This is a genomic window from Aquabacterium sp. (genome assembly GCF_044226965.1).
In the GTDB taxonomy this organism is placed as follows: Bacteria; Pseudomonadota; Gammaproteobacteria; order Burkholderiales; family Burkholderiaceae_C; genus Pseudaquabacterium.
This window is the reverse complement of record NZ_JBGAGA010000016.1, coordinates 55,940-102,595: the sequence shown is the minus strand read 5'-3', so window position 1 is coordinate 102,595 and position 46,656 is coordinate 55,940. Positions and strand designations below refer to the sequence as shown.

General features: G+C 67.4%; 43 protein-coding genes and 1 tRNA gene. 9 read left to right on the top strand and 35 right to left on the bottom strand.

What is annotated here, in order from left to right; translation table 11 throughout:
• Positions 1-1,931: ATP-dependent RNA helicase HrpA (hrpA, locus tag ACILR4_RS09980; protein WP_395700701.1), on the bottom strand; the 1,931-nt coding region annotated here is incomplete at its 3' end.
• A gap of 198 nt (positions 1,932-2,129) precedes the next feature.
• Positions 2,130-3,362, bottom strand: coding sequence for a YihY family inner membrane protein (locus ACILR4_RS09975; RefSeq protein WP_395700694.1), 1,233 nt, complete (start codon positions 3,360-3,362; stop codon positions 2,130-2,132).
• Between the two features lie 48 nt (positions 3,363-3,410).
• Between ACILR4_RS09975 and ACILR4_RS09970 the strand changes: the two genes are divergently transcribed.
• Together ACILR4_RS09970 and ACILR4_RS09965 are read left to right on the top strand one after the other, a co-directional pair.
• A complete protein-coding gene (locus ACILR4_RS09970) occupies positions 3,411-3,824 on the top strand; it encodes a DUF2069 domain-containing protein (protein WP_395700693.1) in 414 nt (137 codons plus the stop codon).
• Positions 3,821-5,230, top strand: coding sequence for an FAD-binding oxidoreductase (locus ACILR4_RS09965; protein ID WP_395700692.1), 1,410 nt, complete (start codon positions 3,821-3,823; stop codon positions 5,228-5,230). The genes ACILR4_RS09970 and ACILR4_RS09965 overlap by 4 nt, the downstream gene beginning before the upstream one ends.
• 36 nt (positions 5,231-5,266) lie before the next feature.
• On the opposite strand, the gene ACILR4_RS09960 is transcribed toward ACILR4_RS09965, so the two are convergent.
• From ACILR4_RS09960 to tsaD, 24 genes are all read right to left on the bottom strand, one after another.
• Complete coding sequence (locus tag ACILR4_RS09960; protein WP_395700691.1) at positions 5,267-5,713, bottom strand: DUF1178 family protein; 447 nt, start codon at positions 5,711-5,713, stop codon at positions 5,267-5,269.
• Positions 5,714-5,755: 42 nt separating this feature from the next.
• A complete protein-coding gene (gene nuoN, locus ACILR4_RS09955) occupies positions 5,756-7,237 on the bottom strand; it encodes an NADH-quinone oxidoreductase subunit NuoN (protein ID WP_395700700.1) in 1,482 nt (493 codons plus the stop codon).
• A 22-nt stretch (positions 7,238-7,259) separates the two neighbouring features.
• Positions 7,260-8,735, bottom strand: coding sequence for an NADH-quinone oxidoreductase subunit M (locus ACILR4_RS09950; protein ID WP_395700690.1), 1,476 nt, complete (start codon positions 8,733-8,735; stop codon positions 7,260-7,262).
• 37 nt (positions 8,736-8,772) lie between these two features.
• Positions 8,773-10,797: an NADH-quinone oxidoreductase subunit L gene (nuoL, locus tag ACILR4_RS09945; RefSeq protein WP_395700689.1), complete on the bottom strand. Its 2,025-nt coding sequence runs from the start codon at positions 10,795-10,797 to the stop codon at positions 8,773-8,775.
• Between the two features lie 7 nt (positions 10,798-10,804).
• Positions 10,805-11,122, bottom strand: a complete 318-nt coding sequence (nuoK, locus tag ACILR4_RS09940) for an NADH-quinone oxidoreductase subunit NuoK (RefSeq protein ID WP_395700688.1) — start codon at positions 11,120-11,122, stop codon at positions 10,805-10,807.
• Complete coding sequence (locus tag ACILR4_RS09935) at positions 11,119-11,781, bottom strand: NADH-quinone oxidoreductase subunit J (protein ID WP_395700687.1); 663 nt, start codon at positions 11,779-11,781, stop codon at positions 11,119-11,121. The genes nuoK and ACILR4_RS09935 overlap by 4 nt, the downstream gene beginning before the upstream one ends.
• An 88-nt stretch (positions 11,782-11,869) precedes the next feature.
• Positions 11,870-12,364, bottom strand: a complete 495-nt coding sequence (gene nuoI / locus ACILR4_RS09930) for an NADH-quinone oxidoreductase subunit NuoI (protein WP_395700686.1) — start codon at positions 12,362-12,364, stop codon at positions 11,870-11,872.
• A gap of 6 nt (positions 12,365-12,370) precedes the next feature.
• Positions 12,371-13,450, bottom strand: coding sequence for an NADH-quinone oxidoreductase subunit NuoH (nuoH, locus tag ACILR4_RS09925; RefSeq protein WP_395700685.1), 1,080 nt, complete (start codon positions 13,448-13,450; stop codon positions 12,371-12,373).
• A 5-nt stretch (positions 13,451-13,455) separates the two neighbouring features.
• The gene (gene nuoG, locus ACILR4_RS09920; RefSeq protein ID WP_395700684.1) at positions 13,456-15,780 is read right to left on the bottom strand and encodes an NADH-quinone oxidoreductase subunit NuoG; all 2,325 of its coding nucleotides are present in this window, start codon (positions 15,778-15,780) and stop codon (positions 13,456-13,458) included.
• Between the two features lie 12 nt (positions 15,781-15,792).
• Positions 15,793-17,142 carry an NADH-quinone oxidoreductase subunit NuoF gene (nuoF, locus tag ACILR4_RS09915; RefSeq protein WP_395700683.1) on the bottom strand — a complete coding sequence of 450 codons (1,350 nt, stop codon included), beginning with the start codon at positions 17,140-17,142 and terminating at the stop codon, positions 15,793-15,795.
• A gap of 8 nt (positions 17,143-17,150) precedes the next feature.
• Positions 17,151-17,639 (bottom strand): NADH-quinone oxidoreductase subunit NuoE, encoded by a 489-nt coding sequence (gene nuoE / locus ACILR4_RS09910; RefSeq protein WP_395700682.1) that lies wholly within the window; start codon positions 17,637-17,639, stop codon positions 17,151-17,153.
• The gene (locus ACILR4_RS09905) at positions 17,636-18,889 is read right to left on the bottom strand and encodes an NADH-quinone oxidoreductase subunit D (protein WP_395700681.1); all 1,254 of its coding nucleotides are present in this window, start codon (positions 18,887-18,889) and stop codon (positions 17,636-17,638) included. Before ACILR4_RS09905 ends, nuoE begins: the two co-directional genes overlap by 4 nt.
• Positions 18,890-18,904: 15 nt before the next feature.
• The gene (locus ACILR4_RS09900; protein WP_395700680.1) at positions 18,905-19,504 is read right to left on the bottom strand and encodes an NADH-quinone oxidoreductase subunit C; all 600 of its coding nucleotides are present in this window, start codon (positions 19,502-19,504) and stop codon (positions 18,905-18,907) included.
• Positions 19,505-19,506: 2 nt separating this feature from the next.
• Positions 19,507-19,986 (bottom strand): NADH-quinone oxidoreductase subunit B family protein, encoded by a 480-nt coding sequence (locus ACILR4_RS09895; RefSeq protein WP_137731778.1) that lies wholly within the window; start codon positions 19,984-19,986, stop codon positions 19,507-19,509.
• Positions 19,987-20,022: 36 nt separating this feature from the next.
• Positions 20,023-20,382, bottom strand: a complete 360-nt coding sequence (locus ACILR4_RS09890; protein WP_395700679.1) for an NADH-quinone oxidoreductase subunit A — start codon at positions 20,380-20,382, stop codon at positions 20,023-20,025.
• A gap of 156 nt (positions 20,383-20,538) precedes the next feature.
• Positions 20,539-20,623 (bottom strand) — tRNA-Leu (locus tag ACILR4_RS09885).
• Positions 20,624-20,815: 192 nt separating this feature from the next.
• Positions 20,816-21,229, bottom strand: coding sequence for a preprotein translocase subunit SecG (gene secG, locus ACILR4_RS09880; RefSeq protein WP_395700678.1), 414 nt, complete (start codon positions 21,227-21,229; stop codon positions 20,816-20,818).
• Positions 21,230-21,272: 43 nt separating this feature from the next.
• Positions 21,273-22,019 carry a triose-phosphate isomerase gene (gene tpiA, locus ACILR4_RS09875; protein WP_395700677.1) on the bottom strand — a complete coding sequence of 249 codons (747 nt, stop codon included), beginning with the start codon at positions 22,017-22,019 and terminating at the stop codon, positions 21,273-21,275.
• Between the two features lie 10 nt (positions 22,020-22,029).
• Positions 22,030-23,022, bottom strand: coding sequence for an NAD(P)H-quinone oxidoreductase (locus tag ACILR4_RS09870; RefSeq protein ID WP_395700676.1), 993 nt, complete (start codon positions 23,020-23,022; stop codon positions 22,030-22,032).
• 18 nt (positions 23,023-23,040) lie between these two features.
• Positions 23,041-25,383, bottom strand: coding sequence for a polyribonucleotide nucleotidyltransferase (pnp, locus tag ACILR4_RS09865; RefSeq protein ID WP_395700675.1), 2,343 nt, complete (start codon positions 25,381-25,383; stop codon positions 23,041-23,043).
• Between the two features lie 218 nt (positions 25,384-25,601).
• Positions 25,602-25,871, bottom strand: coding sequence for a 30S ribosomal protein S15 (gene rpsO / locus ACILR4_RS09860; protein ID WP_395700674.1), 270 nt, complete (start codon positions 25,869-25,871; stop codon positions 25,602-25,604).
• 143 nt (positions 25,872-26,014) lie between these two features.
• A complete protein-coding gene (locus ACILR4_RS09855) occupies positions 26,015-27,166 on the bottom strand; it encodes a pyridoxal phosphate-dependent aminotransferase (protein WP_395700673.1) in 1,152 nt (383 codons plus the stop codon).
• 22 nt (positions 27,167-27,188) lie between these two features.
• Complete coding sequence (locus ACILR4_RS09850) at positions 27,189-28,481, bottom strand: branched-chain amino acid ABC transporter substrate-binding protein (protein WP_395700672.1); 1,293 nt, start codon at positions 28,479-28,481, stop codon at positions 27,189-27,191.
• 76 nt (positions 28,482-28,557) lie between these two features.
• Positions 28,558-29,592, bottom strand: a complete 1,035-nt coding sequence (gene tsaD, locus ACILR4_RS09845; RefSeq protein WP_395700671.1) for a tRNA (adenosine(37)-N6)-threonylcarbamoyltransferase complex transferase subunit TsaD — start codon at positions 29,590-29,592, stop codon at positions 28,558-28,560.
• A 73-nt stretch (positions 29,593-29,665) separates the two neighbouring features.
• On the opposite strand from tsaD, the gene ACILR4_RS09840 reads away from it, so the two are divergent.
• The 5 genes from ACILR4_RS09840 to ACILR4_RS09820 all read left to right on the top strand — a co-directional run bounded on the left by ACILR4_RS09840 (position 29,666) and on the right by ACILR4_RS09820 (position 34,474).
• The gene (locus ACILR4_RS09840) at positions 29,666-30,304 is read left to right on the top strand and encodes an ANTAR domain-containing response regulator (protein WP_395700670.1); all 639 of its coding nucleotides are present in this window, start codon (positions 29,666-29,668) and stop codon (positions 30,302-30,304) included.
• 305 nt (positions 30,305-30,609) lie between these two features.
• On the top strand, positions 30,610-31,845 hold the full coding sequence (locus ACILR4_RS09835; RefSeq protein ID WP_395700699.1) for a CmpA/NrtA family ABC transporter substrate-binding protein: 1,236 nt from the start codon (positions 30,610-30,612) through the stop codon (positions 31,843-31,845).
• Positions 31,846-31,866: 21 nt separating this feature from the next.
• Positions 31,867-32,799, top strand: a complete 933-nt coding sequence (ntrB, locus tag ACILR4_RS09830; RefSeq protein WP_395700669.1) for a nitrate ABC transporter permease — start codon at positions 31,867-31,869, stop codon at positions 32,797-32,799.
• A gap of 18 nt (positions 32,800-32,817) precedes the next feature.
• Positions 32,818-33,624, top strand: a complete 807-nt coding sequence (locus ACILR4_RS09825) for an ABC transporter ATP-binding protein (RefSeq protein WP_395700668.1) — start codon at positions 32,818-32,820, stop codon at positions 33,622-33,624.
• A gap of 181 nt (positions 33,625-33,805) precedes the next feature.
• Positions 33,806-34,474, top strand: a complete 669-nt coding sequence (locus ACILR4_RS09820) for a histidine phosphatase family protein (RefSeq protein ID WP_395700667.1) — start codon at positions 33,806-33,808, stop codon at positions 34,472-34,474.
• Positions 34,475-34,492: 18 nt separating this feature from the next.
• On the opposite strand, the gene fdx is transcribed toward ACILR4_RS09820, so the two are convergent.
• From fdx to ACILR4_RS09780, 8 genes are all read right to left on the bottom strand, one after another.
• Positions 34,493-34,831 (bottom strand): ISC system 2Fe-2S type ferredoxin, encoded by a 339-nt coding sequence (gene fdx, locus ACILR4_RS09815; RefSeq protein WP_395700666.1) that lies wholly within the window; start codon positions 34,829-34,831, stop codon positions 34,493-34,495.
• 14 nt (positions 34,832-34,845) lie between these two features.
• The gene (gene hscA, locus ACILR4_RS09810) at positions 34,846-36,702 is read right to left on the bottom strand and encodes a Fe-S protein assembly chaperone HscA (RefSeq protein WP_395700665.1); all 1,857 of its coding nucleotides are present in this window, start codon (positions 36,700-36,702) and stop codon (positions 34,846-34,848) included.
• Positions 36,703-36,732: 30 nt separating this feature from the next.
• The gene (hscB, locus tag ACILR4_RS09805; RefSeq protein WP_395700664.1) at positions 36,733-37,251 is read right to left on the bottom strand and encodes a Fe-S protein assembly co-chaperone HscB; all 519 of its coding nucleotides are present in this window, start codon (positions 37,249-37,251) and stop codon (positions 36,733-36,735) included.
• 69 nt (positions 37,252-37,320) lie between these two features.
• On the bottom strand, positions 37,321-37,644 hold the full coding sequence (iscA, locus tag ACILR4_RS09800; RefSeq protein WP_395700663.1) for an iron-sulfur cluster assembly protein IscA: 324 nt from the start codon (positions 37,642-37,644) through the stop codon (positions 37,321-37,323).
• A gap of 7 nt (positions 37,645-37,651) precedes the next feature.
• Positions 37,652-38,068 carry a Fe-S cluster assembly scaffold IscU gene (gene iscU, locus ACILR4_RS09795; RefSeq protein WP_395700662.1) on the bottom strand — a complete coding sequence of 139 codons (417 nt, stop codon included), beginning with the start codon at positions 38,066-38,068 and terminating at the stop codon, positions 37,652-37,654.
• 45 nt (positions 38,069-38,113) lie between these two features.
• Entirely contained in the window at positions 38,114-39,328 is a 1,215-nt protein-coding gene (locus ACILR4_RS09790; RefSeq protein WP_395700661.1) for an IscS subfamily cysteine desulfurase, read from the bottom strand.
• A 33-nt stretch (positions 39,329-39,361) separates the two neighbouring features.
• Positions 39,362-39,895: a Fe-S cluster assembly transcriptional regulator IscR gene (iscR, locus tag ACILR4_RS09785; RefSeq protein WP_395700660.1), complete on the bottom strand. Its 534-nt coding sequence runs from the start codon at positions 39,893-39,895 to the stop codon at positions 39,362-39,364.
• A gap of 168 nt (positions 39,896-40,063) precedes the next feature.
• Positions 40,064-40,594, bottom strand: coding sequence for a low molecular weight protein-tyrosine-phosphatase (locus tag ACILR4_RS09780; protein ID WP_395700659.1), 531 nt, complete (start codon positions 40,592-40,594; stop codon positions 40,064-40,066).
• A 177-nt stretch (positions 40,595-40,771) separates the two neighbouring features.
• Between ACILR4_RS09780 and ACILR4_RS09775 the strand changes: the two genes are divergently transcribed.
• Entirely contained in the window at positions 40,772-43,099 is a 2,328-nt protein-coding gene (locus ACILR4_RS09775) for a methyl-accepting chemotaxis protein (RefSeq protein ID WP_395700658.1), read from the top strand.
• Between the two features lie 89 nt (positions 43,100-43,188).
• Here the strand turns inward: ACILR4_RS09775 and uvrB are convergent, their stop codons facing one another.
• The gene (gene uvrB / locus ACILR4_RS09770) at positions 43,189-45,306 is read right to left on the bottom strand and encodes an excinuclease ABC subunit UvrB (protein WP_395700657.1); all 2,118 of its coding nucleotides are present in this window, start codon (positions 45,304-45,306) and stop codon (positions 43,189-43,191) included.
• A gap of 134 nt (positions 45,307-45,440) precedes the next feature.
• Between uvrB and ACILR4_RS09765 the strand changes: the two genes are divergently transcribed.
• Positions 45,441-46,637, top strand: coding sequence for an amino acid aminotransferase (locus ACILR4_RS09765; RefSeq protein WP_395700656.1), 1,197 nt, complete (start codon positions 45,441-45,443; stop codon positions 46,635-46,637).
• The last annotated feature ends 19 nt before the right edge of the window (positions 46,638-46,656 follow it).

Genomic DNA, 46,656 nt, shown 5'->3' with positions numbered 1-46,656 from the left:
TGCGTCTTCAGCAGGTGACCGGCGATGCCGGGAATCCATTGCGGCTCGATCTGCGCCAGGCCGCGGCCATAGAGCCGCGTGGTCTCCACCAGTTCGGCCGCCATCAGCCAGCGGCCGGGCTTCTTGCTCAGGTGCGCGCCCGGATGACGCCAGAACTTGATGCCGCGCGCGCCGAGGTACCACTCCTCGTCATCGCTCTTGCAGCCGATGTTGCCCAGCAAGCCGGCCATCAGCGACAGGTGCAGCTGTTCGTAGGTGGCCGGCGCGCCATTCAGCCGCCAGCCGTGTTCAGCGACCACCGTGTGCAGCTGGGTGTGGATGTCGCGCCACTCGCGCACGCGGCGCGGGCTGACGAAGTGCTCGCGCAGCAGCTGCTCCTGCTTGCGGTGGCTCAACCTGTGTTCGCCGTGTCCGCCCTTTGCGTCCTCCAGCCATTGCCACAGCTTCAGGTAGCCGCTGAACTCGCTCTTCTCGTCGTCGAACTTCTTGTGCTTCTCGTCGGCGGCCTGGGCCTGCTCGAGCGGCCGGTCGCGCACGTCCTGGACGCTCATCGCCGACGCTATCACCAGCACCTCGCTCAGCGCCTGGCGGTCGCGCGCCTCGAGGATCATGCGGCCGACGCGCGGATCCAGCGGCAGCTTGGCCAGCTCGCGACCGATCGGCGTGAGCTCGTTGTCGTCGTCCACCGCGTTCAGCTCGCCGAGCAGCGCGTAGCCGTCGGCGATGGCCTTCGCGCGGGGCGGCTCGAGGAAGGGGAACTGTTCGACCGAGCCCAGGTGCAGGCTCTTCATGCGCAGGATCACGCCGGCCAGCGACGAGCGCAGGATCTCGGGGTCGGTGAACGGCGTGCGGCCGGCGAAGTCCTTCTCGTCGTACAGCCGGATGCAGATGCCGTTGGCTACACGGCCGCAGCGGCCGGCGCGCTGGTTGGCCGCGGCCTGGCTGATGGGCTCGACCTGCAGTTGCTCGACCTTGTTGCGGTAGCTGTAGCGCTTGACCCGCGCGAGCCCTGAATCGATGACGTAGCGGATGCCCGGCACCGTCAGCGAGGTCTCGGCCACGTTGGTGGCCAGCACGATGCGGCGGCCGTTGCCGGACTCGAACACGCGGTCCTGCTCGGCCTGCGACAGCCGCGCGAACAGCGGCAGGATGTCCGGCTGCGGCCCGCTGCGGTGCTGCTGCGCGAGGTGCTTGCGCAGGTGGTCGGCCGCCTCGCGGATCTCGCGCTCGCCGGGCAGGAACACGAGGATGTCGCCCGAGCCTTCGCGCCAGAGTTCGTCCACCGCATCGGCAATCGCTTCGTCGAGGCCGTAGTCGCGCGAGTCCTCGAAGGGGCGCCAGCGCTGCTCGACCGGGAACAGCCGGCCCGAGACCTGGATCACCGGCGCCGGACCGCGAATGCTCGCGAAATGACGCGCAAAGCGATCGGCATCGATGGTCGCCGAGGTGACGATGATCTTCAGGTCCGGCCGGCGCGGCAGCAGCTGGCGCAGGTACCCGAGGAGGAAATCGATGTTCAGGCTGCGCTCGTGCGCCTCGTCGATGATCAGCGTGTCGTAGGCGCGCAGGTCGGGGTCGGTCTGCGTCTCGGCGAGCAGGATGCCGTCGGTCATCAGCTTCACCGAGGCACCGGGCTGCAGCCGGTCCTGGAAGCGCACCTTGTAGCCCACCACCTCGCCCAGCGGCGAGTTGAGTTCCTCGGCGATGCGCTTGGCCACGCTGGAGGCCGCAATGCGCCGCGGTTGCGTGTGGCCGATCAGACCTCGGCCGCCGGCACCCAGGCCACGGCCGAGCTCGAGCGCAATCTTCGGCAGCTGCGTGGTCTTGCCCGAGCCGGTTTCGCCGCAGACGATGATGACCGGGTGCTCGCGCAGCGCGCGCGCAATCTCCTCGCGCCGGCTGGAGACCGGCAGCGATTCGGGGTAGTGGATGGCGGGAACCGGGTTCGCCGGACGAGGGGCCGGCCGGGGTCCCGAAGGCGGCGCGCGGCGCGGCGGTTTCGGTGACGCTGCCGGCGGCGCGGCGGCGGAACGCGGCGGCCGCGGCGGGCGGACAGGCGTGTTCACGAGCGCAGCATTATCCCCGATGGCCTGCTGCACGGGCCAGCACGGGCCCGGCACGGCACGGCGTCAGCCCAGCAGTTCGGCCACCGTCATCCGTCCCAGGCCCGCCTGGCGCCGAAAGGCCAGCGTGCTCTGGTGCTCGGCCAGCAGCAGCCGGTCGACCAAGGGCTCGGCACTGACGGCGGCCGGGTCGATCAGCAGCACATGACGCTTGGCGCCCTCCTCGTCCAGGCGGCCGCACCAGTCCATCGCCACCAGAGTGTCGAGCACCGGCTCGACCTGCAGCGGATCGACGCGCAGCGCACCGGCGATGGCTTCGAGCGTCAGCCCGCGCTTGTCGTGCCCGCGGGCCGCCTGCAGCAATCGCAGCACCGACACCGCGAGCGCGAAGCGCTGGCCCGGCCGCTCGGGCAGGCGCACCACCCGCATCGCCAGGCTCGGTGCATAGGCCGCGATCACCGCGCCCAGCAGCACGATGACCCAGCCGAGGTAGATCCACAGCAGCAGGATCGGCACGGTGGCAAAGGCACCGTAGACCACCGAGTAGGTGGGCACCACCGCGACATACCAGGCCAGCACGCGCTTGGCGATCTCGAAACCGGCCGCCACGAACAAGCCGCCGGCCCAGGCATGCTGGGGCCGCACGTGGGTGTTCGGCACGTAGCGGAACAGCGCCGACATGCCGGCCGACAGCAGCACGAACTCGATCAGGCCGAGCAGGAAGGCCAACCCGCCCGGCAGTTCGTTGACCAGGCCCCGGCCGGCGGAAACAGCATAGGACGTGAGCGTCAGGCTCGCGCCCAGCACCAGCGGGCCGAGCGTCAACGCAGCCCAGTACACCAGCACGCGCTGCGCCAGCGGCCGCGGCTTCGAGACTCGCCAGATGCCGTTGAGCGTGCGGTCGATCGTGAAGACCAGCGCGAGCGCGGTGAACACCAGCACGATGAGGCCCGCGCTGCCGAGCCGGCTGGCCTTGCCGGCGAACTGCGTCAGCGCGTCCAGCACCGGCTTGGCAATGTTGGTGGGCACCAGGCTTTGCACCAGGTACTGCTGCAGGGCGCCCTGGAAGCGCGCGAACATCGGGAAGGCCGAGAACAGCGCCAGTGTCACGGTGGCCAGCGGCACCAGCCCGATCAGCGTGGTGAAGGTCAGGCTGCTGGCGGTGAGGCCGAGCCGGTCTTCGCGGAAGCGCAGGCGCAGCGTGCGCACCGTGTCCCACCAGGGCCAGGTGCGCAGCACGCTCAGCAGTTGCCCGAGCGGTCGCCGCATGCGCAGCAGTACGAGGTCCGAGATGGCCATCTGGCTATCATGCCAGCCGTGCCCCTGCCTCCCGCCCTGCCCACCGCCGTGGCCCCCCCCTCTGCCGATTCGCCCGCCACGTCCTTCGGTGGCGGCTCGCCCGATCCCATCGTCCGCCTCACACGCGCGTTGGCGGTCGGCTGCCTGCTGGCGCTCATCGTGCTGGGGCTGGCCTGGGAACTGTGGCTCGCGCCCACCGGCCAGCGCACCTGGGCCTTGAAGGTGCTGCCGCTGGCATTGCCGCTGGCAGGCCTGCTGAAGCACCGGCTCTACACCTACCGCTGGGTCAGTCTGCTGGTGTGGCTTTACTTCACCGAAGGTGTCGTGCGCGCAACCAGCAGCACCGGCCTGGTGGTGGCGCTGGCCTGGGGTGAGGTGGCGCTGTGCGTGCTGCTGTTCGCCGCCTGCGCACTGCATGTGCGCTGGCGCCTGCAACAGGCGAAACGGAGGAACAAGCCATGAGCGATCACGCCCTGCTGGCCGCGCTGCGCGACGCAGTGGGCCCGGCCCAGGTGCTGAGCGACGGCGACCTGAGCGCCTGGGAGCTGGACTGGCGCAAGCGCTGGCGCGGCAAGGCGCTGGCGGTGGTGCGCCCCGGCAGCACCGCCGAGGTGGCGCGCGTGCTGCAGCTGTGCGCCGCGCACGGCGCGAGCATCGTGCCCCAGGGCGGCAATACCGGACTGGTCGGTGGCGGCGTGCCCGATGCCAGCGGACGGCAGGTGCTGCTGAGCCTGGGCCGCATGAACCGCATGCGACGGCTCGATGCCGCGAACCTGACGATCACCGTCGAGGCCGGCATGGTGCTGCAGGCCCTGCAGCAGGCCGCGGCCGACGCCGGCCTGCTGTTCCCGCTGAGCCTGGCCGCCGAGGGCAGCTGCACCATCGGTGGCAACCTGGCCACCAATGCCGGCGGCACGCAGGTGCTGCGCTATGGCAATGCGCGCGAGCTGTGCCTGGGGCTGGAGGTCGTCACCGCGCAGGGGGAGGTCTGGGATGGCCTGAGCGGCCTGCGCAAGGACAACACCGGCTACGACCTGCGCGACCTGTTCATCGGCAGCGAGGGCACGCTGGGCGTGATCACCGCGGCCACCTTGAAGCTCCACCCCCGGCCGGCCGCCAGCCTGACTGCACTGGCCAGCTGTGCCAGCCTGGCCAATGGCGTGCAGCTGCTGGGCCGCGCCCAATCGATGTTAGGCGCCGGACTCACCGGCTTCGAGGTGATGGGCGAGTTCGCGCTCCAGCTGGTGCGCCAGCACTTCCCGCAGCTGCCGCAGCCCTTGCCCCCTTCGCCCTGGACGGTGCTGCTGGAATATGCCGACACCGAAGGCGAAGCGCGCGCGCGCGAACGCTTCGAGGCGCTGCTGGAAGCCACGCTGGAAGACGGCCTGATCACCGATGCCGCGGTGGCGGAGAGCCTGGCCCAGTCGGCCGCGCTGTGGCACCTGCGCGAATCGATCCCGCTGGCGCAGAGCGAGGAAGGCCTGAACGTCAAGCACGACATTGCCTTGCCGGTGTCGGCGATCCCCGAGTTCTGCGAGCACACCGACGCCGCACTGCAAGCAGCCTTCCCGGGCGTGCGCCTGGTCAACTTCGGCCACCTGGGCGACGGCAACCTGCACTACAACGTGCAGGCGCCGGTCGGCACACCGCCGGACCAGTTCCTGGCGCGGCACGAGCATGCGATCAATCGGCTGGTGTTCGACGCGGTGCAGCGCCGCGCCGGCTCGTTCTCGGCCGAGCATGGCATCGGCGCGCTCAAGCGCGAGGACCTGGCTGCGCGCAAGTCGCCGGTGGCGTTGGGGATGATGCGGGCGATCAAGCAGGCGCTCGATCCGCACAATCGACTGAACCCGGGCCGGGTGCTGTAGCGCCGCAGGCGCCAGGCCAGCCCAACCCAGCCGGGCTCAGTGCGTGGGGCCGTCCAGGCCCTTGGGCAGCGGGAACTGCATCACCTCGATGCCCTCGTCCGCCAGTTCGGCCCGCTGCTCGTCGGTGGCCTGGCCGCGGATGCCGCGACGCTCGCTCTCGCCGTAGTGGATGCGCCGGGCCTCTTCGGAAAAGCGCGCGCCGACGTCCTCGGTGCTGCGCAGCACATGCTGCACCGCCTGCAGCCACATCGCTTCCATCGACGCTTCGGGCCCCGGCTGCACCACCGGGCCGGGTTGGGCCGCTTGCTCGCGTGCGCCGGACAGGTTCAATCGCGGCGCCGAGGGCAGGCGCTCGATCGCGCTGTCGGCGCACAGCGGGCAGTTGACCAAGCCGCGTGCGCTTTGATCGGCATAGTCCTGCTCTGATGCAAACCAGCCTTCGAAGCCGTGGCCATGCGCACAGCGCAGGTTGAACACCTTCATACAGCCGACTTTATCCGCATCGGCACGATGCGGCGGCGGAGATCAGGTGGCCAGGGTCTTCAGGATCGCGTCGCGGCACATCGCCATCAGGCCGTCCGGCAACAGGCCCAGCACCAGCACGGACAGCCCGTTGACCGCCAGCAGCGCACTGATGCCCTGACTCTGCACCGGCACGCTGGCGTCGGTCGGCTCGTCGAAGTACATCACCTTGACGACGCGCAGGTAGTAGAAGGCACCGATCAGCGAGAGCAGCACCGCCACCACCGCCAGCACGATGTAGCCGCCGATGTTGGTCGTGACCAGCGCCTGCAGGATCGCGAACTTGGCATAGAAGCCGATCATCGGCGGGATGCCGGCAAGCGAGAACATGAAGATCGTCATCACGCCGGCGACCCAGGGCGAACGCTTGCCCAGGCCGGCGAGGTCGGCGATTTCCTCGCTCTCGAAGCCCTGCCGCGCCAGGTAGGTGATCAGCCCGAAGGTACCCAGCGTCGTCAGCACGTAGTTGATGGTGTAGAACATCGCCGAGCTGTAGGCATTGCCGGCCGACAGCGTGTTGCCACTGACCACGCCGGCCGTCATGCCCAGCAGCATGAAGCCCATCTGCGCGATGGTCGAGTAGGCCAGCATGCGCTTGAGGTTGGTCTGCGCAATGGCGGCCAAATTGCCGATCACCAGCGAGGTGACGGCCAGCACCACCAGCATCTGCTGCCAGTCGACCGCCAGGCCCAGCAGGCCCTCGACCAGCAGGCGCATCATGATCGCGAAGGCCGCCAGCTTGGGCGCGCCGCCGATCAGCATCGTCACCGCGGTGGGCGCGCCCTGGTAGACGTCAGGCACCCACATGTGGAACGGCGCGGCGGCGAGCTTGAAGGCCAGGCCGGAGACGATGAAGACGACGCCGAACACCAGCACCTGCTGGTTGACGGCACCCTTGCCGATGACGTCGAACACGCGCGGAATGTCCAGCGAGCCGGTGGCGCCGTACATCATCGACAGGCCATAGAGCAGGAAGCCGGAGGCGAGCGCGCCCAGCACGAAGTACTTCATCGCCGCCTCGGTGGACACGCCGTGGTCGCGGCGCAGCGCAACCAGCGCGTACAGCGACAGGCTCATCAGCTCGAGGCCCAGGTACACCACCAGGAAGTTGTTCGCCCCCACCATCACCGAGATGCCGAGCAGCGAGAACATCGAGAGCACGAAGAACTCGCCCTTGAGCATCTCGCGCGAAGCGATGTACGGCTGCGCATAGGCCACGGTGATCATCGTGGCCAGCGCGGCGAAGCCACCCAGCAGGTGGCCCATCGGGTCGGTCACGACCATGCGCTGCATGCCGTAGACCGTGAAGCCGGCGTCGAAGTACGCGAAATGCAGGCCGGCCACCGCGGCCAGGCTGATCTGCGTGAGCCAGAAGGTGGGGCGGCGCTGCGGGTCGGTGACGTACAGGTCCACCAGCGCCACGGCGCAGGCCGCAATCAGCAGCAGCGCCTCGGGGTAGACGACCAGCCAGTTCATCGGGAGCATGTTGTTCATCCGCGCGTGAGCTTCACTTCAGCTTCGAGACCTGCACATGCGCGATCAGCTGGCTGACCGAGCTGTGCATCACGTCGGTGAAAGGCTTGGGGTACACGCCCATCCAGAGCGTGGCAATCGCCAGTGCGGCCATCACGCCGAACTCGCGGGCATTGATGTCGGTGAGCGTGCGCACCGCATCGTTGGTGACGTCGCCGAAGTAGACGCGCTTGTACATCCACAGCGTGTAGGCCGCGCCGAAGATCAGCGCCGTGGCGGCCAGCGCGGCCAGCCAGAAGCTGGTCTTCACGGTGCCGAGGATGACCATCCATTCCCCGACAAAGCCGCCGGTGCCCGGCAGGCCGCAATTGGCCATCGCGAAGAACAGCGCGAAGGCCGCGAACTTGGGCATGGTGTTGACGACGCCGCCATAGGTGGCGATCTCGCGCGAATGCACGCGGTCGTACAGCACGCCGATGGCCAGGAACATCGCACCGGAGACGAAACCGTGGGAGATCATCTGCACCAGGCCGCCCGAGATGCCGAGCTCGCTGAAGATGAAGAAGCCCAGTGTGACGAAGCCCATGTGCGCGATCGACGAATACGCCACCAGCTTCTTCATGTCCTGCTGCACCAGCGCCACCAGGCCGATGTAGATCACCGCGATCAGGCTCAGCGCGATGATGAACCAGGCGTACTCATGGCTGGCGTCGGGCGCGATCGGCATCGAGAAGCGCAGGAAGCCGTAGGCGCCCAGCTTCAGCATGATGGCCGCCAGCACCACCGAGCCGCCGGTGGGCGCCTCGACGTGCGCATCGGGCAGCCAGGTGTGCACCGGCCACATCGGCACCTTGACCGAGAACGCCGCGAAGAACGCGAAGAACAGCAGGGTCTGCGCCGTCATTGGCAGCGGCAGCTTGTGCCAGGCGGCGATCTCGAAGCTGCCACCGCTCTTGTAGTACAGGTAGACCAGGGCCACCAGCATCAGCAGCGAGCCGAGCAGCGTGTACAGGAAGAACTTGAAGGCCGCGTAGACGCGCCGCGGGCCACCCCAGATGCCGATGATGATGTACATCGGGATCAGCGTGGCCTCGAAGAAGACGTAGAAGAGCAGGCCGTCGGCGGCGCAGAACACCCCGACCATCAGGCCCGAGAGGATCAGGAACGCGCCCATGTACTGGGCCACGCGCTCGGTGATGACCTCCCAGGCCGCGATCACGACGATCACGGTGATGAACGCGGTGAGCAGCACGAACCACACCGAGATGCCATCCACGCCCAGGTGGTAGCGCACATTGAAGCGCTGGATCCAGGGCAGGTTTTCCTGGAACTGCAGCGCGGCGCTGGCGGTGTCGAAACCGGTGATCAGCGGGATCGTGACCAGGAAGCTGACGATCGCGCCGAGCAGCGCGACGCCGCGCACCATGCCCGGCTTGTCGTCGCGCCCCAGCGCCAGCAGCAGGCAGCCGAAGGCGATCGGCAGCCAGATCGAAACACTCAGAAGACCCATTGTTGTTCTCCGCCCGCCCGTTGTTCTCGGCTGTCCATCAGCGACCGACCAGGCCGGACAAGGTGGGCCACAGCTGCCAGGTCAGCAGGCCGAACACGCCCAGCAGCATCACCAGCGCATACCAGTACAGGTAGCCCGACTGCACCAGCCGCGTCAGGCTGGCGAAGCCGCCCACTGCGCGGGCCGATCCGTTGATCAGCGCGCCGTCGATCAGCGCCTGGTCGCCGCCCTTCCACAGGCCCATGCCCAGCAGGCGTGCGCCGGCGGCGAACACATGCTCGTTGATCCAGTCCATGTAGTACTTGTTCTCGAGGATCTTGATGATCGGCGACAGCACGCGCGCGATCGTGGCCGGCACGCTGGGCATCACCATGTAGAACAGGTAGGCGGTGACCAGGCCGGCGGCGGCCAGGATGAACGGCAGGCTGGTGAAGGCATGCAAGGCCATCGCGGTGGCGCCGTGGAATTCCTTGCCCAGTTCCTCCATTGCCTGATGCGCTTCGTGGTTCACGAAGATCGCGTCCTTGAAGAAGTCGCCGAACAGCATCGGCTGGATCGTCAGGAAGCCGATCACCACCGAGGGGATCGCCAGCAGCACCAGCGGCGCCGTCACAACCCACGGGCTCTCGTGCGGCTCATGGGCGTGCCCATGGTCGTCGTGCCCGTGGTCGTCTTCCGGCGGGAAGGGCTTGTGATGGAAGTGCTCCTTGCCATGGAAGACCAGGAAGTACATCCGGAACGAGTAGAAGGCCGTGACGAAGACGCCGATCACCACCGCGGCATACGCGAAGTGCGCGCCGGGCAGGTGGCTGGCATGCACCGCCTCGATGATCGAGTCCTTCGAGTAGAAGCCCGAGAAGAACGGCGTGCCGATCAGCGCCAGCGAGCCCAGCAGCGAGGTTATCCAGGTGATGGGCATGTACTTGCGCAGGCCGCCCATGTTGCGGATGTCCTGGTCATGGTGCATGCCGATGATCACCGAGCCCGCGCCCAGGAAGAGCAGCGCCTTGAAGAAGGCGTGCGTCATCAGGTGGAACACCGCCACCGAATAGGCCGATGCGCCGAGCGCGACCGTCATGTAGCCCAGCTGCGAGAGCGTGGAGTACGCGACGACGCGCTTGATGTCGTTCTGGATGATGCCCAGGAAGCCCATGAAGAGGGCCGTGATCGCGCCGATCACCAGCACGAAGTTCAGCGCGGTGTCCGACAGCTCGAACAGCGGCGACATGCGCGCAACCATGAAGATGCCGGCCGTCACCATCGTCGCGGCGTGGATCAGCGCGGAGATCGGCGTCGGGCCTTCCATCGAATCAGGCAGCCAGACATGCAGCGGGAACTGCGCGCTCTTGCCCATCGCGCCGATGAACAGGCAGATGCAGGTCACCGACAGCAGCATCCAGTCGGTGCCCGGGAACATCAGCTTGGCCAGTTCGGGCCCCTTGGCGAAGGCTTCCGCGTAGCTCAGCGTGCCGGCGAAGGTGACGATCAGGCCGATGCCGAGGATGAAGCCGAAGTCACCGACCCGGTTCACCAGGAAGGCCTTCAGGTTCGCGAAGATCGCGCTCGGCTTCTTGTACCAGAAGCCGATCAGCAGGTAGGACACCAGGCCCACGGCTTCCCAGCCGAAGAACAGCTGCAGGAAGTTGTTGCTCATCACGAGCATCAACATCGAGAAGGTGAACAGCGAGATGTACGAGAAGAAGCGCTGGTAGCCCGGGTCTTCCTCCATGTAGCCGATGGTGTAGATGTGCACCATCAGCGACACGAAGGTCACCACGCACATCATCATCGCGGTCAGCCCGTCGACCAGGAAGCCGACCTCCATCTTCAGGCCGCCCAGCACCATCCACTCGTAGACGGTGGCGTTGAAACGTGCACCTTCGGTGGCCACTGCCTTCAGCACCATCGCCGAGACGATGAACGAGACCAGCACGCCCAGGATCGTCACGATGTGAGCGCCGCGGCGACCGATGGTCTTGCCGAAGAAGCCCGCGATCACGGCGCCGACCAACGGTGCCAGCGGCACCGTGAGCAGCAGGTTTTGCGTCAGTTGAGTTGCCATGTCGCGGTCAGCCCTTCAGCGCGTCGAGCTCTTCGACATTGATCGTGGCGCGGTTGCGGAACAGCACCACCAGGATGGCCAGGCCGATCGCCGACTCGGCGGCCGCCACCGTGAGGATGAAGAACACGAAGACCTGACCGGCCATGTCGCCGAGGTAGTGCGAGAAGGCGACGAAGTTCAGGTTCACCGCCAGCAGCATCAGCTCGATTGCCATCAGCAGCACGATGAGGTTGCGCCGGTTCAGGTAGATGCCGATCACCGACAGCGCGAACAGCAGGCCACCCAGCGAGAGGTAGTGGCCGAGCGTGATGGGACCGAGGCTCATTTCTTCTCTCCAGCGGCCGGTGCAGCGGGCGCGGCGGCCGGCACCGCCGGCGCAGCGGGCACCTCGATCACCGGCGACATCTTCACGATGCGCAGGCGGTCGGCCTTGCGGGCCAGCACCTGCTGCGACGGGTCCTGGTAGCGGCTGTCCTTGCGGCGGCGCAGCGTCAGCGCGATGGCCGCGACGATGGCCACCAGCAGCAGCACCGCGGCCACCTGCAGCGGGTACAGGTACTTGGTGTAGACCTCGATGCCGAGCATGCGGGTATTGCCCAGCTTGGCCAGCGCCGGGTCGAGCGCCGGCACCTCGGTGAGCTGGAAGCCGCGCATCAGCACCAGCGCCATTTCCAGCGCGATCACCGCGCCGATCATGCCGGCCAGCGGCAGGTGCTTCCAGAAGCCCTCACGGAACTCGTCGCCCTTCAGGTCGAGCATCATCACGACGAAGAGGAACAACACCATCACGGCGCCGACGTAGACCAGCACCAGCGCGATGGCGAGGAACTCCGCCTTCAGCAGCATCCAGATCACCGAGGCATTGGCGAACGCCAGCACCAGGTACAGGGCCGCGTGCACTGTGCTCTTCGCCGTGATGACACGGAACGAGGCGAACAGCAGCACCGCGGAGAACAGATAGAAAAGTGCGCCGATGGTGTTCATGGGTAATGCGGCGGGTGACCGCGCTCCTCCGGAGCCCTGCCTGCGCGCTTCGAACCAGATGGCGCGCGGTGCGGGCAGCGAAAGGGCGTCAGCGGTACTTCGCGTCGGCCTCCTTGTTGGCGGCGATGTCTTTCTCGTAGCGGTCGCCGACGGCGAGCAGCATGTCCTTGGTGAAGTACAGGTCGCCGCGCTTCTCGCCGTGGTATTCGAAGATGTGCGTCTCGACGATCGAATCGACCGGGCAGCTCTCCTCGCAGAAGCCGCAGAAGATGCACTTGGTCAGGTCGATGTCGTAGCGCGTCGTGCGGCGGCTGCCGTCGGCGCGCACGTCGGATTCGATCGTGATCGCCATGGCCGGGCACACCGCCTCGCACAGCTTGCAGGCGATGCAGCGCTCCTCGCCGTTCTCATAGCGGCGCAGCGCGTGCAGGCCGCGGAAGCGTGGCGACAGCGGCGTCTTCTCCTCCGGGAACTGCACGGTGATCTTCTTCTGGAAGAAGTGCCGCCCGGTCAGCTTCAGGCCCTTGAGCAGCTCCAGCAGCATGAAGCTGGAGACATAGTCTTTGAGAGATGCGGAAGCCATGGCAGATTACTTCCAGATGTTGAAGGGCGTCTGCATCCACAGGCCCACCACCACCAGCCACACCAGCGTGACCGGGATGAAGATCTTCCAGCCCAGGCGCATGATCTGGTCGTAGCGGTAGCGCGGGAAGGTGGCGCGCACCCACAGGAACATCGTGACCACCACGAAGGTCTTGAGTCCGAGCCAGATCCAGCCGGGGATCCAGTTGAACAGCGCGCTGTCGATCGGCGGCAGCCAGCCACCGAGGAACATCACCACGGTCAGCACCGACACCAGCCACATGTTGGCGTACTCGGCCAGGAAGAACATCGCGAACGACATGCCCGAGTACTCGATCATGTGGCCGGCGACGATCTCCGATTCGCCTTCCACCACGTCGAACGGGTGGCGGTTGGTCTCGGCCAGGCCGGAGATGAAGTAGACGAGGAAGATGGGAAACAGCGGCAGCCAGTTCCAGGAGAAGATGCCCAGGCCGTGCTGCGCGGCAAAGCCCTTGCCCTGCCCCATCACGATGTCGGTCATGTTCAGCGAACCGCTGACCATCAGCACCACGACCAGCGCGAAGCCCATCGCGATCTCGTAACTCACCATCTGAGCGGAAGCGCGCAGTGCACCGAGGAACGCATACTTGGAGTTCGAGGCCCAGCCCGCGATGATGACGCCGTAGACCTCTAGCGAGGTGATCGCCATCAGGAACAGCAGGCCGGCATTGATGTTGGCCACCGCCACGTCCGGGCCGAAGGGAATCACGGCCCAGGCCACCAGCGCCGGCATGATCGTCATCACCGGGCCGAGGAAGAACAGGCCCTTGTTGGCGGCCGACGGGCGGATGATCTCCTTGAAGATCAGCTTCACCGCATCGGCAATCGGCGTCAGCAGGCCGAAGGGACCGACACGGTTCGGCCCCGGGCGGATCTGCGTCCAGCCGATGGCCTTGCGTTCCCACAAGGTCAGGTAGGCCACGCAGCCCATCAGCGGCAGCACCAGCACGACGATCTTGACCAGGGTCCAGATCACCTGCCAGACCATCGGCCACACCGGACCGCCGAACAGCTGCAGGCCGTATTGGTTGAGTTGGTCGATCATGATGCTCAGGCCTTCTCGATGCTGATCGGGCCGAACATCGCGCCCAGGCCGGCGGTGTCGGGATGACCGGCCGGCACCCTGACCGCCAGCGGCGCAAGCGTCGCGTCCTCACGCACCGGCAGCACGGCACTGGCCCCGCCTTGCGAGACGCGCAGCTTCTGGCCCGCCTGCAGGCCCAACTGCTGCCATTGCACGCTGCTGACGCTGACCACCGGCGCACGCGCATCGGCCGTTTGCTGCAGCGAGCCGGCGCGCCGCACCAGCGCGTCGGCGCTGTAGATCGGCACATCGGCAATGCGCTCGAGCGCGCCGGATGCGGCGGCCGGCAGCGTGATGGCGACATCGCTCCGGTTGGTCAGGCGCGCTGCCACGGTCGCCTCGTCGCCCAGTGCCTCGGCACGCACCTCGTCGGCCGTCTCCTGGTTGAAGCCGGCCAGGCCCAGCAGGTTGCCGAGCACGCGCAACACCTTCCAGGCCGGACGCGTCTCGCCCAGCGGCTTGACCACGCCGTGGAAACCCTGCACGCGGCCTTCGGCATTGACGAAGGTGCCCGCGGTCTCGGTGAACGGGGCAATCGGCAGCAGCACGTCGGCGTTTTCGACCGCGGCATCCTCGAAGGAGGTCAGCGCAACGACCAGGCCGGCACCGGCCATCGCAGCCCTTGCTGCCGCGGCATCGGCCGCATCGAGCGCAGGCTCGACATCCAGCAGCAGCAGCGCCTTCATCGGCTGGCTCAGCATCTGGCCGGCATTCAGCCCGCCCTCGCCCGGCAGCGCATTGACCAACTGGGCGCCGACGCTGTTGGCAGCCTCGCCGAGATAGCCGACCGAGGCGCCGGTGTGCACGCCGATCCACTGCGCCAGGGCCAGCAGCAGGCCGGCCTGCGGGTGCTGCGCGGCGGCATTGCCGAGCAGGATGGCCTTGCGCTCGCCGGACAGCAGCGCGTTGGCCACCGCCTGCGCCGGGGCGTTCACCAGCGCGTTGGCCGGTGCCGCAACGCCCTTGGCCGTGGCGACATAACCCGCAATGTCAGCGAGTGCCTGGGCCCAGCCGCTCGGTGCGGCGGTCAGGCGCACGGCCACGGGCAGCGCCCAGTCGTCATGCACGGCATTCAGGCTCAGCACCTGGGCGCCCTTGCGCGCGGCCTGGCGGATGCGCTGCGCGAACAGCGGATGGTCCTTGCGCAGGAACGAGCCGACGACGAACGCGCGGTCCAGGCTGGACAGCGACGCGATGCTCTGGCCGAGCCAGCGCGCCTGGCCCGCCGGCGCGGCATTCGCGAAATCGGCATGGCGCGTGCGCACGTCGATGCTCTGGCTGCCGAAGCCCCGCACCAGCTTGGCCAGCAGGTGCAGTTCCTCCACCGTGCGGTGCGGCGAGGCCACGGCGCCGATCGCTGCCGTGCCGTGCTCGGCCTTCACCCGCTTCAGGCCATCGGCCACGTAGCCGAGTGCGGTGTTCCAGTCGACGGCCTTCCATTGGCCGCCCTGCTTGATCATCGGCGTCTTCAGCCGCTTCGGGCTGTTCAGCGCTTCGTAGCTGAAGCGGTCACGGTCGGCGATCCAGCATTCGTTGACGTCCTCGTTCTCGAGCGGGACGACGCGCATCACCTGGTTGTTCTTGACCTGCACGATGAGGTTCGCGCCGGTCGAATCATGCGGGCTCACGCTCTTGCGGCGCGACAGCTCCCAGGTCCGGGCCGAATAGCGGAAGGGCTTGCTGGTGAGCGCGCCGACCGGGCAGATGTCGATCATGTTGCCCGACAGCTCGGAATCGACCGACTGGCCGACGAAGGTGCTGATCTCGCTGTGCTCGCCACGGTGCTGCATGCCCAGTTCCATGATCCCGGCCACTTCCTGGCCGAAACGCACGCAACGGGTGCAGTGGATGCAGCGGCTCATCTCTTCCATCGAGATCAGCGGGCCGACGTTCTTGTGGAACACGACGCGCTTCTCTTCCTGGTAGCGCGAAGCACTGCCGCCGTAGCCGACGGCCAGGTCCTGCAGTTGGCATTCGCCGCCCTGGTCGCAGATCGGACAGTCGAGCGGGTGATTGATGAGCAGGAACTCCATCACCGACTTCTGCGCCTTCAGCGCCTTGTCGCTCTTGGTACGGACGATCATGCCCTGCGTGACCGGCGTGGCGCAGGCCGGCATCGGCTTGGGCGCCTTCTCGATGTCCACCAGGCACATGCGGCAGTTGGCCGCGATGCTGAGCTTCTTGTGGTAGCAGAAGTGCGGAATGGTGGTGCCGGCAGCGTCGGCCGCATGCATCACCATGCTGCCTTCGGACACCGAGACCTTCTTGCCGTCGAGTTCGATTTCGATCATGTGCGGCTCGGATTAGACGTACGCAGGCACAACGCAGCGCTTGTGCTCGATGTGATGCACGAATTCGTCGCGGAAATGCTTCAGCATCCCGCGCACCGGCATCGCCGCTGCATCGCCCAACGCGCAAATGGTGCGGCCCATGATGTTCTCGGCCACCGAATCGAGCAGCGCCAGGTCATCGGCGCGACCTTCGCCATGCTCGATGCGGTTGACCAGGCGCCACAGCCAGCCGGTGCCCTCGCGGCACGGCGTGCACTGGCCGCAGGATTCATGGGTGTAGAAGTAGGACAGGCGCAGCAGGCTCTTGACCATGCAGCGGGTCTCGTCCATCACGATCACCGCGCCCGAGCCCAGCATCGAGCCGGCCTTGGCGATGGAGTCGTAATCCATCGTGCAGTCCATCATCACCGCGGCCGGCAGCACCGGCGCGGACGAGCCGCCGGGGATCACCGCCTTGAGCTTCTTGCCGCCCTTCACGCCGCCGGCGAGTTCGAGGATCTTCGCGAACGGCGTGCCCAGCGGGATCTCGTAGTTGCCCGGACGCTCGACGTCACCGACCATCGAGAAGATCTTGGTGCCGCCGTTGTTCGGCTTGCCGCACTCGAGGTAGGCCTGGCCGCCGTTGCGGATGATCCAGGGCACCGCGGCAAAGGTCTCGGTGTTGTTGATCGTCGTCGGCTTGCCATAGAGGCCGAAGCTGGCCGGGAACGGCGGCTTGAAGCGCGGCTGGCCCTTCTTGCCTTCCAGCGATTCGAGCAGCGCGGTTTCCTCGCCGCAGATGTAGGCGCCGAAACCATGGTGCGCATGCAGCTGGAAGCTGTAGCCCGAACCGAGGATGTTGTTGCCCAGGTAGCCGGCGGCGCGGGCTTCCTCGAGCGCCTGTTCGAAGCGTTCGTAGATCTCGAAGATCTCGCCGTGGATGTAGTTGTAGCCGACCGAGATGCCCATCGCGTAGGCCGCGATGATCATGCCCTCGATCACGATGTGCGGGTTGTAGGCGAGGATGTCGCGGTCCTTGCAGGTGCCGGGCTCGCCTTCGTCGCTGTTGCACACCAGGTACTTCTGCACCGGCAGCGCCCGCGGCATGAAGCTCCACTTCAGGCCGGTGGGGAAGCCGGCACCACCGCGGCCGCGCAGGCCGGAACCCTTGACTTCGGCAATCACCTGGTCGGGGGTCATGCCGCCCGAACTTGCACCATCAGCGGCCAGGATCTTGCGCAAGGCCTGGTAGCCGCCGCGCGCTTCATAGTCCTTCAGGCGCCAGTTGCTGCCGTCCAGCCCGGCATAGATCTGCGGATTGATGTGGCGGTCGTGGAAGCAGGTCTCCACACCCTTGGCTTGAAACTTCGACAGGTCCAGCATGGTCGCGCTCACTTGGCCTGCGCCTTCAAGGTGTCGATCAGCTGGTCGAGCCGGTCGTTGCTCATGTAGCTGACCATCTGGCGGTCGTTGACCAGCATCACCGGCGCGTCGGCGCAGGCGCCGAGGCACTCGCACTTCTGCACCGTGAACAGCCCGTCCGGCGTGGTGCCGCCGTCCTCGATGCCGAGCTTGTGGCACAGGTGCTCGAGCGCCTTCTGCCCGTCACGCAACTGGCACGGCAGGTTGGTGCAGACGTTGAGCTTGAACTGCCCCACCGGCTGCTGGTTGTACATGTTGTAGAACGTGGTGACCTCGTGCACCGCGATCGCCGGCATGCCGAGGTAGTCGGCCACGGCGGCCTCGGCCTCGGCCGAGACCCAGCCCTGCTCCTGTTGCACGATGGACAGGCAGGCCATCACGGCCGACTGCTTCTGGTCGGCCGGGTACTTGGCCACTTCACGCGCGAAGCGCGCGCGGGTTGCGTCGGAAAGCGTCATCTGTCGATCTCGCCAAACACGATGTCCATCGTGCCGATGATGGCCACGGCATCGGCAATCATGTGGCCGCGCGACATCTCGTCGAGCGCGGCCAGGTGGGCAAATCCGGGCGCCCGGATCTTCAGGCGGTAGGGCTTGTTCGCGCCGTCGCTGACGAGGTAGATGCCGAACTCGCCCTTCGGGTGCTCGACCGCCGCATAGGCCTCGCCCTCGGGCACGTGGAAGCCTTCGGTGAAGAGCTTGAAGTGGTGGATCAGCTCTTCCATGTTGGACTTCATGTCCACACGCGGCGGCGGCGCCACCTTGTGGTTGTCGGTGATCACCGGGCCCGGGTTCTTGCGCAGCCACTCCACGCACTGGCGGATGATGCGATTGGACTGGCGCATCTCCTCGACCCGCACCAGGTAGCGGTCGTAGGTATCGCCGTTCACCCCCAGCGGGATGTCGAAGTCCATCTTGTCGTAGACGTCGTAGGGCTGGTTCTTGCGCAGGTCCCAGGCGATGCCCGAGCCGCGCAGCATCGCCCCGGTGAAGCCCAGGCTCAACGCACGCTCGGGGCTGACGACGCCAATGCCCACGGTGCGCTGCTTCCAGATGCGGTTGTCGGTGAGCAGGGTTTCATATTCGTCGACCATGCCGGGGAAGCGCTGCGCGAAGTCGTCGATGAAGTCGAGCAGCGAGCCACCGCGGTTGGCGTTCAGCGCCTTGATGGCCCGCTCGTTCTTGATCTTGCTGACCTTGTACTGCGGCATCACGTCCGGCAGGTCGCGGTACACGCCGCCCGGGCGGAAGTAGGCCGCGTGCATGCGCGCGCCGGACACGGCCTCGTACATGTCGAACAGATCTTCCCGCTCGCGGAAGCAGTAGATCAGCATGTTCATCGCGCCGCAGTCCAGGCCATGGCAGCCGAGCCACAGCAGGTGGTTCAGCAGGCGGGTGATCTCGGCGAACATCACGCGGATGTACTGCGCGCGAACCGGCACCTCGATGCCCAGCAGCTTCTCGATCGCCAGGCAGTACGCATGCTCGTTGCACATCATCGACACGTAGTCGAGACGGTCCATGTACGGCAGCGACTGGATGAAGGTCTTGCTCTCGGCCAGCTTCTCGGTGGCGCGGTGCAGCAGGCCGATGTGCGGGTCGGCACGCTGGATGACTTCGCCATCCAGCTCGAGCACGAGGCGCAGGACGCCGTGCGCCGCAGGGTGCTGCGGGCCGAAGTTCAGCGTGTAGTTCTTGATCTCAGCCATGGTTGTGGTCCGGACTCAGTGCAGACCGCCGTAGTTGTCTTCGCGGATGATGCGTGGCGTGATCTCGCGCGGCTCGATCGTCACCGGCTGGTAGATCACGCGCTTCTGCTCGGCGTCATAGCGCATCTCGACGTGGCCCGACACCGGAAAGTCCTTGCGCAGCGGGTGGCCGATGAAGCCATAGTCGGTGAGGATGCGGCGCAGGTCGACGTGACCATCGAAGATGACGCCCAGCATGTCGAAGGCCTCGCGCTCGAACCAGTTGGCCGAGCTCCAGAGCTCGTTGAGCGAAGCGACCACCGGCACGTCGTCGTCTGGCGCGAACACCTTCAGGCGCACGCGCCAGTTCAGGCTCACCGACAGCAGGTGCGACACCACGCAGTAGCGCGGCCCCTCCCAGGGTTGGTCCTTGTAGCTGCTGTAGTCGAGCGCGCAGAGGTCGATCAGCTGCTCGAACTTCAGTGCCTTGTCGTCGCGCAGTGTCTTCGCGGCGCCGAGGTAGTCATCGGCGGCCACGGTGATCGTGATCTCGCCACGCTCGCGCTTCAGGCTCTTGATGGTGTCGCCAAGGGCGGCTTGCAGTGCGGCTTGCAGGGTGTCGAGGCGCTGCGTCATGGTCAGGCCCGCGCAATCGTGTTTTCACGGCGGATCTTGGCCTGCAGCTGCAGGATGCCGTAGAGCAAGGCTTCCGCCGTCGGCGGGCAGCCCGGCACGTACACGTCCACCGGCACGATGCGATCGCAGCCGCGCACCACCGAGTAGCTGTAGTGGTAGTAGCCGCCGCCGTTGGCGCAGGAGCCCATGCTCAGCACCCAGCGCGGCTCGGCCATCTGGTCGTACACCTTGCGCAGCGCCGGGCCCATCTTGTTGCACAGCGTGCCCGCCACGATCATCAGGTCGCTTTGCCGCGGGCTGGGCCGGAACAGCATGCCGAAACGGTCGATGTCATAACGCGCGGCGCCCGCATGCATCATCTCCACCGCGCAGCAGGCGAGGCCGAAGGTCATCGGCCACAACGAACCGGTCTTGGACCAGTTGATCAGCTTGTCGACCGAGGTGGTGACGAAGCCTTCCTTCAGAACGCCTTCAATACCCATGACTGGAATCCCCGTGTGCTGTGACGACGCTGCCGCTCATTCCCAGTCCAGCGCGCCCTTCTTCCACTCGTAGATGAAACCGACGACGAGGATCGCCAGGAAGATCATCATCGCCCAGAAGCCGGTGCCGCCGATGTCCTTCAGCGACACGGCCCACGGGAAGAGGAAGGCGATCTCGAGATCGAACAGGATGAACAGGATCGCCACCAGGTAGTAGCGAACGTCGAACTTCATGCGGGCGTCTTCGAAGGCTTCGAAGCCGCACTCATAGGGGCTGTTCTTCTGGGCATCCGGCCGGTTGGGGCCGAACACGAACCCCAGCACCTGCGGCGCGACGCCGACACCGACACCGACCAGGATGAACAGGATGACAGGGAGGTACTGTTGCAGGTCCATGGTCGGCGTGAGGGCGTGAGGTCAGAAACAGATCCGGCCATGAAAATGGCGCGCCGCCCGCAACATCGGATGTTGCCTGCGGAGCGCCCTTGATGCTCCCTGCCTGCAGGGCGCTCGAAGCCAGGCACCGGATAAGGACCTGAACCTCGATGAACCTGGTGCCGTCGGCGAGACTCGAACTCGCACAGCTTTCGCCACTACCCCCTCAAGATAGCGTGTCTACCAATTTCACCACGACGGCATCTTGATGAACCCACGGCATACGCGCCAGGGCCATCAGGCGTTCAGGTGGCATGAGGAATAGCGCCCTGAACAGCCAAAGATTCTAATCCGAAATGTTCACGTTTCCCCGGGGTGCCAGGCAAATGATGGGCCTGCGCTACGCAAGGGCTGGTGCTTTGCGCCGACGCAAGACGGCCGCCGGCGCGCGGCCTCACTTGGCCGGAATGGCACCCGCGGATGCCGCCGTTGCCGGCGCGGCCTGCGATGCGGCAGGCGCCGCCACGGACGGGATCGCCGCACCGCCAGGAGCCGAAGCCGCGCTCGCGGCCGGTGCCACGCGGTCGAGCACGCTGGTGTTCGCGCTGGCGGCCGGTGCACGCGCGTTGTCGCCACTGTTGAAGTAGGCCATCGCCAGCGTGCAGATGAAGAAGACCGCCGCGCAGATGGCGGTCGAGCGCGACAGGAAGTTCGCGCTGCCGCTGGCACCGAACAGGCTGCCCGAGGCGCCGCTGCCGAACGAGGCGCCCATGTCGGCCCCCTTGCCGTGCTGCACCAGCACCAGGCCGATCATGCCCAGCGCGGCCAGCAACTGGAGCACCAGCACCAGGTTCATCCAGATCTGCATGTTGTGTTTTCTCCTGAATCCTAGAAAGCGCGCTGCCGCGAGATCACGCGGCGGCGCGGCAGATGGCGACGAAGTCGGCGGCCTTCAAGCTGGCACCGCCGATCAGCCCGCCATCGATGTCGGGCTGCGCGAACAGCGTGGCCGCGTTGTCGGGCTTGACGCTGCCGCCGTAAAGAATCTTCATGCCCGCCGCATGCGCCGTGGCGGCCTGCAGCTGCGCGCGCAGCAGCGCGTGCACGGCCTGGGCCTGCTCCGGCGTGGCGGTGCGGCCGGTGCCAATGGCCCACACCGGCTCGTAGGCCACGACCATCTCGCCGGCGCAATGACCCAAGGTGTGGATCACTGCCGAGAGCTGGCGCTTGACCACCGCATCGGTCTCACCGGCCTCGCGCTGCGCCAGCGTCTCGCCTACGCACACAATGGGCGTTATGCCGCGCGCCAGCGCGGCCCGGGCCTTGTCGGCCACCAGCTGGTCGCTTTCCTGGTGGTACTGGCGGCGCTCGCTGTGACCGACGATGACGTAGCGGCAACCGAACTCGGCCAGCATGCCGACCGAGACCTCGCCCGTGTACGAGCCCTGGTCGTGCGCCGAGCAGTCCTGCGCACCCCAGCGGATGTCGCTGGCGGCCAGTGCCACCGCGGTTTCCGAGAGGTACGGAAACGGCACGCACACCGCCACGTCGCAGGCGAAGGGCCGCGCACCGGTGATGCCCGCCAGCAGTTCGGCATTGGCCGAGTGGCTGCCGTGCATCTTCCAGTTGCCGGCCACGAGTTTGCGTCGCGCGCTCATCACGTCTCCTTCAAGCCTTCCAGTCGAGCACGATCTTGCCGACGTGCTCGCTGGACTCCATCAACGCGTGCGCGGCGGCAGCCTGCGCGGCGGGGAACACCTTGTTGATGACCGGCTTGATGCGTCCGGCCTCGATCAGCGGCCACACGTGCGTGCGCAGCGACGCCGCGATCGCACCCTTGAACGCGACCGGACGCGGACGCAGCGTGGAACCGGTGATCGTGAGGCGCCGACGCAGCACCTCGCCCGCATTGACCTCGCTCTTCGTGCCACCCTGCACCGCGATGATCACGATGCGGCCATCGTCGGCCAGGCACTGCACTTCGCGCGCGACATAGGCCCCGGCCACCATGTCCAGCACCACGTCGGCACCCTTGCCATCGGTGGCCGCCTTGACCTCGGCGACGAAGTCCTGCGTCTTGTAGTTGATGCCGACATCGGCGCCGAGTGCGCAGCAGGCGGCGACCTTGTCGTCGCTGCCGGCGGTGACGATGACGCGCGCACCGAAAGCCTTGCCCAGCTGGATCGCGGTGACGCCGATGCCGCTGGAGCCGCCCTGGACCAGCAGCGTTTCGCCGGCCTGCAAGCGACCGCGATCGAACACGTTGGACCAGACGGTGAAGAAGGTCTCGGGCAGGCTCGCGGCCTCGACATCCGTCAAGCCCGCAGGCACCGGCAGCGCCTGCGGAATCGGCACCACGCAAAGCTCGGCATAGCCGCCGCCGGCGACCAGCGCGCACACGCGGTCGCCGATCTTGAAGCCGGCTGCGGCCAGCGCGGTCGCGTCACCGTCTTCCACCGTGCCGGCGATCTCCAGACCCGGCAGATCAGAGGCCCCCGGAGGCGGGGCATAGGCGCCCTTGCGCTGGAGCACGTCCGGCCGGTTGATGCCGGAAGCACTGACCCTGACCAGCATCTCGCCGGCACCGGGCACCGGATCGGGACGCGTGGTCTCGACCAGCACCTCGGGCGCACCAAAGCCGTTGAGTCCGATCGCACGCATGGCGTCTGCTCCCGCCGCTCAGGACTGCTGCGGATCGTTGCCTTGCGGCTCGGCCGCGGGCGCGGGCGCCGGCGCTGACACGGCCGCGCCATGGCTGTCGCTGTCAGCCTCCACGCCGCCTTCGGCCTCACGGGGCGCGCTCTCGGCACGTTCCGGACGCTCGCTGCGCTCGCGGCGCGGCGGACGATCGCCTCGGTCACGACGCTCGCCGCGCTCGGGACGGTCACCGCGCGGTGCGCGCTCGAAACGCTCTTCCTCGTAGCCCTCGGGCTTGTCGAGCAGCGCCTTCATCGACAGCTTGATGCGACCCTTCTCGTCGGTCTCGAGCACCTTGACCTTGACGATCTGGCCTTCCTCCAGGAAATCGGTGACCTTCTCGACCCGCTGGTGCGCGATCTGGCTGATGTGCAGGAGGCCGTCCTTGCCGGGCAGGATGTTGACCAGCGCACCGAAGTCCAGGATCTTGGTGACCGGGCCTTCGTAGACCTTGCCGATCTCGGCCTCGGCGGTGATCTCCTCGATGCGCTTCTTCGCGTGCGCCGCCTTGTCGGCGTCGGTCGAGGCGATGGTGATCGTGCCGTCTTCGGCGATGTCGATCGTCGTGCCGGTTTCTTCGGTCAGCGCGCGGATGGTCGCGCCGCCCTTGCCGATCACGTCGCGGATCTTCTCCGGGTTGATCTTCATCGTGTAGAGGCGCGGCGCGAACTGCGAGACCTCGGTCTTGGCCTCGCCCACGGCTTCCTGCATCTTGCCGAGGATGTGCATGCGGGCTTCCTTGGCCTGGGCCAGCGCGACCTGCATGATCTCCTTCGTGATGCCCTGGATCTTGATGTCCATCTGCAGGGCCGTCACGCCGGCGGTGGTGCCGGCCACCTTGAAGTCCATGTCGCCGAGGTGATCCTCGTCGCCCAGGATGTCGGTCAGCACCGCGAAGCGGTTGCCTTCCTTGATCAGGCCCATCGCGATGCCGGCCACGTGCGCCTTCATCGGCACGCCGGCGTCCATCAGGCTCAGGCAGCCACCGCACACCGAGGCCATCGACGACGAGCCGTTGGACTCGGTGATCTCGGAGACCACGCGGATCGAGTACGGGAAGTCTTCCTTGCTCGGCAGCGCCGCAATCAGTGCGCGCTTGGCGAGGCGGCCGTGGCCGATCTCGCGCCGCTTCGGGCTGCCGACGCGGCCGGTCTCGCCGGTGGCGAACGGGGGCATGTTGTAGTGGAGCATGAAGCGCTCCTCGAACTCGCCGGCCAGCGCGTCGATGCGCTGCGCGTCGCGGTCGGTGCCCAGCGTGGCGATCACCAGCGCCTGGGTCTCGCCGCGCGTGAACAGCGCCGAGCCGTGGGTGCGCGGCAACACGCCGGTGCGGATCTCGATCGGGCGCACCGTGCGGGTGTCGCGGCCGTCGATGCGCGGCTCCCCGGCGAGGATCTGGCTCCGCACGATGCGCGCCTCGATCTCGAACAGCAGGCCTTCGACCTCGACCTTGTCGAACTCGAGGCCCTCGGCCTTCAGCGCGGCCATCACATTGGCGCTGGCTTCGCGGCAGGCCTGCGTGCGGGCCTGCTTGCTGCGGATCTGGTAGGCCGCGCGCAGCGGGCCTTCGGCCAGCTCGTTCACCTTGGCGATGAACGGCTCGTTCTTCGCCGGGGCCTGCCATTGCCACTCGGGCTTGCCGGCATCGCGCACCAGCTCGTGGATGGCGTTGACCGCGATGTTGCCCTGCTCATGGCCGAAGACCACGGCGCCCAGCATCACTTCCTCGCTCAGCTGGTCGGCTTCGGATTCGACCATGAGCACCGCGGCTTCGGTGCCGGCGACGACCAGGTCCATCTTCGAATCGGCGAGCAGAGTCTTGCCCGGGTTCAGCACGTACTCGCCATTGATGTAGCCGACGCGCGCGGCGCCGATCGGGCCGTTGAACGGGATGCCCGAGACCGACAGCGCGGCGCTGGTGGCGATCATCGCGGCGATGTCGGCCTGCACCTCGGGGTTCAGGCTCAGCACGTGGATGACGACCTGGACTTCGTTGAAGAAGCCCTCGGGGAACAGCGGACGGATCGGACGGTCGATCAGGCGCGAGGTCAGCGTTTCCAGCTCGCTCGGGCGGCCTTCGCGCTTGAAGAAGCTGCCCGGGATCTTGCCGGCGGCATAGGTCTTCTCGATGTAGTCGACGGTCAGCGGGAAGAAGTCCTGGCCGGCCTTGGCCTCGGTGCGGGCGACGACGGTGGCCAGCACCACCGTGCCCTCGATGTCGACGACCACGGCGCCGGTGGACTGGCGCGCGATCTCGCCGGTTTCCATCGTGACCTGGTGCGGTCCCCACTGGAAGGTCTTGGTGACTTTGTTGAACATGCTCATGCGGATGTCTCCGGTTGTGGAACGGCGGCGCTGGGATGCGGTGGCGCCGGCAGGTTCACCGGGAGCGCTGAAGGCCGCTCAGCGGCATGCCATTCCAACGGTGTCCGGACCTGCGGGCAACGGTGGAATGACACAGCAGCGACTGGTGCGGCACGCTCCAAAGACGAAAGAGCCTTGACTGGCAGGACCAGCTCAAGGCTCTTCGTGTCATGCGTGGCTTACTTGCGCAGGCCGAGCTTCTGGATCAGCGCGGTATAGCGGTCCGCGTCCTTGCCCTTCAGGTAGTCCAGCAGCTTGCGCCGGCGGCTCACCATCCTCAGCAGGCCGCGACGGCCATGGTGGTCCTTCAAGTGGGTCTTGAAGTGGGGGGTCAGTTCGTTGATGCGGGCGGTCAGCAGCGCCACTTGCACTTCCGGCGAGCCGGTATCGTTGGCGGCGCGTGCGTTGGACTTGACGATCTCGGCCCGGTTGATATTGGCCACGGACATGTTGGTGTTCCTGGATGTGGAAGCCGCACAGTCCGGCCCCGTTGCTTCAGGCCGATGCGGTTTCCGGTTGCCACTTGCGGCAGCGGGTGAAACCGACCCGCGCCGTGCTTGATTCGCACCTTGGAAGGTGCAAAACCCGCGGATTATAGGCCCAAAGCGGATTTCAGCCGCAGCACGCCCTGGTCGAGCCGCGCAGGGTCGCGCGAGGCGAAGCACCAGCGCAGCCAGCCCTCGCCCTCGTCACCGAAGGCCGCGCCAGGCGCCAGGCCCAGCCCATGCTCGGCCACCAGTCGCTTGGCGCAGGCCAGCGAATCGGTGGCACCGGGCATCTGCAGGAAGGCGTACATGCCCCCGTCGGGCACGGCCAGCCGCACGCCGGGCAAGGCGAGCAGCGCCTGGCACAGCCGGTCGCGGCAAGCCTGCAGATGGCTGACCAGCGCCGGCACCGCCTGCTCGGCCTCTGCCAGCGCGGCCAGGCCGCCGCGCTGCACGAACACCGGCGCGCAGGAGCTGTTGAACTCGATCAGCTTGCCCATGGCGTCGAGGTGGCCCTCGGGCAGCACCAGCCAGCCCAGGCGCCAGCCGGTCATCAGGAAGCTCTTGGAGAAGCTGTGCACCACCACCAGCCGGTCCTGCGGCGTGGCCAGGTCCAGGAAGCTCGGTGCCGCGCGACCCGGCCCGAACCACACGCGCTCGTAGACCTCGTCGGCAACGATCCAGGTGCCGGTGCGCCGGCAATGGTCGAGCAGCGCCTGCTGCTCGGCGCGTGTCAGCGTCCAACCGGTGGGGTTGTTCGGCGCGTTCAGCAGCAGCACGCGGGTGGCGGGCGTCACCGCGTCGAGCACGCGCTGCAGGTCCAACCGCCAGGCGCCCTGAACATCGGGCGCCAGCGGCACGCGCCGCACCTGCGCGCCCAGGATGGCGGGTTGCGCCGGCAGGTTCGGCCACACCGGCGCGATCACGACCACCTCGTCGCCGGCGCCGACCAGCAATTGCATCGCCAGCATCAGCGCGGTGACGCCGGAGGACGTCACCGCGATGCGGTCTTCGCCCGGGTCGCCATGCAAGCCGGCGGTATAGGCGCGCAGCGCGTCGCGCAACTCGGCCAACCCGAGGTTGTGCGAGTAGAAGGTCTCGCCGCGCGCCAGGGATTCGGCCGCGGCGCGGCGCACGCTGTCGGGCGTGACTTCGTCGCTCTCGCCGAACCAGAAGGCCAGCACGTCGTTGCGGCCCATGCCGGCATTGGCCACCTCGCGGATCTTCGAGGCCGGCAGATCGCGGATCAGTTCGCGCATCGTCATCGTCTCCGGCAGCCGATCAATCCGGCCGCGTCATCTTGCAGTTGGAAGGCAGCTCGGCCTGGCGAGCGTCCAGCCGGCGCAGCGTGCGAAAGCCGTAGCCCGAGCCTTCGACATCGTGCTGCACGCCAGCTGCGCCCTGCTTGTCCATCACGCTGACGTAGAGCGGCTGCTGGAACTGGTGGTCCTCGGCGCGCATCCAGCCTTCGTGCACGCCGCCCAGCGGCGCGGCATCGAGTTTCAGGCCTTCGAGGGCGCGCGCCACCGCGGTCGCCTCCGTGCTGCGGGCACGCTCGATCGCCTGCACCAGCAGTTCGATCATCGCCTGCATGCGGGCATGCAGGTAGTCGTCCTTCGGATCGGGAAAGCGCTGGTGAAAGCGCTCGACCAGCGCGTCCGAGGCCGCGCCGCCGGCATTCGGGTGCCATTCGGCCACCGCCAGCACCGCGCCGACGCCGGCCTCGCCGAGAACGCCCGGCACGCCCAGCGCATTGCCGTAGAAGGTGTAGAACTTGACCGGCACGCCGAGCTCGCGCACCGCCTTCACCAGCAAGGTCAGGTCGTTGCCCCAGTTGCCGGTGACCACGGCCTGCGCACCGCTCGCGCGGATCTTGGTGGCATAGGGCAGGAAGTCCTTGACCCGGCCCATCGGGTGCAACTCGTCGCCGACGATCTGGATGTCGGGCCGGCGCGCCTCGATCATCGCGCGCGCCTGTTTCGCCACGTACTGGCCGAAGCTGTAGTCCTGGCCGATCAGGTACACGCGCTGCAAGGCGCGGTCATCCTTCAGCACCGACATCAGGGCTGCCAGCCGCATGTCGGCATGGGCGTCGAAGCGGAAGTGCCAGAAGCTGCAGCGCTCGTTCGTCAGCGCGGGTTCGACGGCCGAGTAATTCAGCAGCAAGGCGCGGCGACCGGGCTCGCGATCGTTGTGCTTGTTCAGCGCCTCGATCAAGGCCGATGCCACGGCCGAACTGTTGCCCTGCAGGATGAAGCCGATTCGCTGGTCCACCGCGTTGCGCAGAAGGCCCAGTGCCTCCTCCGAACTGCCCTTGCTGTCCATGCGCAGCAGTTCCAGCGGCCGGCTGCCACCGGGCAGGCGCACGCCACCGCGCTGGTTGACACGTTCCACCGCCCACAGCAGGTTGCGGAAGACGGCTTCGCCGGCATTGGCGAAGGCGCCCGACAGGCCTTCGATCAGCGCCAGCCTGATCGGCGACACCGCCGGCTCGGCCGCCGCAGCCAGGCGGGAGGACAGGGCGGCCAGCGGCGCCAGTACAAGGCCCCGGCGGGCCAGGAAATCACGTGTCATCAGCAGAGAAAGAGAGTCCTGGAAACGAGAATGCCGCTGCCAATTGCAGCGGCATGGGTCAAGCGAAGGATACAGGTCAACTGATCTCGGCCAGCGGCCAGCGTGGCCGCACGTCGAAGGCATAGTCCTTCGTGGCCTGCGAGGCGCCGGCTGCCAGCCGCATCGCCGCGGCCAGCGCGATCATCGCGCCGTTGTCGGTGCAAAGCGCCAGCTCAGGGTAGTGCACCCGCCAGCCGCGGCGTGCGGCGGCCTCGTCCAGCTGCCGCCTCAATTCTGCGTTAGCGCCGACGCCACCCGAGACCACCAGCCGCTTCAGCCCGGCGGTCTTCAGCGCATTCAGCGCCTTCTTCACCAGCACCTCGACGATCGCGGCTTGCGTGGAGGCCGCCAGGTCGGCCACCTGCGCCGCCGTGGGCTCGGGCCCGAGCTTGCGGTGCTGCGTCAGCACCGCGGTCTTCAGGCCGGCGAAGGAAAAGTCGAGGTCGCCGCTGTGCAGCAGCGGGCGCGGCAAGGCATACGCATCCGCCCTGCCCTGCGTGGCCAGCCGTGCCAGCGCCGGCCCGCCGGGATAGCCCAGGCCCAGCAGCTTGGCCGACTTGTCGAAGGCCTCGCCAGCCGCATCGTCGATCGTCTCGCCCAGCAATTCGTAGGATCCCACCGCGTCCACCCGCATCAGCTGGGTGTGCCCGCCCGACACCAGCAGCGCGACGAACGGGAACTCGGGCGGGTCGGCCGACAGGAAAGGCGACAGCAGGTGCCCTTCGAGGTGGTGCACGCCCAAGGTCGGCCTGCCCAGCGCTGCGGCCAGCGCGCAGGCCACACCGGCGCCGACCAGCAGCGCGCCGGCCAGTCCCGGCCCGCGGGTGAAGGCCACCACGTCGACCTCGTCCAGCGTGCTGCCGGCCTGCGCGAGCACCTCGCGCGCCAGGGGCAGCACGCGGCGGATGTGGTCGCGCGAGGCCAGCTCGGGCACCACCCCGCCATAGGCCTGGTGCATCTGCACCTGGGTGTGCAGCGCGTGTGCACGCAATCGCGGCACGCCATTGCCCAGGCTGCTGACCAGCGCCACGCCGGTTTCGTCGCAGGAAGACTCGATGCCCAGCACATTCATCGGGCCGCAGTGTAGGGCCCGCGCTCCAGCGGCGCGGCAGGCCACTGGCTCGGATGTTGCTGGCAAACCCGGCATGGCCGATCCCGCCGCAGCGCTGCGCATTGTCATCGTCGCCCCCGAATCGCTGGTGCCGGACGCCGACGCCGATCCCGAAGACCGGGGCGCGGCCGAGCGCTCGCGCCAGCTGCGCATCGGGCTGCTCGAAGGCGGCTACAACATCGTTGCCGTGCTGCCTTCGGACATGTTCCTGCCCGATCGGCTGGCACAGATCCAGCCCGACCTGATCATCGTCGACGCCGAGAGCCAGGCGCGCGACACGCTCGAGCATGTGGTGATGGCCACGCGCGAGGCGCGCCGGCCCATCGTGCTGTTCACCGACGACAGCGACACCACCCACATGAAGGACGCGATCGCCGCCGGCGTCACCGCCTACGTGGTGGCCGGCCTCGCGCCAGCGCGGGTGAAGCCGGTGCTCGACGTGGCCATGGCACGCTTCCAGGTCGAGGAGTCGATTCGCCGCGAGTTGGCCGATGCACGCAGCCAGCTCAACGACCGCAAGCTGATCGAGCGGGCCAAGGGCGCCCTGATGAAGCGCCACGGCCTCAGCGAGGAAGAGGCCTACGCCCGCCTGCGCAAGACCGCGATGGACAAGGGACTGAAGCTCGCCGAGCTGGCCCAGCGCATGATCGACGCAATGGACCTGCTCGGCTGAAGCGGCCGAAGCCGGTGCACCGGCGCGCCACTGCAGCGCCTCCTGGCAGCACGGCACACCCTGTTCTGGTGCGGCGCAGCAAGCCATGTCGGCCACAGATGCTGGCACGCCGATTGCAAGACCCCCTGCGAGAAAGATCAACGGCGATCTTTTGATTGACGCCCGTGCCGCATCAAGGTCGATGCGGCACGGGCTGGACGACGGCGTCCCCACCGCAGCCTTTGGCTGTTAGGTGCGGACGCCTTTTTGTTTTGTGTTTCGGACGAGAGATCACGATGCCATCGAGCCAGAAGGACGCCATCGACATGGGACGCCGCAATGTCATCAAGGCCGCTGCCGCGACAGCCGCCACGGCCGGCGCCGCCGGCCTGATCCCGGGGTTGCAGGCCGCTGTCTACGCCGCCGGCTCGGACAAGCCCGAGAAGGAGGAAGTGCGCATCGGCTTCATTCCGCTCACCGATTGCGCCAGCGTGGTGATGGCCTCGGTGCTGGGCTTCGACAAGAAGTACGGCGTGAAGATCGTGCCGACCAAGGAAGCCTCCTGGGCCGGCGTGCGCGACAAGCTGGTCAACGGCGAGCTGGACATGGCCCATGTGCTGTACGGCCTGGTGTATGGCGTGCACCTGGGCATTGCCGGCCCGAAGAAGGACATGGCCGTGCTGATGAGCCTGAACAACAACGGCCAGGCCATCACGCTGTCGAAGGCGCTGGCCGACAAGGGCGCCGTCGACGGCCCCTCGCTGGCCAAGGTGATGGCCAAGGAAAAGCGCGAGTACACCTTTGCCGGCACCTTCCCGACAGGCACCCACGCGATGTGGATGCACTACTGGCTGGCGGCCGCCGGCATCAATCCCGTCAACGGCGCCAAGCTGATCACCGTGCCGCCGCCGCAGATGGTGGCCAACATGCGCGTGGGCAACATGGACGGATTCTGCGTCGGCGAGCCGTGGAACCACCGGGCCATCATGGACGGCATCGGCATCACGGCCAACACCACCCAGGACATCTGGAAGGATCACCCCGAGAAAGTGCTGGGCACGACCTCGGAGTTCGCCAAGAAATACCCCCACACGACGCGGGCGGTGATGATGGCCGTGCTCGAGGCCAGCCGCTGGATCGATGCCAGCCTGCAGAACAAGATGAAGATGGCCGAGACGGTGGCCGACAAGGCCTACGTCAACACCGGTGTCGACGCCATCAACCAGCGCATCCTGGGCCGCTACCAGAACGGCCTGGGCAAGACCTGGGACGACCCCAACCACATGAAGTTCTTCAACGACGGGGCGGTGAACTTCCCCTACCTGAGTGACGGCATGTGGTTCCTGACCCAGCACAAGCGCTGGGGCCTGCTCAAGGAGCACCCCGACTACCTGGCGGTGGCTAGGCAGATCAACCAGATCGATCTGTACAAGGAAGCCGCCACGGCGATGAAGGTCAGCGTGCCGAAGGAGCCGCTGCGCACGTCGAAGCTGATCGACGGCGTGGTGTGGGACGGCAAGGACCCCTCGAAGTACGCCGATTCGTTCAAGATCAAGGCCTGACGGGCCGCCGAGGAGAACACCATGGTGTCCGCCGTGTTCCATTCCCCGCTAGAAGCCGCGGCTGCCGACCAGCAGCGCGCACAGCCATCACCCGCGCGTGCCAGCGCGGCCGCCGCTTCGGGCGTAGCGCCTGACACGCCGGCCAGCGCACCCGCCACGCCGCGCCCGCGGCGCGAGCCGATCGACTGGCGCGCGCTGGCCCTCAGGGTCCTGCCGCCGGTGGCCGGCATTGCATTGCTGATCGGCGTGTGGGCGCTGCTAACCATCAAAAGCAGCGGCTTCCCGACGCCGGCGCAGACCTTCGATGCGGCGGTCAAGCTCTTCTCCGATCCGTTCTACCAGAAGGGCCCGAATGACCAGGGCATCGGTTGGAACATCCTGAGCTCGCTCCAACGCGTGGCACTGGGCTTCGGCATGGCCGCGCTGGTCGGCATCCCGATGGGTTTCCTGCTCGGCCGCTTCGAGTTCCTGAACCGCATGGTCTCGCCGCTGGTCAGCCTGCTGCGGCCGGTGTCGCCGCTGGCTTGGCTGCCGATCGGGCTGCTGGTGTTCAAGTCGGCCAACCCGGCGGCGATCTGGACCATCTTCATCTGCTCGATCTGGCCGATGATCATCAACACCGCGGTCGGCGTGCAGCGGGTGCCGGCGGACTACCTGAACGTCGCGAAGGTGCTGAACCTGAGCGAGTGGAAGGTCATCACGCGCATCCTGTTCCCGGCGGTGCTGCCCTACATGCTGACCGGCGTGCGTCTGTCGGTGGGCACGGCCTGGCTGGTGATCGTGGCGGCCGAGATGCTGACCGGCGGCGTGGGCATCGGCTTCTGGGTGTGGGACGAGTGGAACAACCTCAACGTCCAGCACATCATCATCGCGATCTTCGTGATCGGCATCGTCGGCCTCGCGCTCGAGCAGGCGCTGATGGCCATCGCCAGGCGCTTCTCGTTCGACGACTGACGCAAGGAACCGACCGACATGAGCAACACCGACCACTTCATCCAGGTGCAGAACGCCGAGATGGTGTTCAACACCCGCAAGGGCCGCTTCCATGCGCTGCGCCAGATCGATCTCAGCGTGGCCAAGGGCGAGTTCATCACGCTGATCGGGCATTCGGGCTGTGGCAAGTCCACGCTGCTGAACCTGATCGCAGGGCTGCTGCTGCCCTCCTCGGGCGTGCTGCTGTGCGACAACCGCGAGATCAACGCCCCGGGGCCCGAACGCGCGGTGGTGTTCCAGAACCATTCGCTGCTGCCGTGGCTCACCTGCTTCGAGAACGTCTACCTCGCCGTCGAGCGCGTGTTCGGCGCCACCGAAGGCAAGACGGAACTGAAGGCCCGCACCCGGGCCGCACTCGAGCTGGTGGGCATGGGCCACGCGGTGCACAAGCGGCCGCACGAGGTGTCCGGCGGCATGAAGCAGCGTGTGGGCATTGCCCGCGCGCTGGCGATGGAGCCCAAGGTGCTGCTGATGGACGAGCCCTTCGGCGCGCTCGATGCGCTGACGCGCGCGCACCTGCAGGACGAGCTGCTGAAGATCGTCGCGCGCACGCAGAGCACCGTGGTGATGGTGACGCACGATGTCGACGAGGCGGTGCTGCTGTCCGACCGCATCGTGATGATGACCAACGGCCCGGCCGCGACCATCGGCGAGATCCTCCGCGTCGACCTGCCGCGCCCACGCAACCGGGTTGAGCTGGCCGAAGACGCGCACTACGTGCATTGCCGCAAGGAGGTGCTCGACTTCCTGTACACGCGGCACGGCCACGTCGAGCAGGCGGCCTGACCCCGGATGGGCTGGCACGGGCCTTGCTGACGTCTGCTCGACGCTCGGAAACGGCGTCTGTCTATCTCCTCAGCAGGGCCTGGCCCTTTCGTCCAACCCCCCGGCCGACACCGGGGGGTTTTTTTCTGCGGGTCACGGCGGCGACAGGGCGTCCGGCGGGCGGCCCTTCACAATCACGCTCATGGGACGACTCTTTCTGGTGCGCCACGGCCAGGCCTCGTTCGGGGCGGCCAATTACGACCAGCTCAGCCCGATGGGGCATCGGCAATGCGTGCGGCTGGGCGAGTATTTCCACGAGCGTGGCTTCGCCTTCGAAGCGGTGCTCACCGGCACCTTGCAGCGCCATGCGCAAAGCTACGCGGCCATTGCCGAGGGCATGCAGGTGCAGCAGGTGCCGCTGCTGTGGCCCGGACTGAACGAATACGACAGCCATGCGGTGATCGCCACGGTGCATCCGCAGCCACTGAAGAAGCCTGACTCTCCCGAAATGGTGCGCCACCACTTCCGCCTGCTGCGCGACGGCCTGCAGAAGTGGATGGCCGGCGAGACACAACCCGCCGGCATGCCGAGCTACGCCGAGTTCGTGGCCGGCGTGTCAGGCGCGCTGGACCATGTGCGCACGCGCTGCAGCGGCGACGTGCTGATCGTCTCCAGCGGCGGCCCGATCTCCACCGCGGTGGGCCTGCTGCTGAACACACCGCCCGAGACGACGATCGAGCTGAACCTGCGCATCCGCAACAGCTCGGTGACCGAGCTGGTCTACACGCCCAAACGCCACGCGCTGGTCACCTACAACACCCTGCCGCACCTGGACGGTGCAAGCTTCAGCGACTGGGTGACCCACACCTGAGCGGCTCGCTGCCGGGGCTCAGTGGTTTTCCTTGGCGTGGTTGATCGAGTACTTCGGGATCTCGATCGTCACGTCCTCGTCGGCCAGGATGGCCTGGCAGCTCAGGCGCGACTGCGGCTCCAGGCCCCAGGCGCGGTCGAGCATGTCTTCCTCGCTTTCGTCGAGCTCGTTCAACGAATCGAAGCCCTGGCGCACCACCACGTGGCAGGTGGTGCAGGCACAGCTCATCTCGCAGGCATGCTCGATCGCGATGCCGTTGTCCAGCAGCGCCTCGCAGATCGAGGTGCCACGCGGCGCCTCGATGCTGTCGCCCTGCGGGCAGTACTCGGGGTGGGGCAGGATCTTGATGATCGGCATCGGGCGGCCTGCAATCAGATGTCTTCGACCTTGCGGCCAGTGAGTGCGGCACGGATGCCACGGTTCATGCGGGCGGCGGCAAAGCCCTCGGTACCCTTGGCCAGCGCCTCGACGGCGGCATCTATCGCGGCCGAATCCTCCGAGGCGGCGACGTGGCTCAGCGTGGCCAGCAGCGCATCGATGGCCGCTCGCTCGGTGTCGTCCAGCAGTTCGCCGTCCGCCGCCAGCGCCGACTGCGTGGCCAGCGCCATGCGTTGCGCCTCCACGCGCGCTTCGGCCAGGCGCCGCGACTGCATGTCGACCTCGGCATGGCTGAAGCCCTCGCGCAGCATGCGGGCGATGTCATCGTCGGCCAGGCCGTAGCTGGGCTTGACGACCACCGCCGCCTCGACGCCTGAGCCCAGTTCGCGGGCAGAAACGCTGAGCAGGCCATCCGCATCGACCTGGAAACTGACGCGGATGCGCGCCGCGCCAGCCACCATCGGTGGAATGCCACGCAGCTCGAAGCGCGCCAGCGAGCGGCAGTCACTGACCTTCTCCCGCTCGCCCTGCACCACATGGATGGCCATCGCGGTCTGGCCGTCCTTGAAGGTGGTGAAGTCCTGCGCCTTGCCAACGGGAATCGTGGTGTTGCGCTCGACGATGCGCTCGACCAGCCCGCCCATGGTCTCGATGCCCAGCGACAGCGGGATCACGTCCAGCAGCAGCAGTTCGCCATCGCGCGCATTGCCGGCCAGCGCATTGGCCTGGATCGCCGCGCCGATGGCCACCACCTCGTCGGGATTCAGGTCGACCAGCGGCGGCTTGCCGAACAGCTCGCCCACCGCCGTGCGCACCGCCGGCATGCGGGTGGAGCCACCGACCATCACCACGCCCTGCACCTCGGTCTTGGCCAGCCGCGCATCGCGCAGCACCTTGCGCACCGCGGCCAGCGTGCGGTCGACCAGCGGGCGGGTCAGCGCATCGAAGCGTTCGCGCGAGACCGGGACCTCGATCGCCTGGCCGCCTATCTTGCAAGTTAGAACCGCCTGCTCGGCATCGGTCAGCGCTTCCTTGGCGGCGCGCGCGGCCACCAGCACCTGACGCTTGTCCTGCGGCGACACGGCGGCCACGCCGGCCTGCTGCAGCGCCCAGTCGGCCAGCGCTTGATCGAAGTCGTCGCCGCCCAGGCTGGCATCGCCGCCGGCGGCCACCACCTCGAACACGCCGCGCGAGAGTCGCAGCAGCGAGATGTCGAAGGTGCCGCCGCCCAGGTCGTACACCGCGTAGAGGCCCTCGCTGCCGTTATCCAGCCCGTAGGCCACCGCCGCGGCGGTGGGCTCGTTGATCAGGCGCAGCACGTTCAACCCGGCCAGCTGCGCCGCGTCCTTCGTGGCCTGGCGCTGGGCGTCGTCGAAGTAGGCCGGCACCGTGATCACCGCGCCGTAGAGGTCGTCGTTGAAGGTGTCCTCGGCGCGCTGGCGCAGGCTGGCCAGGATCTCGGCCGACACCTCCACCGGCGTCTTGCGCCCCGCCCGCGTGTCCAGCGCCACCATGCCGGGCTGGTCGACGAAGCGGTAGGGCAGCCGCGCATGGCCTTGGATGTCGGCCAGGCTGCGACCCATGAAGCGCTTGACCGAGACGATCGTGTTCTCGGGGTCTTCGCCCTGGGCGGCGTGCGCATCGAAGCCGATCTGGCGCCGTCCCTCGGGCAGGTAGCGCACCACCGATGGCAGGATCACGCGGCCCTGGGCGTCCGGCAGGCATTCGGCAACGCCGTGCCGCACGGCGGCCACCAGCGAGTGCGTGGTGCCGAGGTCGATGCCCACCGCAATGCGTCGCGCATGCGGATCGGGCGCCTGCCCGGGTTCGGAGATTTGCAGCAAGGCCATCGGCGTGCTCGTCTTGTCTCGGTCTTGTTCTCAGGCGTCCAGCAGTTCCAGGCGCCGTTGGATGTCGTCGCGAAAACGCTGCACGAACATCAGCGCCCTCACCTGCTGTGCGGCCTGCGGCGCGTCCTGTGCGTCATCGAGCAAGGCGCCCAGCCGCTCGACCATGGCCGACGCCTCGGTCGCGACCTCAGCGTCCAACGCTTCCACTGCCGCGGCATCGGCCGCCTCGTCCAGCGCTTCGCGCCAGGCCATCTGCTGCATCAGGAAGGCCGGTGGCATCGCGGTGTTGTTCTCCGCATCGATGGACGCACCGCGCAGCTCGCACAGGTAGGCGCCGCGCTGCAGCGGATTCTTCAGGCGGCGATAGGCCTCGTTCACGCGCACGGCCCATTGCATCGCAAGGCGCTGGGCGGCGGTGCCTTCGCTGACGAAGCGGTCCGGGTGCACCTCGGCCTGCAAGGCCCGCCAGCGCTGGTCGAGCAGCGCCGCATCGAGCGCAAAGCGCTGCGGCAGGCCGAACAGCGTGAAATCGTCGTCGTCGAGCTTCATCGGTGGCAGGGCAAAACAAAGGCGCGGGCTAGTGCGCCGCGCCTGGCTCGAAGGCAGCGGTGGAGCGTGCTAGACGCGGAAGGACTCGCCGCAGCCGCAGCGATCCTTCTCGCGCGGGTTGTGGAACTTGAAGCCTTCGTTCAGGCCTTCGCGCACGAAATCGAGTTCGGTGCCGTCGATGTAAGGCAGGCTCTTCGGGTCGACCAGCACCTTCACGCCATGGCCTTCGAACACATGGTCTTCCGGCGCGATCTCGTCGGCGTATTCGAGCTTGTAGGCCAGGCCCGAACAGCCGGTGGTCTTCACGCCCAGGCGCACGCCGACGCCCTTGCCGCGTTTGCTGATGTAGCGCGACACATGCCGCGCCGCGGCCTCCGACAACGTGACAGCCATGGTCGCGTCAGCCGGCACGGGCAGCCTCGGCCGGCGCCGCCTCGCCATGCTTGGCCTGGTAGTCCTTCACCGCCGCCTTGATCGCGTCTTCCGCCAGGATCGAGCAGTGGATCTTGACCGGCGGCAGCGCGAGCTCTTCGGCAATCGTCGTGTTCTTGATCGACATGGCCTGCTCGAGCGTCTTGCCCTTGACCCATTCGGTCACCAGCGAACTCGACGCGATGGCCGAGCCGCAGCCGTAGGTCTTGAAGCGTGCGTCCTCGATCAGCCCGGTGGCCGGGTTCACCTTGATCTGCAGCTTCATCACGTCACCGCAGGCCGGCGCGCCGACCATGCCAGTGCCCACCGTCTCGTCGCCCTTCTCGAACGAGCCGACGTTGCGCGGGTTCTCGTAGTGGTCGATGACCTTGTCGCTGTATGCCATGTCAGTACTCCAACGATTCGAATTGTCTCGCGCTCGAATGAACGATCAGTGGGCCGTCCACTGGATCGTGCTCAAGTCCACGCCGTCGCGGTACATCTCCCACAGCGGCGACAGCTCGCGCAGCTTGGCGACGCGGTCCTTCAGCGTGCTCACCGCATAGTCGATCTCGGCCTCGGTGGTGAAGCGGCCGATGGTCATGCGCAGGCTCGAATGGGCGAGTTCGTCGCTGCGGCCCAGCGCGCGCAGCACATAGCTCGGCTCCAGGCTGGCAGACGTGCAGGCAGAGCCCGAGGACACCGCCAGGCCCTTGACGCCCATGATCAGCGACTCGCCCTCGACGAAGTTGAAGGACATGTTCAGGTTGTGCGGCACGCGGCGCTCGAGATCGCCGTTGATGAACACCTGCTCGATCTCGGACAAGCCCGTGCGCAAGCGGTTGTGCAGCATGCGGATGCGCTCGATCTCGGTGCCCATTTCCTCCTGCGCCAGGCGGAACGCCTCGCCCATGCCGACGATCTGGTGCGTGGGCAAGGTGCCCGAGCGCATGCCGCGCTCATGGCCGCCGCCGTGCATCTGCGCCTCGATGCGCACGCGCGGCTTGCGCCGCACGTACAGCGCGCCAATGCCCTTGGGGCCGTAGGTCTTGTGCGAGGCCAGGCTCATCAGGTCGACCGGCAGCTTGGCCAGATCGATCGCCACCTTGCCGGTGGCCTGCGCCGCGTCGACGTGGAAGATGATGCCGCGCTCGCGGCACATCGCCCCGATGGCCGGGATGTCCTGGATCACGCCGATCTCGTTGTTCACGAACATCACCGACACCAGGATGGTGTCCGGCCGCAGCGCGGCCTTGAAACGATCGAGATCGAGCAGCCCGTCTTCCTGCACGTCGAGGTAGGTCACCTCGAAGCCCTGGCGCTCCATCTCGCGCATCGTGTCGAGCACGGCCTTGTGCTCGGTCTTCACCGTGATGAGGTGCTTGCCGCGGGTCTTGTAGAACTGCGCGGCGCCCTTGATCGCGAGGTTGTTGGACTCGGTGGCGCCCGAGGTCCAGACGATCTCGCGCGGGTCCGCGCCGACGAGACTGGCCACCTGGGCCCGCGACTTCTCGACGATCTCTTCCGCTTCCCAGCCCCAGGCATGGCTGCGAGACGCCGGGTTGCCGAAATGCTCGCGCAACCACGGAATCATCGCGTCGACGACACGCGGGTCCACCGGCGTCGTGGCGCCGTAATCCAGGTAGATCGGGAAATGCGGGGTCATGGTGGAGCTGAAGGACGAGAAGCGTTGGGTGGCTTACTTGGACAGAGCGTTGCCGAGTGCGAACACCGAATTCGGCGCGGTCACCTTGATCGGCTTGACCACCGGCACGCTGGAGATCGCACGCTTGATCGGCGCTTCCTCGATCGACACGCCCTTGGCCAGCTGATCATCGACCAGCTTCTTCAGCGAGATCGAATCGAGGTACTCGATCATCTTCTGGTTCAGGCTGGCCCACAGGTCGTGCGTCATGCAGCGACCGGCGTCCTCGCCCATGCAGTTTTCCTTGCCGCCGCAGCCGGTGGCGTCGATCGGCTCATCGACCGCGACGATGATGTCGGCCACGGTGATTTCATCGGAGCGCCGACCCAGCGAATAGCCGCCGCCCGGGCCACGCGTGCTTTCGACCAGTTCGTGCCGGCGCAGCTTGCCGAACAGTTGTTCCAGGTAGGACAACGAGATCTGCTGGCGCTGGCTGATGGCGGCCAGCGCAACTGGCCCGTTGTTCGAGCGCAGGGCCAGATCGATCATCGCGGTCACGGCAAATCTGCCTTTGGTGGTCAGACGCATGGGGGTTCTCCTGAGTGCCTGCGGTATCGCGCCGCAGCAAAACGATCGGACAGCAGGGATTCGGCGGTCAGATCGGCGCGCAGCCGACGCGTGTACGAGGCTTGGCAGCGGTTATCCGACTGCCGTAGTCAAGTATACCTGAAGCCGACTTTTTTGGTCGGCATTGACTCAGGAAGTTCCCGCCAATTGCCTCTGCAAATTTGCCAGCAGCCCTTCGCAGGCGGGCTCGATGAGATCGAGCACGCGATCGAATCCCGCCGGTCCCCCGTAGTACGGATCCGGCACTTCGGCCTGCGCCGCGGCACCCGGCGCAAAGGGCAGCAGCAGGCCGACGCGACGCTGCTGGTCCGCCGGGCAGCGCGACATCAGCACCTCCAGGTTGTCCAGGTCCATGGCCAGCACGAGGTCGAAACGGTCGAAGTCCTGATCGATCAGCCGGCGCGACCGAATGCCCGACAGGTCGTAGCCGCGCCGCGCCGCGGCGGCCGCGGCGCGTGCGTCGGGTGGGCGGCCACGCTCGCCATGGGTGCCGGCCGAGGCCACACCCACCTGGGCGTCCAGCCCCGCCCGCAGCAGCTTGGTTCGCAGCACGGCTTCGGCGGTGGGCGAGCGGCAGATGTTGCCCAGGCAGACCATCAACACGTTCGTGGGCTTCACGACCGGGCGGCGCGACAGGAAGGACGGCAGGGCGAAGGGCACGCTTCAGGATAACGCAGCGCCCGCCCAGCTTTCGCCTGGCGCCGCCTTGCGCAAGATCAATGCGGGCGCACCCTGGGCCAGAAGTCCCGACGAGTCCTGTGTCAAATCATGAGGGCTGCGGCCGATAACCCGGTGTGAGGCAACGGGGCCCACACGAACTGGACAAAGACGACAGCCATGCGAAACACCGGACCGGTGACACATCACGAATACCTGCCGCCTGAAGGCATCACGCTGGTGTCCGCGACGGACTTGAAGAGCCGCATCACCTACTGCAATCCGGCGTTCGTCGAAGTCAGCGGCTATGCACGTGATGAGTTGATGGGCCAGCCGCACAACCTCATCCGCCACCCGGACATGCCGGCCGAGGCCTTCCGCGACATGTGGCAAACGCTGGAAAGCGGCGAACCCTGGACCGCCCTGGTCAAGAACCGGCGCAAGAACGGCGACCACTACTGGGTGCGCGCCAACGTGACGCCAGTGCTCGAACGCGGCCAACGGGTGGGCTACATGTCGGTGCGCACCCGCCCTGCGCGCGAGGAAGTCCAGGCCGCCGAGGCGCTGTACGCGCGCATGCGCCAGGAGGCCGCTGCCGGGCAGGCACAGGTCCGGCTGCATCGCGGCGAGCTCCGGTTGCCCGGCTTGCGCGCCCGCGTGCTGCGCTCGCTGGACTGGGGCCATGGTGCCCGCGTGGCTGCCACGGCGCTGGCCCTCGGTGCGGCCAGCGCCGGCACTGCCGTGTTGCTGGTCGGCCAGGTGCCGGCGCCCTGGCCCATGCTGGCGGCCCTGGCCGTCAGCGCCGCCGGTGCGGCCTGGCTGCGGCAGGCCACCGTACGTCCGCTGCGCGAGGCGACGGCGGTGGCCCGCCGCATGTGTGCCGGCGACCTGACGCAGCACCTGCCCGCCAGGCGCCTGGACGAGGTGGGGCAGCTGGCCCGCAGCCTGTCACAGCTCAACGTGAACCTGCAGGCCATCGTCGGCGATGTGCGGCGCGAAGTCGAGGGCATGACGCTGGCCTCGCGCGAGATCGCCGCCGGCAACCAGGACCTGGGCAACCGCACCGAGACGCAGTCGGGCAACCTGCAACAGACCGCCGCCTCTCTCGAACAGATCACCGGCAACGTTNTGCCGGCCGAGGCCTTCCGCGACATGTGGCAAACGCTGGAAAGCGGCGAACCCTGGACCGCCCTGGTCAAGAACCGGCGCAAGAACGGCGACCACTACTGGGTGCGCGCCAACGTGACGCCAGTGCTCGAACGCGGCCAACGGGTGGGCTACATGTCGGTGCGCACCCGCCCTGCGCGCGAGGAAGTCCAGGCCGCCGAGGCGCTGTACGCGCGCATGCGCCAGGAGGCCGCTGCCGGGCAGGCACAGGTCCGGCTGCATCGCGGCGAGCTCCGGTTGCCCGGCTTGCGCGCCCGCGTGCTGCGCTCGCTGGACTGGGGCCTTGGTGCCCGCGTGGCTGCCACGGCGCTGGCCCTCGGTGCCGCCAGCGCCGGCACTGCCGTGTTGCTGGTCGGCCAGGTGCCGGCGCCCTGGCCCATGCTGGCGGCCCTGGCCGTCAGCGCCGCCGGTGCGGCCTGGCTGCGGCAGGCCACCGTACGTCCGCTGCGCGAGGCGACGGCGGTGGCCCGCCGCATGTGTGCCGGCGACCTGACGCAGCACCTGCCCGCCAGGCGCCTGGACGAGGTGGGGCAGCTGGCCCGCAGCCTGTCACAGCTCAACGTGAACCTGCAGGCCATCGTCGGCGATGTGCGGCGCGAAGTCGAGGGCATGACGCTGGCCTCGCGCGAGATCGCCGCCGGCAACCAGGACCTGGGCAACCGCACCGAGACGCAGTCGGGCAACCTGCAACAGACCGCCGCCTCTCTCGAACAGATCACCGGCAACGTGCGTCACACCGCGGAGACCGCGCACACCGCCACGCAGCTGGCGCAGGAGGCCGCCGAGGTGGCCGACCAGAGCGGCCGTGCCGCGCAGGATGTCGCGGCGCGCATGGCCGACATCCAGGCTTCGTCGCAGCGCATCGGCGAAATCATCGGGGTGATCGACGGCATCTCGTTCCAGACCAACCTGCTGGCGCTGAATGCCGCTGTGGAGGCCGCCCGTGCCGGCGAAGCCGGTCGCGGCTTTGCGGTGGTGGCCGCCGAGGTGCGGGCGCTGGCCCAGCGCACCTCGAGCGCCTCGCGCGAGATCAAGAAGCTGATCGAGGATTCGTCCAACCAGATCGAGGCGGGCAGCGCCCTCGCGCAATCCACCGGGGACTGCACCCGCCGCACGCGCGACGCGGTCAGCCGCGTGCAGGCGCTGATCGGCGAAATCAGCAGCGCGGCGTCGGATCAGTCCCAGGGCGTCAGCCAGATCCACGGCGCAGTCAGCGAACTGGACAACCTGACGCAGCAGAACGCCGCGATGGTCGAGCAGCTGGCCGCCGCCGCTGCCTCGTTGAACAGCCAGGCCGAGGGTGTGGCAGAAGCGGTGCGCATGTTCCGCACCGCCGCCTGAGTCAGCCCCTACGGCCCTGTGGGCCGGTCCCCAGAGGGGTCAGCCCGACCGGGAAACCCGGATCGGACTGAGGCGCCGCGCCAGCGCGCTCAGCGCCGCGCCGGCCTTGCGCTCGCCAGCGGCACGACATTCGTGTCGTGCGCGCCGCCGCCACCGAAGGCCTGCTGGCGCAGGTCGGCCAGTTGGTCGCGCACCCGGGCGGCCTTCTCGAACTCCAGGTTCTTCGCGAACTCGAGCATCTGCTTCTCGAGCAGCTTGATGCGCTTGGACAGGTCCTTCTCGGACAGGCCCTCGCCTGCCGCGGCATCGACCATGCCCTTGACCTTGCTCTTGTCGTCCTGCGCGTTGACGATGCCGTCGATCAGCTCCTTGACCTGCTTGGTCACGCTGCGCGGCACGATGCCCATCGCGGTGTTGTGCGCGATCTGCTTCTCGCGCCGGCGGCTGGTCTCGTCGAGCGCCTTCTTCATCGAATCGGTGATCCTGTCGGCGTACAGGATCGCGCGGCCATTGACATGGCGCGCCGCCCGGCCAATGGTCTGGATCAGGCTGCGCTCGGCGCGCAGGAAGCCTTCCTTGTCCGCATCGAGGATCGCGACCAGCGAGACCTCCGGAATGTCCAGCCCTTCGCGCAGCAGGTTGATGCCCACCAGCACGTCGAACACACCCAGCCGCAGGTCGCGGATGATCTCCACACGCTCCACCGTGTCGACGTCGGAGTGCAGGTAGCGCACCTTCACGCCGTTGTCGCTCAAGTAATCCGTCAGCTGCTCAGCCATGCGCTTGGTCAGCGTGGTGATCAGCACACGCTCATGGACCTCGACCCGGTCGCGGATCTCCTGCAGCACGTCGTCCACCTGCCGCGTGGCCGGCCGTACCTCGACGATCGGATCGACCAGCCCGGTGGGCCGCACCAGCTGCTCCACCACCTGGCCGGCATGCTGCTTCTCGTAGTCGGCCGGCGTCGCAGAGACGAAGATCGCCTGGCGCATCTTGGCTTCGAACTCCTCGAACTTCAGCGGCCGGTTGTCCAGCGCACTGGGCAGACGGAAGCCGTACTCGGCCAGCACGGTCTTGCGCGCCCGGTCGCCGTTGTACATGCCGCCGAGCTGGCCGATCAGCACATGGCTCTCGTCCAGGAACATGATCGCGTCGCGCGGCAGGTAGTCCACCAGGGTCGGCGGAGGTTCACCCGGCTTGGCGCCGGACAGGTGCCGGGTGTAGTTCTCGATGCCCTTGCAGTGGCCCACCTCCTGCATCATCTCGAGGTCGAAACGGGTACGCTGCTCCAGCCGCTGCGCCTCGACCAGCTTGCCCGCCGCGACGAACTCGGCCAGGCGTTCGCGCAGCTCGACCTTGATGCTCTCGATGGCGGCCAGCACCCGCTCGCGCGGCGTCACGTAGTGGCTGGACGGGTAGATGGTGAAGCGCGGCACCTTCTGGCGCACCTGGCCGGTCAGCGGGTCCAGCAGCGAGAGGCTTTCGACCTCGTCGTCGAACAGTTCCAGCCGCACGGCCAGCTCGCTGTGCTCGGCCGGGAACACGTCGATCGTGTCGCCACGGACCCGGAACGAACCGCGCGAGAAGTCCAACTCGTTGCGCGTGTACTGCATGCGCACCAGCTGCGCGATGACGTCGCGCTGGCCGATCTTGTCGCCCACCCGGACGATGAAGCGCATCTGCGTGTAGTCCTCGGGCTTGCCGATGCCGTAGATCGCGCTGACGGTGGCCACGATCACCGTGTCGCGCCGCTCCAGCACGCTCTTGGTGGCCGACAGGCGCATCTGCTCGATGTGCTCGTTGATCGAGGAGTCCTTCTCGATGAACAGATCGCGCTGCGGCACGTAGGCCTCGGGCTGGTAGTAGTCGTAATAACTGACGAAATACTCGACCGCATTGCGGGGAAAGAACTCGCGAAACTCGCTGTACAGCTGGGCGGCCAGCGTCTTGTTGGGCGCGAACACGATGGCCGGCCGGCCCAGCCGGGCGATCACGTTGGCCATCGTGAAGGTCTTGCCCGAGCCCGTCACCCCCAGCAGCGTCTGGTAGGCAAGGCCATCGTGGACGCCTTCCACCAGCTGCTCGATGGCCGTCGGCTGGTCTCCGGCCGGCGGATAGGGCTGGAACAGCTGGAACGGCGAATCGGGAAAGCTCAGGAACTGCCCTTCCGGCAGCGTCGCGGCTTCCGCTTCGGCAAGTTGGCTCATCGGGTAATCCCTGAAGGTGTCATCTAAAATCCGCGATTCCCGCGGCATTGCGCGCCGGCGCGCGCTGTCAGCCTGACAGCGTAGCGCAGCAGGGCCGGGGTCTGCTGCCACCCTTCTGACAGGATGTTTCCCTCATGACGCTGTTTGCCGCCGTCGACATGGCCCCCCGCGACCCGATCCTGGGCCTGAACGAGCAATTTGCCGCCGACACCAACCCGGCCAAGGTCAACCTCGGCGTCGGGGTGTACTTCGACGAGAACGGCAAGCTGCCCCTCCTGCAATGCGTGCAGGCCGCCGAAAAACAGCTGGTCGAGGCCACCAAGCCGCGCGGCTACCTGCCCATCGACGGCATTGCCGCCTACGACAAGGCGGTGCAGGGCCTGGTGTTCGGCGCCGACAGCGACGTGCTCAGGCAAGGCCGCGTGGCCACCGTGCAGGCCCTGGGCGGCACGGGTGGTCTCAAGCTGGGCGCCGACTTCCTGAAGAAGCTGAACCCGGGCGCGAAGGTGCTGATCAGCGACCCGAGTTGGGAGAACCACCGCGCGCTGTTCACCAACGCCGGCTTCGTGGTCGACACCTACCCCTACTACGACGCGGAAAACCGCGGCGTCCGCTTCGATGCGATGCTGGACGCGCTGAACGCCGCGGCATCCGGCACCATCGTCGTGCTGCATGCCTGCTGCCACAACCCCACGGGCTACGACATCTCGCCGGCCCAGTGGGACCAGGTCATCGCCGTGCTGAAGTCGCGCCAGCTGGTGCCCTTCCTGGACATGGCCTACCAGGGCTTCGGCGACGGCATTGCCGAGGACGGCGCGGTGGTGCAGCAGTTCCTGGCTGCGGGCCTGGACTTCTTTGTCTCGACCTCGTTCTCGAAGAGCTTTTCGCTGTACGGCGAGCGCGTGGGCGCCCTCAGTGTCGTCTGCAGCAGCAAGGAAGAAGCCGCGCGCGTGCTGTCGCAGCTGAAGATCGTGATCCGCACCAACTACTCGAACCCGCCAACCCATGGTGCGCAGGTGGTCGCCACCGTGCTGGAAACGCCGGCGCTGCGCAAGATGTGGGAAGAAGAACTCGCCGCCATGCGCCAGCGCATCAAGCAGATGCGCAGCCTGCTGGCCGAGAAGCTGGCGGCCGCCGGCGTGAAGCAGGACTTCAGCTTCATCACACGCCAGCGTGGCATGTTCAGCTACTCGGGTCTCAGCGCCGCGCAGATGCAGCGCCTGCGCAACGAGTTCGCCATCTACGGCGTGGATTCCGGCCGCATCTGCGTGGCGGCGCTGAACACCCGCAACATCGAACCGGTGGTGGCCGCCATCGCCCAGGTGCTCTGAGCACCGCAGGCCTCGGCAA

What these genes read in the sequence shown, in the direction of transcription:
- ACILR4_RS09975 (WP_395700694.1), bottom strand. Translation starts at nt 3,362, where the DNA reads ATGGCCATCTCGGACCTCGTACTGCTGCGCATGCGGCGACCGCTCGGG.
- ACILR4_RS09965 (WP_395700692.1), top strand. Translation starts at nt 3,821, where the DNA reads ATGAGCGATCACGCCCTGCTGGCCGCGCTGCGCGACGCAGTGGGCCCG.
- ACILR4_RS09960 (WP_395700691.1), bottom strand. Translation starts at nt 5,713, where the DNA reads ATGAAGGTGTTCAACCTGCGCTGTGCGCATGGCCACGGCTTCGAAGGC.
- nuoN (WP_395700700.1), bottom strand. Translation starts at nt 7,237, where the DNA reads ATGCTCCCGATGAACTGGCTGGTCGTCTACCCCGAGGCGCTGCTGCTG.
- ACILR4_RS09950 (WP_395700690.1), bottom strand. Translation starts at nt 8,735, where the DNA reads ATGGGTCTTCTGAGTGTTTCGATCTGGCTGCCGATCGCCTTCGGCTGC.
- nuoL (WP_395700689.1), bottom strand. Translation starts at nt 10,797, where the DNA reads ATGGCAACTCAACTGACGCAAAACCTGCTGCTCACGGTGCCGCTGGCA.
- nuoK (WP_395700688.1), bottom strand. Translation starts at nt 11,122, where the DNA reads ATGAGCCTCGGTCCCATCACGCTCGGCCACTACCTCTCGCTGGGTGGC.
- ACILR4_RS09935 (WP_395700687.1), bottom strand. Translation starts at nt 11,781, where the DNA reads ATGAACACCATCGGCGCACTTTTCTATCTGTTCTCCGCGGTGCTGCTG.
- nuoI (WP_395700686.1), bottom strand. Translation starts at nt 12,364, where the DNA reads ATGGCTTCCGCATCTCTCAAAGACTATGTCTCCAGCTTCATGCTGCTG.
- nuoH (WP_395700685.1), bottom strand. Translation starts at nt 13,450, where the DNA reads ATGATCGACCAACTCAACCAATACGGCCTGCAGCTGTTCGGCGGTCCG.
- nuoG (WP_395700684.1), bottom strand. Translation starts at nt 15,780, where the DNA reads ATGATCGAAATCGAACTCGACGGCAAGAAGGTCTCGGTGTCCGAAGGC.
- nuoF (WP_395700683.1), bottom strand. Translation starts at nt 17,142, where the DNA reads ATGCTGGACCTGTCGAAGTTTCAAGCCAAGGGTGTGGAGACCTGCTTC.
- nuoE (WP_395700682.1), bottom strand. Translation starts at nt 17,639, where the DNA reads ATGACGCTTTCCGACGCAACCCGCGCGCGCTTCGCGCGTGAAGTGGCC.
- ACILR4_RS09905 (WP_395700681.1), bottom strand. Translation starts at nt 18,889, where the DNA reads ATGGCTGAGATCAAGAACTACACGCTGAACTTCGGCCCGCAGCACCCT.
- ACILR4_RS09900 (WP_395700680.1), bottom strand. Translation starts at nt 19,504, where the DNA reads ATGACGCAGCGCCTCGACACCCTGCAAGCCGCACTGCAAGCCGCCCTT.
- ACILR4_RS09895 (WP_137731778.1), bottom strand. Translation starts at nt 19,986, where the DNA reads ATGGGTATTGAAGGCGTTCTGAAGGAAGGCTTCGTCACCACCTCGGTC.
- ACILR4_RS09890 (WP_395700679.1), bottom strand. Translation starts at nt 20,382, where the DNA reads ATGGACCTGCAACAGTACCTCCCTGTCATCCTGTTCATCCTGGTCGGT.
- secG (WP_395700678.1), bottom strand. Translation starts at nt 21,229, where the DNA reads ATGCAGATCTGGATGAACCTGGTGCTGGTGCTCCAGTTGCTGGCCGCG.
- tpiA (WP_395700677.1), bottom strand. Translation starts at nt 22,019, where the DNA reads ATGAGCGCGCGACGCAAACTCGTGGCCGGCAACTGGAAGATGCACGGC.
- ACILR4_RS09870 (WP_395700676.1), bottom strand. Translation starts at nt 23,022, where the DNA reads ATGCGTGCGATCGGACTCAACGGCTTTGGTGCGCCCGAGGTGCTGGTC.
- pnp (WP_395700675.1), bottom strand. Translation starts at nt 25,383, where the DNA reads ATGAGCATGTTCAACAAAGTCACCAAGACCTTCCAGTGGGGACCGCAC.
- rpsO (WP_395700674.1), bottom strand. Translation starts at nt 25,871, where the DNA reads ATGTCCGTGGCCAATATCAACCGGGCCGAGATCGTCAAGTCCAACGCA.
- ACILR4_RS09855 (WP_395700673.1), bottom strand. Translation starts at nt 27,166, where the DNA reads ATGCGCGAACTGATCCGCGATCTGCCGGCCTCGAAGATCCGCGAGGTG.
- ACILR4_RS09850 (WP_395700672.1), bottom strand. Translation starts at nt 28,481, where the DNA reads ATGACACGTGATTTCCTGGCCCGCCGGGGCCTTGTACTGGCGCCGCTG.
- tsaD (WP_395700671.1), bottom strand. Translation starts at nt 29,592, where the DNA reads ATGAATGTGCTGGGCATCGAGTCTTCCTGCGACGAAACCGGCGTGGCG.
- ACILR4_RS09840 (WP_395700670.1), top strand. Translation starts at nt 29,666, where the DNA reads ATGGCCGATCCCGCCGCAGCGCTGCGCATTGTCATCGTCGCCCCCGAA.
- ACILR4_RS09835 (WP_395700699.1), top strand. Translation starts at nt 30,610, where the DNA reads ATGGGACGCCGCAATGTCATCAAGGCCGCTGCCGCGACAGCCGCCACG.
- ntrB (WP_395700669.1), top strand. Translation starts at nt 31,867, where the DNA reads ATGGTGTCCGCCGTGTTCCATTCCCCGCTAGAAGCCGCGGCTGCCGAC.
- ACILR4_RS09825 (WP_395700668.1), top strand. Translation starts at nt 32,818, where the DNA reads ATGAGCAACACCGACCACTTCATCCAGGTGCAGAACGCCGAGATGGTG.
- ACILR4_RS09820 (WP_395700667.1), top strand. Translation starts at nt 33,806, where the DNA reads ATGGGACGACTCTTTCTGGTGCGCCACGGCCAGGCCTCGTTCGGGGCG.
- fdx (WP_395700666.1), bottom strand. Translation starts at nt 34,831, where the DNA reads ATGCCGATCATCAAGATCCTGCCCCACCCCGAGTACTGCCCGCAGGGC.
- hscA (WP_395700665.1), bottom strand. Translation starts at nt 36,702, where the DNA reads ATGGCCTTGCTGCAAATCTCCGAACCCGGGCAGGCGCCCGATCCGCAT.
- hscB (WP_395700664.1), bottom strand. Translation starts at nt 37,251, where the DNA reads ATGAAGCTCGACGACGACGATTTCACGCTGTTCGGCCTGCCGCAGCGC.
- iscA (WP_395700663.1), bottom strand. Translation starts at nt 37,644, where the DNA reads ATGGCTGTCACGTTGTCGGAGGCCGCGGCGCGGCATGTGTCGCGCTAC.
- iscU (WP_395700662.1), bottom strand. Translation starts at nt 38,068, where the DNA reads ATGGCATACAGCGACAAGGTCATCGACCACTACGAGAACCCGCGCAAC.
- ACILR4_RS09790 (WP_395700661.1), bottom strand. Translation starts at nt 39,328, where the DNA reads ATGACCCCGCATTTCCCGATCTACCTGGATTACGGCGCCACGACGCCG.
- iscR (WP_395700660.1), bottom strand. Translation starts at nt 39,895, where the DNA reads ATGCGTCTGACCACCAAAGGCAGATTTGCCGTGACCGCGATGATCGAT.
- uvrB (WP_395700657.1), bottom strand. Translation starts at nt 45,306, where the DNA reads ATGAGCCAACTTGCCGAAGCGGAAGCCGCGACGCTGCCGGAAGGGCAG.
- ACILR4_RS09765 (WP_395700656.1), top strand. Translation starts at nt 45,441, where the DNA reads ATGACGCTGTTTGCCGCCGTCGACATGGCCCCCCGCGACCCGATCCTG.